We start from the raw sequence: 57,671 nt of genomic DNA, 5'->3' as shown, positions 1-57,671 counted from the left end.
TTTTGCCATGAAATAAGCTAATGATGTAAGAAAGAAAAAGGTTCATTCATTTTATTCTGTAGTCCACTACCAAAATATAGGCTGTGCTCACTTAGGTGCATCACGCCTTCCTCTTGTTGATAGCGATACTGCCGTTCTATCCTGTCTTTATCTATTTCCGGTGGCATGCCTTTTTTTAGTTTGGCTGTATCCAGTAATGGTTTGGATACTATATGTTTCAATGCCATCGTATCCAGATCAAAAACCATGGTACAACCCCCAAACAGGAAGAATTGGCTGCTTTTTAATTCTTCTGTTCCTGCAGGATCGAAATGCCGCTTAAAAGCGCCATTTTCCATTTCAACCGCACTCCGTTGTACAAGAGAGAACACGATCTGATTTACCAGATTGCCATCTGGCCCTACCCGGGAAACTACGCGCAGATTCTGTATTTGAAAGGATGGCCCTATTGCTCCATCTTTATATGTTTTCGCTGAAGTGCGTATGCCTAATTCTTCCCAATTACTATTGAATACAAGGCCGGTCAGCTGCTGAAACTCTTTGTTATCTTCAAACTTAATGTTGATGCGCTCATGCAGGCCCTGGATATTTTCATCTTTTCTTCCTGTGATATACTTCTTTGATTCCTCATATATTTTTTGTCTGTCAGATTCATACATGATATTGTTGCGGTATTCTTTCAGAAAATCAGCGAGGATTTCCATCAGTTTGCTTGTGTCCGGAGACAGGGGTGTGTGATGATTTAATGCCAGGCTTTCCACACTGAAGGTTTTCAATCCCTGTGGATAGATGCCCCGCCTTCTGAATGCATCAATGAATGCCAGCCGGTAATCACGAACATCGTTTTTCATAAGGGCTGAATCAGCTGTGATAATAGCCCGGAGATAATCTCCAAAAGTGATATCTACGGGCGGACAGTAATCCAATGCCCTGATACACATATTCAGTACATGTTTAGCAGCTTTGGCAGCCTCTGTAGATAAACGGTTCACCAGGTCCGGGTGCAATTCTCCCTGAGGTAATACACCTGTTCCTCCGGTAGCCATGCGGAGAAGGTCTTTGATGCGGTTTTTATAAATGGTGATAAAGGCTTCAAATACAGCGGATACCAGGATGCTTCCTCTTTGATGCGGTTCCATGATATTGCCGTATTCTTCCCCGGAGGGCTCAGTGGCCTTCCATTGTTTTGTTACAGGATCTATCTTGCCAATGGCATCCCTTAATGATCCATAGCCGCCTATAGCACTTCCAAATTCCTGTGCCAGTTCTCCCAACAAATTTTGTGCGCCCAGATCGCCTCTTGTTTTTGCTATCTGGTGTTTCAATACCTCTGGAAAGGTAAAATGCTGAAACAAAGCCACGATATCCGCAAATGCTTCGTGGAAAGCCAGTACATCAGCATTTGATGCTTCAGAATAGGAAGGATGCAGACCATCTAATATGGCATGCGTTACCTCATGTGCAATAATATCATGACTTAAACAGGTGAATACAAAGGAATTTGGCATGTGTAAGGTGCTATTGGCCGGCCTGGCCTCAAAGTAACCAAACAAAAGCCCTTTTTTTTGCGGACTATAATAAGCATTGGCTTCACGTAATGCATGAGGATAAATGCGTAGCCGGGGAACATAATCTGCATACTTACCCCGATCTTCCAGCCGTCGGGGAGCCCATAATACCTTTCTCCCCAATGCCGTTTCAAAATTACTGATAGTGGTCATTACCACTGCATAGGTCATTTGCTGATGAAACTGCGGATTGGATTCAGAAGGTTCCAGTCCATCCTGTGCCAGCAGGTTCACATCATTCAGGTTTAACGGTACATAATGCCTGCCAGTAGTGGGATCAAAATCAATGATCTCTACATATTCACCAATGGGTCCGGGTTTCAGATTGCTTTCCCATGGTACATTGTATACAATGTTATTAATAAAAGCGGTATCGCCCCGTAATGACAGGGAGGGGTCAAAAGCGTAACCCCGAAGCCTTCTGAAGGGAGGGATTTTGTTTGGGATGCTCATATAGTTATATTAAATCGGGACAGTATAATCTTACCTGTAGTTCTGTGAGGTTTTCCGCATGCCTGATCAGAAAGTTGATCCGATCTTCGGAAAGGCCACGGAGATTCGTGCCTGTTTTGCTGGCAATCTTTAATTGATCTTCATTAAGCCCTCTTTTAATGATCTCTTCATATTTCACGCTTTGTATCAGGTGCGCAGTGATCTTTTCCTGATGTAGCCTTGGATCTTTCAGCCATTCTGCATCAAATCCATGTTTGCTGATTACTTCATCCGGCACCAATCTATCTGTCATATTTTTAACAAATCCTGAGAGGCAGTATTGCAGTTTCCAGTCCAGTGAGAAATAGGCAATTGGGCTGCCTTTTACATTTTTATAAACATGCTGCGTCATCTGCGCAGTTTTGATCCTGTACATAAAAAGATTAACGGAACGCAACAGCAGGGCTAATGTATTAGGGTATCGCTTATCCGCTATAAAACCGCCACCTGCATCAGAAGTAATGATCACACGACATAAATAACTGCTTTTTTCCTGTGTGATCTTTTGGATGCCCTGATTATCGTAAACACCTCCATCTACTAAGACCGGACGGATGCGTTTGAAATCATTCTCCTCATCAAAAAAGTCACCTGCAATCATAACAGGAGAAAAAATAAAGGGAACGCAGGAGGATGCCATTACGGCCCGGGCAATAGGGAATTTTTCGGGTTTGAAAACGATCGGTGGGCTATAATTGTAGGCATAAGTGGAGTCAGACATTTTTAATCTGGAAAAAGAAAAAGGGCGGCCGGTATGTAGGTTTGAAGAGCCTATAACTAATAGAGGGCGTTCATTTAATTCATGCAAAGTTTTTCCCTTGTAAAAGAATTTATTATATGTTCGTTCTATCACCTTACTAACATTGAATATCTTAAATTGGTATTTCAAAAGCAGGAAGATCAGTAAAGCAAATACCAGGTAAGACAATTGGGACCAACTTGTGAAAGTTAGCCAGATGGCCAGTGTTAAAAGGCTCAGTATGAGTAAGAACGTACGGATAAAGATCCATGAAAATATGATTGCTTTGATAACACTTTTCTCCTTCAGCGCTGTTTTCATTTCCTCGTGAAAGCGTTTATAATCTCCTTTATGCAGACACCAGGCAGCTCCGGTAATGGATCCACCGGAAATGGTAGAAAGTACGTCTACTTTGGAAAGAATACCTAATTCTTCCAGTTTATTTAAAGTGCCGAGATGGAAAGCAGCTGCGCGATATCCACCGCCAGACAGGGAAAGGCCTAATTCATTGGGGAACTCAGGCATAGGGAACAAGTATTTTAGGGTGCTTAAGGGAAGTTAAGGAAATATTCTCTATTCTGCAAATGAGAAAAGAAGCTAAATACACGATGGGTTGTAAATATGATATTATTTATATAGCTTTAATTTACTCCAGTTAACCAGGCCTATACTTATTCTTCATCCCCAAACAAGGTTATATGTATAAAGTTAATCTTAATCAGGAATTTTATCTCCATCCCGTTGGACAAGGTTTATTCTATAGTGGAAATGTTGATATAGAACCAATTTCTTATCAGAAATTCTTCTTCGTTTTTGATTGTGGAAGTCTCAATAAAGCGAATATAAAGGAGGAGATCGAACAATACAAGAGAGTTAATTTTCCTGATGGAGGCACAATTGATCTGTTGATCATATCACATTTTGATGCAGATCATGTTAATCACCTGTCTGTTCTTTTAGAGGGAATGAAGGTGAAGAAAATAGTAGCTCCTTTTATAAATTTCGAAGAACGGTTATTCCTGGTATTGAGATTGATTGGGCAAAAGCAGATAAACACAAATAACGCGGATGATCTAACCGTTATAGATAACATTATAGACCCGGTGGGCAATCTTGGGGAATACCTGGATGATGGTGGTGAGTTCATACTGATCAATAGTGATCCGGAGAACCCGCCTTTCCCTCCGCCTAGCAATACTGATAATAATCCGGATAGATTAAGAAATGAAGGTGATGGGATCAACTTTGGATTTGAGCGAGGTACGGCGCTTATGACCCAAGAGAGGTTGACAGAACTAAAAACCAAGCCAGGGATGCATCCAAAGGAAGTGAAAGATTCACAGAAAGGCCTGGTTTCAGTTAGAGATGTTGCCGTGATGGAATTTTTATTTTACAGGAAGGATATTGGAAAGGATAACGCAGCATTTTTCAAGAAAGTGTATGAATTATTAATTAAGAAATATGCACTCGAATTCAAAGACCCCGCTTCCCCTGGTATGGATGAATTGGTGAAAGTAATAAAGAGTATGGCGTCTGCGACGATCGTAAAAGAATTATTTAAGGATGCATTGAAAGAGGTGAAGGGAATATCTATAGCTGCAGGTGAATTGATGAATATGAATACAACCGCTCTTTCATTGATGCACTATAATCTTTATGAGAACTTTCGTATGCTTACCGGCAACGGGGAGTGTACTGATAGACGTTTTTATGCGTTGGAAGTAAAAAAAATGGATGGCACACTATCGACACAAGTATTTACTAAATTATTAGAGGTCTACTATTACAGATATGATAGGTATTTAGAGCAGCGAATCATTCCAAATACATTATTTACCTCAGATTCGTTCCTTTTAGCAGCAGCAGATGTTAACGCTTTTTATGAAAAATATAAACATTACTGGGATGCATTCTGGTTGTTTCAGATCCCACATCATGGATCCAATCATAATTCGAACTTACATCTCCTGACAAGACTCCATTTTTACACTCGCTCTTTTATCAATTATGGTGTAAACAAAAGCTGGGGTGGAAAATGGCGTCATCCCTCGCCTCCGTTGATAGCTGACTTAACAGCGGCAGGCCTTTCTGCTGGTTTAATGCCTGTCAATGAATATAATGGCTACAAATTTGCTTATGCTGAAAGGTGGGACAGGATTCCCTGACAATTATTCTGAAAGGAACTTGACATACCACCCAAAAAATAATTTCACCATGGAATTTTATTTTTTCTATATTGATCCACTCTTTTGATAAGCATTAGTAGTCTACATTAAATTAACAGCACAAACAAATGATTAAGTTTTCTCTGGGTCTGATCTGTTCCCTTACGGTATGTATTAGCGTAAACGCTCAAAAAGCCCCTTCCTATCCACCTGAATTAACTGTTACAAGATTTTCAGGTCCTGATGTAACGCCCAGCCCGGCTTGCCTGGCGGTTGCTCCAACCGGCGAAGTATTTGTAGGAGTGGATATGATCGGTTCGCTGGGAAAAGACCCGGGGAAAGGCCGGATCCTCAAACTGATCGACAAGGATAACGACGGTACGATGGACGAGCACATTGAATTTGCGGTGGTGGATAACCCCCGTGGTATCATTGTGCAGGGTAGCCAGGTTTTTGTGTTGCACACCACATTTTCTAAAGAAACCGGTAAAGCTACAGGCATGGCCCTGGTAGTTTTTGAAGATAAAGACGGGGATGGGAAAGCAGACGGTGATCCCAAACCATTGATCGAAAACCTCAGTAATACGAAATACATCCAGGAGCGGGGAACTGATCATGCTACCAATGGTATCAGGATGGGTATTGATGGCTGGATCTATATTTCCGTGGGGGATTTTGGATTTCACAATGCCACAGATCGTTCCGGTCAGAAACTGACTATGCTGGGTGGAGGGGTTGTAAGAGTACGCCCTGACGGTACCGAAATGGAGATCTTTACCCATGGAACACGTAACGTATATGATGTGGCCATTGATCCTTATATGAATGTTTTTACAAGGGAAAATACCAATGATGGCGGAGGGTGGAATGTGCGGTTCTCTCACCATATCCAATCCGGAGAATATGGCTACCCGGTATTGTTCCAGCATTTTACAGATGAAATATTGCCTGCCCTTGTGGATGTTGGTGGTGGTTCTGGTACAGGCGCTTTATTTATGGCGGAACCAAACTGGCCCGAGAAATACAACAACGTTCCCATGATGGCCGATTGGGGCAGAAGCATGCTGTACATTCACAGAGTAATGCCTGATGGCCCAACCTTCACGCAAAAAGAAGAAGAGTTTATAAAACTTGCTCAAATCACCGATCTGGATGTTGATGGATCTGGCAGGCTTTTCCTTTCAGCATGGGATGGTGCAGGTTATTCCGGTAGTGCCAGTAAAGGTTATGTGATCCGGGCAGTACCTAATAACTGGACTTTCACTGCATTTCCTGATGTAGCCAAAGCTACAATTGAAGAACTGGCAGGAATGCTGAAATCCGCCAGTGCCGTGGCCCGTTTGAGTGCTTCTCAGGAACTGATCACCCGAAATGATAAACAGGCTGCATTGCAAATCGCTTCAGATGCGCAATTGCCTTTGTATGCCCGTATTGCCGGTATCTATACTTACGCACAGGCTGCCGGAGCAGAAGGTATTCCTGTTTTAACTGCATTGACAAAAGATGCTGTAATAAGAGAATACGCATTGCGTACTTTGGCAGACCGTAAAGGCATCCTTAAAGATGTTTCGGAAGAACCTTTCATGGCAGCCCTTAAAGATTCGTCATTACGTGTCCGCGCCGCTGCAATAATCGGGCTGGGACGTTTAGGCCGTATTGATGCTGCCACTGCTTTGCTACAAACTAAAGTGCCTGCATCATTTGTTGAACCTGCTAAGGATGTGGAAGGCCCTCACGCTACACCTAATCCTGATATTGTGTTACCGCACCTCGCTGTACAGGCCCTTGTAAGTCTTCATGCAGTAGATGCTGCCGTAGCAGCGATCAAGAGCGGAAATTCATCCCTCGCATTGTGGACATTGCGTTATATGCATGATCCGAAAGCGGTTAATGGTTTAATGAATGCTTACCAGTTGTCGAAAGATGAAAAGCTGAAGAAGCAGATCCTTATTACGTTAGCGCGCCTTTATAAAAAAGAGGCAGCATATGATGCTTCATGGTGGTGGGGCACAAGGCCAGATTCACATGGCCCTTATTACAAAGGGGTACTTTGGGAAGAATCGCCAGCTATCGAAAAGTTCCTGAAGAAAGAAGCGTTGAAGGCGCCTGCTAAAAAACAGTTCTTCAGAGATTTGGATGCCCGCACCAGGATGGATATTGCTGCATTCGCACCAGAGAAAAAAGCAGAGGCAGTTGCATCTAAAGAACCTAAAGTAGATCTCGAGAAAATAAAAAGTAAAAAAGGCCAGGTAGGTAAATCGTCTATTGAAGATATTTTGCTGGCTGTTAATAATTTGAAAGGAGATCCGGCCAAAGGGAAATTACTGTTTACCAGTCAGGGTTGTGTTGCCTGCCATAGTATCAGTAAAGGAGAGAAAATGAAAGGCCCTTTTATGGGGCAGATCGGATCTATCATGAACAGAGAACAGATCACAGAATCCATCCTCAAACCTAATGCATCTATTTCACAGGGATTTGCTACAGTAACGATCACTGCGAAGGGTAATAAGACCTATATGGGTTTTGTTACAGAAGAAACTGCTACTAAAGTAGTGCTGAGAGATATCGGTGGTAACGTATTCACCGTTAAAGCAAGTGATATCCTGAGCCGTAAGGAAATGAAAACATCTATGATGCCGGCTGGCCTCACGAATGCATTATCATACGAAGAACTTGCTTCCCTTGTTACATTCCTGGCGCAGCAGAAGAAATAAATTTAAAAGGGCTTGTAAGATTTACAAGCCCTTTTTTTATTTGCTTCCAGGTACTCGCTGTGGAGCAGTGGTTGGTCCCTCTACAACAAGCTTCCCGTCTTTTAAGATCTTCATCCGGTCAATAAAAACTACGCGTTTATCACCTGTCGCTGATGTCCTGGCATGATATACGCAAAACATCTCTTTCCCGTCTGGCGAGTAAGTGATGCTATTATGTCCTGTTCCTGTTACTACACCTCCTTGCTCAATGTTCTTCTGCAATACGGGATTGTTGGCTGCTTTTGTAAACGGCCCCAGCGGGGATTTTGAAGTGGCATACCCCACTGCGTAGTTCTTGCCGCCGAAATAATTAGCAGAGTACATCATATAGTAAGTATCTCCTTTTTTGAAGGCAACAGACCCCTCTGTCCACCGGCGATTCACTTCTTTCGACGTAACTGAGCGGCTTTCCCAACCTGCCTGCTTATCATTCATTTTTACAGGAGGGCGTAATAACAATACGGGCTCGCCAATTACGCCACTGAAATCAGGTTTCAATTCAACGCCGTACACCCAGCTTTCCTCTATTTTTTCAAACCATCCTTTTTGTTTGGCCCATGTGGCCACTTCGCTTTCCACAGCATGTTTGTAACAGCAACGGGAGTAGTAAAGATAGATTTTACCATTTTTGTCAAACAGTACGTTGGCATCTATAATAGGATAGCCGGGGTCAAAAACAGGCTTGTTACTTATATCTACAAATGGCCCTGCAGGATGGTCTGCTACAGCCACTCCAACACGAAAGTTTTCGAGATCCTTATTGGGATTCTCTTTCCACTGAGCGCTATAAAATATGTAGAACTTGCCCTTGTATTCATACACTTCAGGCGCCCAGTAGGCTCCGTTCCATGCAGCTGTAGAATCACTCCAGCCGTTCTTGTTGTTTGCATAATATACCTGGCCTTCGTCTTTCCAGTTCACCAGGTCTGTAGAGGAATAAGCCGCAAATCCATTTTTGGCATGGCCGCCGGTTCCGTACATATAATATTTGTCGCCTTTTATTTGCAGGACATAAGGATCTCCAAATTCTACCGGCAGTGGATTCTTATAGGTTTGTGCAAAGGTATCCTGGAAAAATAGTAGCAGGAGGAACCCGATCAGGATCTTTGTAGTTCGTTTCATTTTTTAATATTTCTTAAGAAAAAACAGCTATTTACCAAAATAGTAAAAAAATCCTATGCAAGTATTTTGTATTTTTAATTAACCATTCCTGCTGACTGAAAATGAAAACCATAGCTATAAAGAGAACAACAAGTGACTTGCCAATGATGTTACTTGTTGCCATCACATTCCTCTTTCCCGGGTTCTATATCATGTCTCAATACAGGATTACAAGTATTGCGTTTATACTGGCAGCGCTGTTCACTGTTTTTATAGTTGTTGTGGCGGCATTTGCCTTTGTTGTGATTTTTAAACGCCATGTGTTTTTTATATTGACTAAAGATGGTTTGGAGTCTTCCGGTAAATTTTGCAGATGGGATGATATCGGATCTTACCGGATGGAGACGGAAACGGAGCAGTATTATTCAAATGAGATGAATAGTAACCAGGAGAGGAAAACGCATTCCATCGTTTTAGATCTTAAAGATGGTAGTTCAATGCGTATTTCGGCAGATAAACTCTCTAAAAGGCCTGCGGAGATTATAGCCCTGTTTGATCGTTATTCAATCTTGCCCAGCGTTTGAGCAATGATAGAGATGTGTTCTTTTATTTTTACTTTTTGAAGGTTTTCTACTTTTTCTGCTCCCCCTGATCCCAGTAATGGTACATAACCGTAGCATTCATCAAAGGCAATCTTATCTTTTGCTTTAAAGTAGTTTCCTCCTTCCAATTCCTCATCGATAAATTCCTTGTCGTATATATCTTCCAGGAAGTAATTAAATCCGGATTCAATTACTTTAGAAATCCCATGTCTGCAATTAAGAAGAACAGTATAATTGTTTTCCCAGATTATCAGATCAGACATCCCGGTAGCAAACATTACAATTGGGTTCTTAAAAATGGGGCTGTAAATTTCTTTCAGGGTTTCTTCGAAATCTGCCGGGTTAACGATTTTAAGGTATCCGCCTGCAATGGAGCCGAAGCCGTGCTCTTGCCATAGTTGTATGAGTTTTGGGGGGAGTAGGGGTTCGTATTTTGTGATTAGTATGTTTTCGGGTTTGTGGTTTAATTGGAAGTCTTTCATGGTTGCTTGTACTTTTGCTTTTGCTGTATAGTAAATGTAGTTATAAAGCACCTTCATCGCGCAACCCCAACCAACCTGAACACATTTGCAACCTTCTTCGCAATGATCTCATTTCCTCTATCTGAGGGATGTAATCCATCATAAGTAATATTTACAGCTGTGGGTGGATATGGATATTCATCGTTTTTTGGATCAAATGGTATTTTGGTGAATTTAGGGTAACGATAATTTATATATTTACCGGTATGAGGATTTCTTAAACGTTTGAAGTTCACCATGTGCTTCAGGTCAAGCAAGGGATCATGGAATAGATCGATAACCGGTATATTTTCAAGCTTTCCAATAGCGGTCACCGCGTTGGCAAATGCTTCCAGTGATAGCCCGTTTTTAGTTTTGTATGAACCATGCGCATTATTAGCGGCATCAAATAAATAAACAAAATCATTACGCTGCATAGGAGTGATGAGCACTATTTTTGCCTCTTTATTCAACTGGCGCAGCTTATCGATGATGATCCTGAATGAGCCGGATACAGAATTAGTGCCTGTATTATTTTTGTAATCATCGATGTTTCCTACAGGCCGGCCGCCCCACCAGTCGTTTGTGCCTAAGAATACGGTGTAGACATCAGCTTTCACCAGTCCCAGATCTTCGATCTTGTTGGCGATATCGCTGGACTTCCAGCCGTTATGTCCCTGATTGATGTAACGTAGGTTAGGAAATTCATCAGTCACGCGGCTTAAATATCCTTTGGTAACACGGTTACCTGTCTCATCCGGGTGATCGTTCAGGTAGGTGATAGAGTCTCCAACTGCTACCCAAACTGTTTCTTTTTTTTCAGTAAAGGAAAAAAGGAACAATGCTCCGGTTAATAATAAAAATGTTCTTCTCAGCATAAGGAGACTAAGATAAAAAGAAAGCCTCGTAAAAATTAATTTACGAGGCTTTGAAGTGCCCAGTAGCGGTAAGTTTTCGAACCAATTGATGTTGATTTTAAGCAAGTTGAATTGGGTACTACATGCTTTATGCCGTCAATTGTCTGAATAGATGTTCGCTTTTTAACATTCTGTTAACTTGAAAGTTGGGAATGTAGGCCGTATATGTTCAACTTGATAATATGTCAATTTACCCGGTGACCTTTAAAGATTCTATGAGTTCGTTCCTAAATTCCAAATGGAACTTTAATACTAGTGGACTTCCTGGGAAAGTGCCAGACACTTTTGATGTCAGCACTCCGTTTGATCCGAACTGCTCATAATTTAGAGGCTCCATTGAAGATTGATAAGTCTCATTTGCATGTTCGATCCATTGGCGAATTTCTTCCTTGCCGTTATGGATTCTACCTTCGTCATGAACAACGGCCGTTACAGTGAAGCAGTCCGTATAAGCCTTGCTATCATAATTGTTTTGTGTCTCTATAAAACGACCTACTACTTTTGGTAATTCCATGATAACGTGATTTAAGTTTTTAGATTGTTGGTATTGTTCCTCCGTCAATGACGAAATTTGTTCCTGTTAAGTATTTAGCTCTTGGTGAAACTAAAAAGCCAACCAATTCTGCGACTTCTTCCGGTTCGGCGGGTCTGCCGTAAGGTATTCCACCCAATGCATTCATGACACTTTGCTGAGCTTCTTCTACAGTACTATTTGCATTTCTTGCAATCTCGCCCAACCACGCTATCGATGCTGCTGTATTTATCCATCCCGGCGAAACAGTTAGCACGCGCACACCTTTAGGCGTAACTTCATTTGATAAACTTTTACTGTAATTGATTAATCCTGCTTTTGAAGCTGCGTACGGCAAGGTAGAATCATATAGCGGCAATTTGCCCTGGATGGAAGCGATGTGAATAATTACACCACTTCTCCGATCGATCATTTGCGGTAAAAATCCCCTGTCAAGCCTGACAGGAGCAAGTAAATTTGCTTGTAAGGTTGATATCCAGTCCTCATCATTCAATGCTGAAAAACCACCGGCGGGTGTTGATGAACCACCAAGGTTGTTTACCAGGATATCCAGCCTGCCATAGGTTGACAGCACTTCGCTGATTACTTTTTGCACCTCTTCTGCCTTGCTTAGGTCAGCTGGAACAAAATAAAGGTCTGCATCTGACTGTTCGGGTTTGTTCCTCGCGGTAATGACTACTGTTGCACCAGCGGCCTTTAAGCGTTCTGCGATTGCTCTACCAGCCCCCTTGGTTCCACCTGTTACTAAGGCTATCTTACCGGATAATTCGTTGCTGTAGTTGAATTGCTGTTCCATGTGTTTTTGTTTGTAGTGCAAATCTCGATAGTATGCAGGAAGCAAACAATTACGGACTTACGAATCAGATACGGACAAATTTATCCGTATTGACCGTTCATCGGGTGTTTGGTATATTTGTAGTTATGTACATTAAAAAGACTACTCCGACGCTCAATTGTGGACTTGACCTGGTTGGTGAAGTATTGTATGGAAAATGGAAGATCCGTATTCTTTGGTTCATCCATATAGGCAACTTACGGCCAAGTGAACTTCAGCGGAAAATTCCGGATGTAACCCGACGGGTGTTGAATGTGCAATTGAAGGAACTTGAAGATCATGAATTGGTCACTAAAAAGATCTTTCCGGTTTTACCCCCAAAGGTAGAATACAGTCTTACGGAATTTGGCAAAACACTCATTCCATTGATTCAATCCATTGGTCTTTGGGGCGACGAACATGAGGATCGGCTACGTAGGGTCATTTTGCAGCATAATGCAGGGGCGTCGGAAGAGGTGGGAAATGTAGTTTAAGGAAATGCTTTAATCCGGGCGGTGTAAATTCCCTCGAAGTTTTAAAGTATTATTTGTGATTGTCCATAGACTTCAGATACTTGTTGAGAGAGCGTTAATTTAACCTTTGAATACCCTCTATTTTTACAAGACAGTGAAGCATTACTTGGGAATGCAGACTTTCAATACTGAGGACAACAATCATTTGACACTAAACTTATGCTTCCGTAGAGTTCAACTTTATCAAGGAAAACGAGGTGCCGAAATCGAACCTCCTATGAACTGATTAGTAAATACAATAGGGAATAGCACAAAAAACGCTAAACCCGCTCTTAGAGCGGGTTTAGCGTTTTTTGTGCCCAGAACTGGATTCGAACCAGCACATCCTTGCGAACGCTGCGACCTGAACACAGTGCGTCTACCAATTTCGCCATCTGGGCATCCATTAAAGGACTGCAAAAGTAAAAGATTATTTCTAAATACCAAATAAAAAAAAGCAGCCGCCTCATCCGATGAGGGGCCGCTTTTTGTGTTCTCGGCTATATCTGAATCTTTGCTCAAATTGTAAAACGGAAATAACACCAGCAGCTCCAGTTGCAATACCTGTCGCCGATCTTAGCCCTTACTCTCCATCTGCCAGGTTGTGCACCTACGAAGTTGTGGTTGAAAGAAGTGCCGGTAATATTATGATATACCGCAAAGCTCCGGAAGGATTGTGCTGCCCACTGGCCTGAGTTTACAGCGCCATAAGCATCTACTTCAAGACTGTAAGTAACGCCCGGAATGTTTACTGGTGCCCAACGGAACGTCATGCTGCGTGGGTAGTGATTGAATACAGATCCTTCTGCTGGTTCAGTGGGGCGGGGCACTGCTCCTTTCCACCAGGTAAGGGTTGGATCACCGAGCACGCTCATACCATAGAACCATTGTCTTTCTCCAAGGTCATGATCTGTACCGCGGGCTTTCCACCAGTCAACCATTGCATCTCCTATACATTTTCCTTTACCGATGGGATCGTAGAAGTCTGCAAAGAAGAGCATGGAGCCTGTTTTGGTACTGCCCACTACGGTAAGGCCCATATTTGTTTCTCCGCCAGTTTTGTCGAAAATGTACCAGCCACCGAGGTAATCATTTTCTGTGAAACGGGCAGTGCTGCAACAGAACAGATTGTAGAAGTTGGCATTAGGACAACGTTCATCGCGGAAATAAGCGCGGTCTATCCATTCTGTTGCACCATCTGCACGGAAGGAATGCACATGCGGGGAAGAATGTGAACAAAGCTGCACGAATGAGCGCGTTTTGTTCACTTCTACCTTGTAAAGATCCGCATCTGTGATGTCAGGGTTAGTGTATTTGGTTATATAGGCAGCAGGTGTCATCAGGTCCATTTCGCAATCGTCGAAGCTGGTCCAGTCGTCTTCTACATAAGCGAGTGCGGAACGGGAGTGGCCAAGGGATCCGAGACGGAAAAGATGATTACGGTCGAAGTAATTGTTGATGAGGGCGGCGTCATTGCCATTCAGGGTAGGTGTCCATATGCGGCCCAGCCATATTTCGGGGGTAACGTCTCCGGTTACGGAATTGTATTTGCCATCTGCATCAGAATCTACCCAGGTACCATTGGTGTCCATGTAGAAGAGATCGCAGGGGAACTCAGAACTGTTGCCGTTGAAGTCATCGCTCATTTCAAACCAGGCAACAGGAATAGCACCAACCATTACACAACCAACAGGCGCTTTGTCGCGAATATAATTACGGATGGTAGCTGGTTTGCCACCTCTTACTACGTGAACGGTTGCCCAATAGCCATCACGGCCAAGGTCCAGTACATAACGGTCTACGTTAGCTTTTACTTGTGTGTAGATGTCTATATGCACTAACACTACTACTTTACCACGTGGATGGCGTAACCAGCTGTAGGTATTTAAATAGCTTTCGTTAGTTGGATAAACGGGACGGGGTTTTTCTTCTATCAGGGGCACCAGGTCCAGGAATCTTTTATTGATGGTGAGGTACTCGGCGTACGTTTTCAGTTTAATGTTGTTAGGGTCCATCATCTTTAAATTACGTACGCTGGTATAAGCCTGCGCCAGTTTGTAGTTGCGGCCTACAGCCTGCATGTTAAAGATGGTGCGGTCTTGCAATACTTGTGTGCGGATAGTCTGCACATTGCTCACCGCCTGTTTTTCACCGGCTACAATGGTAAAGCCGTTAAGTGGTTTTTTCTCGGTAGACATCTTTGCTTTTTTTGAGGTTAAGTATAAATGATAAAGCAAAGCTACATTCCTGATAATGCACTGAACAGGTAGCATTTACCTGAAAATAAGCGTAGATATACGCAGGATAAGCGGGGGTATTTCTCTCGGGTATTTACAATTTCCACCAGGGATCGGCGGGATAACTAACATTCAATATAACCGGCTCCCCTATACGTGGTGTAGTCACTTTGATCTTTCCTGAAGCCCCGGCCACGGTGCGTATCACCGGTTCATCCCAGGGATGCAGCGCCAACGAGAATTTGCCCCAGTGAACGGGCAGCAGCACTTTGGCTTTCAATTCCTGCGCAGCCTGTACTGCCTCTTCCGGACTCATATGGATCATCGGCCAGTCGGTGTTGTATTGCCCGGTTTCCAGGATCACAATATCAAAAGGACCAAATTTTTCACCGATCGTTTTAAAGTGCGTATCATAGCCGGAATCCCCGCCAAGATAAAGCTTGAAGCCACCAGGTAATTCAAGTATAAAGGAAGCCCAGAGGGAACCACCCCGTTTAATACCCCGTCCGGAAAAGTGACGTGCAGGGGCCGCTGTTAGTTTAACTTCAGGGGAATAAGATGCCGTATCCCACCAGTCCATTTCAGTAACAAGAGAAGCCGGGAAGGGAAGATCACGCGCAACTCCCAAAGCTGTATACACCGCTTTAGGTTTCAGCTGGCAAAGTGTTTTCTTATCCAGGTGATCATAATGATTATGCGTAACGATCAGGATATCGATGGGAGGAAGGTCTGATACCTTAAAAGCATCTGCCCCAGGAAAAGCTTTTACCAAAAAGGGAACAGGAGAAGCATGGCCACTGAAAACGGGGTCTACCAGTATGTTGAGGCCATTATGATGAATGAGATAAGAAGAGTGCCCGAACCAAACGATCATCGGGTTTTCCGATGGAGCTAAATGCAGCAGGTCTGTTTTAACAGAAGGTAAAACCTTAGGAGGATTAACCGATTTCGGCTTACGAAGAAAACGCAAAAGGATCTTCAATGTAGAAGCATCTTTCGACATTACTTCTGTAGGAGATTGATTATGAAAGGTGCCGTTCTTAAAATTCGGTGATTTCCACTGGCTCATCGGTATGGTTTTGAAATGAATGTACGATCAATGTCGCATTCTTACAATTTCTTCTTTGCCAGTTTTTGTAATTTCGGGGTATGGTAGACTTGGAAACATTTGAAGAATTATGCCTGGCCTTACCCGGCGTGGAAAAAGTAGCACACTGGAACCATCCCGCTTTCAGAACAAAACGGCGCATCTTTACAACCCTCTGGCCGGAAACCACTTCTGCAAATTTTGCTTTCACCCCGGATGAGCAGGCTGCCTTTTGCAAAGAAGATCCTAAAAGCTTTTATCCCGTAGAAGGAGGCTGGGGCCGTCAGGGCTGGACGGCTGTGAATTTAAAGAAAGTAAAGAAGGGAATGCTGGTGAACGCTATTAACAGTGCATGGTATAATGCAGCACCACCCAAACTACAGGAACAATATCGGTTGGAAAAAGGATTATAAAAGATAAAAAACACGCTCCATAAAAATCCTCTCTATAAAAACATACAACATAAAAAATCCCCCTCCACAAAAATTCCCTCTATAAAAACATACAACATAAAAAAACACCCTCCACAAAAAATCCCCCCTCTGCTGCGCGGCAAACCCTCAGCAAAAAAACTATAATATCACCAGATTCTTCGTCTTATAAGGCTGCAACTCCGCACTCTCCGCCGGCAACTCCGTAATGAGATAATCAATCTCCTGCAGATCCGCGATCTTCATCTTCATAGAAGAATTCAACTTCTCAGAAATAGCCATGATAGCCACTTTATCTGCCGCTTTGATCATCGCCTTTTTCACCTGTATCGTCTCCCAATCAGAATCCGTCAACCCATTAGCCGGGTCTATCGCATTCGTCCCAATGATACACAGGTCAGCTTTAATATTAGAAAGATACTCAAACACTTCCCCACTTACAGACATCTGCGAGTAAGCAGATATCTGCCCCCCGATCACAATCGTTTTGATCATCGGCTTATCCAGCAATTCCACCGCAGACAATACATTCACCGTAATAAAAGTAGCCCTCAGCGTTACCGGTATCTTTTTAATAAACTCCCGGATGGTAGTTCCCCCGCCGATCAGAACAATCATATCATCCCGCAGTAATTGCAGCGTTTTTTCCGCAATAACAGCCTTATTATTCTGTGCGTAAGTTTCTGATTCATGCCCGTAATGATAGGCAATAGACATGGCGCCACCTTTGATCTTCACCACTTCTCCATCCTCAGCCAGCTCATTAACATCCCGGCGGATCGTATCCTCCGATACATTGATCAGGGTCACAAGATCACTATAGGTGATCCGTGTGTGAATGTTCACTTGTTTAATGATCAGTTTCTTCCTGGCCTTTTTGGTCAGCGAAACCGGTAACTGGTCCTGCGTGTTAATATCCATATCCATTTTCAACTACGGTTGATGTTAATGTCAATCTAACAAAAATAGAATATAGATGACAATTTCGCACTTTTTGTGCATTAAATAATTTTTCTGCGGTAAAAATAAGCCTTCGTGTAAACACTACATAATATCAATCAATTTAAAATCAATCATTTATAAAATAATACCACTCAATCGTTCAAAAGCACCTCGCATAAACTGCAATTATTTATTGCAAATAATTTGCAGAAACGATTCTAATCACTACTTTTAGACAAGGATTTTGCATTATTTGAAATTTATCAACCAAACCACAGCGATGAAAACACGTAAACCGGCTGCTTTCCCAAAACTGCTCTTGTTGCTATGCAGCGTGCTGTTTTGCCAAAAAAGTATCGCCCAATCTTCTCCCGTACAACTCTCTGGTACGGTATCCAGTGCTGCAGATGGACAAAAAATCATTGGCGCCACGATCTCTGTGGCCAACGTTAAAGGTTTAGGTACAGTTACCAATGAGGAGGGTAAGTTCTCTTTAAAAGTACCTGCCTCCCAAAGCCCCGTTCAACTCGTTGTTACTTTTATCGGGTATGAAACAAAACAGATAACCGTACCATCCGGGCAAACGGAAATCAACATTCAGCTCGTGGAAAATTCCAAAGACTTGAATGAATTCGTAGTAACCGCCCTCGGTATTAAGAAACAAAGAAAAGTACTAACCTTCGCCGTAACAGAAGTAAAAGGTAGTGAGTTTACACAGGCCCGTGAGATCAATGTGGCAGATGCCCTCACCGGAAAAATTCCCGGTGTGAACGCTTCCAGTCTTGCTGGCGGCCCCGGTAGCTCCAGTCGTGTTGTGATCCGCGGTAACGGTTCTTTCAGTGATAACCAGCCATTGTATGTGATCAATGGTATGCCCATCGATAACTCCACCGGCAATTCTCCACAAAGTGGTAACGCTTCTATTGGTTTGAATGCAGACAGGGGAGATGGTATTGCCGGTATCAATCCGGATGATATTGAATCTATTACTGTATTGAAAGGCGGCCCTGCCTCTGCATTGTATGGTTCCCGCGCAGCAAACGGTGTGATCCTCATCACCACAAAGAAAGGTGCCAAACAAAAAGGGATCGGCCTGGATTATAATTCCACCTTCACTTTTGAAACACCTTCTATTATACCCGACTGGCAATATGAATACGGTCAGGGCCAGGGTGGTGTTAAACCTGTAACACAGGCAGATGCCATTGCTTCGGGCAGACTTTCTTTCGGCCCCAAACTGGACGGCACGAATGTGATCCAGTTTGATGGCGTGAGCCGCCCTTACGTTGCGCAGAAGGATAATATTAAGAACTTCTACAGAACTGGTTCAACTTTTACCAATACAGTAGCAGCTTCCGGTGGTAGTGATGCATTCAACTACCGCTTCTCTTTATCTGATATGAACAACCAGGGTCTGGTACCGCATCAGCAATTAAATAAAAAGATCGGTACACTTGCTTTAGTGGGCACTTTATCCAAACGCCTCACCGTAGAAGGATTTGCACAATACAATGTAGAAAAAGCAATAGGCCGCGCGAACGTTTCTGATGCACCAGGTAATCCTAACTGGGGTACTTATATGCTCGCAAATTCTGTTGATGTAAGGGATCTTGCACCCGGATACGATAAACTGACAGGTGCAGAAACACTGTGGAACCCATCCGGTTTTGCCAGCAATCCTTATTTCGTAGTCAATAATTTTGTCAATAACGATAACCGTAACCGTTTTATAGGAAGCGGATCGGCAAAATATAACATCTTGGATAACCTGTTCGTGAAAGGACGTTTTACCCATGATTATACTTCTGTTGTTTGGAATGGTATAGTGCCAACAGGTACGGCATATGCTCCCAAAGGATTCTATCAGCAATCTACTACCGGCATCACAGAAACCAATGCTGAACTCACCTTAAACTATCAGGGCAAATTCGGAAAGGATTTTACCGCCGATGTTATGGCCGGTGGAAACCAGATGAAACGCAAAATACAATCTACCACATTGCTGGGTACTGATTTTGCAGAACCTGGTTTTTATGACCCGTCCAACGTGGTAAGTCTTACTACTAACAATGCTTTGGGCCGCAATGCAATTAATTCATTATTTGCCAGTGTTGACTTCGGTTACAAGAACATGATCTATATCTCCGCTACCGGTAGAAATGATTGGTTCTCTACCTTATCTCCCAAAAGCAATAATATCTTTTACCCATCTGCCGGTATCAGTTTCATCTTATCAGAAGCAGTGAAATTACCTTCCTGGGTTTCTTTCGCAAAACTGAGAACTTCCTGGGCAGAAACTGGTGGCGGTACCCCCACTGCTTATTCTTTGAATCAAACATATAGCCTCGTACCCGGTGGTGGTCATCTTGGCCAGCCTTTACAAGCGCCCACACAAACAGTAGGTACTACTTCCGGTTTGTTGAATGCGCCAAATCCAGACCTGAAACCTTTTGTTACAAGAACAATGGAAGCCGGTTTTGAAGCGAGTTTCCTGAATGGCCGCATCTCTGCAGACTTTGCAGTGTACAACAGGAAAACAACAGACGATATTGTACAGGTAAGTATCTCTACCGGTTCCGGTTACAATTCCACACTCCTGAATGTGGGTGAAATGAGTAACAAAGGGGTGGAACTTCGCCTGAGTGGTTTGCCCATAAAAGGAAAGAACTTCATATGGGAAGTAGATTTCAACTTCGCCTATAATAAGAATGAAGTAGTAAAACTGGCGCCCGGACTGGATCGTATCCAAATGGATGCTGCCGTTAATAACTATGCCTTCATCTTCGCAGAAGTAGGTAAACCCTTCAGTATCATTAAAGGATACAAGGTAAAAAGGAATGCACAGGGACTGCCCGTTTTCAATTCCAAAACAAATGGATTTGAAGCTACCACCGGTCTGGAAGACCTTGGTACCGGGGTATCTCCATTAACAGGTGGTATCAACAATGCCTTCAGTTACAAACGTTTTAATTTCAGCTTCCTGATAGATGGTAAGTTTGGTGGCCATGTATATTCCGGCACCAACTTATACGCTACCCGCTTTGGTTTGCATAAGATCACTTTACCCGGCAGAGATGGTGGTTTAACGGTAACGGGTGTGGATGAAGATGATAAACCTTATTCCAGAACCTTTACCGGAGCAGGGTTACAGGCTTACTATGATAACTACAAGAACCAGTCAGAGCGGTTTGTATATTCTTCTGACTTCATCAAACTGCGCCAGGTGGTATTGGGTTATAGTATTCCTGCAAAAGTATTCTCATTTGCGAAACTGCAATCCGTATCGCTTTCGTTTGTTGCGCGGAACCTGCTCATCCTGTACAAGGATGCACCAAACATCGATCCTGAGTCTACTTTCAATAACTCTAATGCACAAGGATTTGAAATGTTCGGGGTGCCCCGCACAAGAAGTTATGGCCTCAACCTGATGGTTAAATTTTAAACGAATTCACTATGTTACGATTTGCTAAATATACATTCGTCCTCTTATTCGGACTGGCCTCCTGTGACAAGGGTTTTGAAGAAATGAATACGAACCCGAATGCGTCAACAAAACCCAACGTGGATTATCTCTTTTCACAGAGCATCCTCAAAGGGAATTACGTATACGACCGCGCGTATTTTTACACTTCCTATATTACCTGCGGTAACTTTGTACAACACTTTGCCACCGCCAAAGAACTCGCAGGAGCGGGCTCTGGTGATAAATATGGTGTGCATGATCAATACCAGTCGTTTTACTTCCGGTATACTTATACAAATGTACTCACTACATTAAAGGAGCTGGACAAAGCGGCAACTGCTCCCGAATTTGTAAATAAAAGAGCCGCAGCCACCATCTGGAAAGTAATGCTGATCCAGCGTATCACTGACCTGTATGGTGATGTGCCTTACAGCCAGGCAAATAGCGGCGGAACGGAAGCTATCTTCCTTCCGAAGTATGATGCCCAAAGTGATATCTATGCCGGCATGCTGAAAGAACTGGATGATGCCATAAAAGCATTTAACCCGGCACAACCTAAATTCGGCAAAGCGGATTTCTTATACGAAGGAGATATCGACAAATGGAAAAAGTTCGCTTACTCCCTCATGTTACGCATCGCCATGCGTTTGCAGAAAAGAGATGAACCGAAAGCAAAAGAATGGGCATTGAAAGCCATCCAGGGAGGTGTGATCCTCACTGCAGCAGATCAGGCCGTCGTGAAATATTCCAATGGTCCGCAGGTATATAATAACAACCCGGTTGCTTTCGAACTCGTGTCTCAGGATTATGTACAGGGAGCAAATGGTGTGAATAATACCGAATTCGGCAAGTTCAGCAAAACGTTTATCGACGCGCTGCAATCCCGCAACGATCCCCGGTTATCTGTGGTATCTGTAGTTTGGAATGGCGCTGTGCCGGATACTACATCCACAGCACAGAAAGGTTTACCGAATGGAACGAATGGCAAACCCGCGAACTTCAATACATTCTCTGAACCAAATCCTGCTACCATTCTGCAATACGCAGCCCCACTGATCGTGCTCAGTGCAGCAGAAACTAATTTCCTGCTCACAGAAGCTATCGTGCGTACCTGGACAGCCGGTAATGCTGCAGATACTTATAAAACAGGTGTAGAGACAGCTTTGAAGAACTGGGCTTTATTTGGTGCAGCCGGTGTAATTGCTCCGGCAAGGATCACTGCTTATTCAACTGCCAACGCATTAAATACAGCAGGTACTTTAGATGCCCAGCTCAACCAGATCCATACACAATTCTGGATCGCTTCATTGCTCGATGAACAGGAAGCTTATGCTAACTGGCGTCGCACAGGATATCCTGTATTGGTTCCTGTGAATTTCACTGGTAACGCTACTGGCGGTACTATCCCAAGAAGGATCCCTTATCCGGTTCCTGAACAGGGTATCAACAAAAAGAATTATGACGATGCTGTGATCCGCCAGGGAGCAGATAATCTGATCACAAGGATCTGGTGGGATAAATTATAAGGATGAGAGTTATTTGCCTTGCTATAATATGTCTGATAACCTATGCAACAGTACAGGCCCAAAGGATCAGCGCACCTGCGCTGATCCCCGCGCCTGTAAAAATGCAGCTGTTACCAGGTGCTTTTTTACTGGACAAAAAAACCTTCATCTCTGCACCGGAAACACTCAGCACAGCAGTTGCCCTGTTAAAGGAATACATCGGAATTGAAATACAATCATCCCCCACAGCAAAAGGCATCCATTTAATCATAGATTCAACCACCGTTAAAGAAGCAGAAGGTTACCGCTTATCAATCAACCCAGGTAAGATCGAGATCACCGCGCATGACGAAGCCGGTATTTTACATGCTATTCAAACAGTAAGACAGCTGAACAACAAGGGGCAACTACAAAGTTGCCTCATCACAGACTACCCCCGCTTTGCCTACAGAGGCATGCATCTGGATGTAAGCCGGCATTTCTTCCCGGTATCATTTGTGAAACATTTTATAGACATCCTCGCACAATACAAATACAATAATTTCCACTGGCATCTCACAGATGACCAGGGATGGCGTATCGAGATAAAGAAATACCCGAAGCTTCAATCCGTTGCGGCATGGAGAGATGAAACATTGATAGGGCATAAGAAAGAACTGCCGCATCGGTTTGACGGGAAGAAGTATGGCGGATATTATACGCAGGAAGAGATCAAAGACGTGATCGCTTACGCAACTGCCCGTGGTATTAATATCATTCCTGAAATTGAAATGCCCGGTCATGCCCTGGCTGCATTAGCTGCCTATCCCTCACTGGGTTGTACCGGGGGCCCTTATAAGACCGCTACCTTCTGGGGTATTTTTGATGATGTGTTCTGTGCCGGAAAGGATAGCACTTTCTCTTTTTTAGAAGATGTACTGGATGAAGTGATCGCTTTATTTCCTTCTCCCTACATCCATATTGGCGGTGATGAATGCCCTAAAACGAGATGGAATGCCTGTCCGCTTTGCAGCCTCCGCATGCAGCAGGAAAAACTGCCGGATGCAGATGCATTGCAAAACTATTTCATCAAACGCATCAATCAATACGTGCGCAGTAAAGGCCGTAAGATCATTGGCTGGGACGAAATACTGGAAGGTGGCCTCGCAGAAGATGCTACCGTGATGAGTTGGAGAGGAACAGAAAGCGGCGCTGCCAAACAGGTGATCATGACCCCGGAAGATGAATTGTACTTTGATCATTACCAGTCTTTATATACAACAGAACCTTTAGCGGCCGGAGGTTATACACCTTTGCAGGAAGTATATACCTACGAGCCGCTAAAAGAAGTGAAAGGGGTGCAGGGGCAACTGTGGAGTGAATACCTTCCTACAACAACACAGGCAGAATACATGTTACTGCCCCGAGCTATTGCATTATCAGAAGTGGCGTGGAGTCCACAGCATGCAAAAGATTACCCGGGCTTCGTACGTCGGTTGAAAAAACAGTCTATACAATTCAAAGAGGATATCAGTTACAAAAATGTTGTTTACAAAGAAAAATTACTGATCACTCTCCAGGGGAAAGCTGCCATTTACTACACAACGGATGGCAGTCCCCCTGGTCTTTACACCCGCCCGATTGTTATCAAAAAGTCCAGTGTAATTAAAACCTCCGATGGATTCAGCCAGGCATTCAATATCCATAAAGCAGTAGGCGCAAAGGTTACACTGGCCCAACCTCAAAATACCCGTTACGCCGGAAGTCTGGTGAATGGCATCTTTGGCAGTGATAAATACAATGATCAGCAATGGCTCGGCTTCAGTGGCCGTGATCTTGATGCCATAATAGATTTCGGAGAAACAAATACCATACAACTGATAGGCGCGAATATTTTAAATTACCACTGGCAAAGAATGTGGGAGCCGAAAGCGTTACAATTCTACGCTTCAGAAGATGGGGTTAATTATAAACTGATAGCCGAAGAAAATAAATTCCCTGTGAATGGTATCAACAACATCCGCCTGAAAGTACCCGCTGTGAGAGCAAGGTATCTGAAAGTAAAAGGCGTGAATAAAGGGATCATCCCACCCGGAGAATACGGCGCCGGTGGAAATGGATTATTAATGATAGACGAGATCATCGTGGAATAAAATCGATCAATAAAAAATAAAAAAAATCATCGTGGAATAAAAGCGATCAATAAAAAAAACATCCCACCCGGAGAATATGGCGCTGGTGGATTATTAATGAAAAAGAGAAGAATGGCCTTTGTAATTGTTATTTGCTGTATTGCTTTACTGATCCTGCTCCTCACATGGGGCAAATTCAACGCTTTCCTCGCTTTCCTCATCGTGGCTATTATTGCAGGCATATGGCTGAAAGTACCCATAGAAAAGATCCCTGCCGCTTTGCAAAAAGGCATCGGAGAAACGGTCGGCAGCCTGCTGATGATCTTAATGTTGGGTGCGATGTTAGGAAAACTGGTGGCAGAAAGCGGCGCAGCAAAACAGATCGCCAATTCACTCATGTCAACTTTCGGTCCTAAATATGTGCAATGGGCATTATTGATAGCCGGGTTTATAATTGGCATCCCATTATATTACGGCGTAGGATTTGTACTCATGGTACCGTTGATCTTCTCAGTGATCTATCAATACAAACTACCCGCTGTTTATATTGGATTACCCACACTGGCTGCATTATCGGTAACACATGGTTTTCTTCCCCCACATCCTTCACCGGTTATTTTAGTAGGGGAATTCAAAGCCAACATGGGTTTAACGTTGATGTATGGCCTGGCAGTAGCCATTCCCGCAGTGATCATAGCAGGACCAGTATTTGCAAGATGGCTGAAAAAGATCCCTGCAGGACCGCTACAACTTTTTCAAGCAAAAGAAGAAGGGCCTTTACCCGGCAAACTGAACAGTTTCCTCACCGCCCTGTTACCTGTATTCCTGCTGATGATCACAAAAGTACTTCCAAAAAATAATTTCACAGGAGATGCACCAATAGTAATGTTGTTTTGCCTGCTGATAGCTACTTTTACACTAGGTATACTACAACAAACCCCCGTGAAGGCAGTGATGAGCACTTACACAGCAGCTGTTAAAGATGTGGCGATGATCTTGCTGATCATTGCAGGCGCGGGGGCTTTGAAAGAAGTATTGGCACAAAGCGGCGTGAGCGAAAAGATTGCCGGAGAAATGAGCACCTGGCCCATTCATCCCCTTGTATTGGGTTGGATGATGGCTGCCATCATCAGAGCATGTGTTGGTTCTGCCACCATAGCAGGGATTACGGCAGCTGGAATGGTAGCGCCTTTGGTATTGCAGGGGCATGCAGATCCTAACCTGATGGTATTATCTGTTGGCGCAGGAAGCCTGATGTTCTCTCATGTGAACGATGCCGGTTTCTGGATGTTTAAAGAATACTTTAACCTGAGTTTAAAAAACACCTTGCTGTCATGGTCCGTGATGGAAACGATCGTTGGCGTAGTTGGACTGGCAGGCGTAATGATACTGGATACAATTATATAAATATGAAAAACAAAACTGCCGAAGAGCAACTGGAAAAGACCGGATTAACATTACCACCCGCACCCACACCACTGGGTGTTTACAAACCATTCCTCATAGATGGGAAGTATCTGTACCTCTCAGGTCACGGCCCGGTGAAGAATGACAAGTCACTGATCATTGGCCGCATAGGAGAAGAGCTGGATATGGAGGAAGGTAAACTGGCAGCGCAGCAGGTAGGGCTCGCCATGTTGTCCACCATCAAAACCCATGTGGGACTGGATAAAGTAAAGCGGGTGATCAAAGTATTGGGGATGGTAAATTGCACACCTGATTTTGAACGTCATCCTTATGTGATCAATGGTTGCAGCGAATTGTTTGCAAAGGTCTGGGGAGAAGAAAATGGTATCGGTGTAAGAAGTGCTGTTGGTTTTGGTTCCCTCCCGGATAACATTCCGGTGGAAATTGAGGCCTTGTTCGAGTTATACTAAGTGCCATATCGCGGGAAATATTTACTTTAGGGGTCATGAATGATAACCTAACAGCCTTTGGAGAGTTTTTGCTGAGATTACACAGCAATAATGGTAAGCGGTTCCAGCAAACGGATGGTTACACCGCTTACTATGCTGGTGCAGAGGCGAACGTCTGTGTGCTATTGGCCCGTTTAGGGATAAAGGTAGAATACATCAGCAGGGTACCGGATAATGACATAGCCGCAGCAGGCCTCCAGCAATTGAGAGGTCATGGCGTAGGAACAGGGCATATCGCACACGGCGGCTCAAAACTAGGCCTCTATTTTACAGAAGCTGGTAACCAGATCAGACCCACAAGAGTGATCTATGACCGCGCAGGCAGTTCTTTCGCAGAACTCCAAACCGGAGATATCAACTGGAACGATGTTTTAGAAGAACAACAATATTTTCACTGGTCCGGCGTAGCCGCTGCTTTATCTCAAAGCGCTGCTGATGTTTGCCAGGAAGCCATAGAGGTAGCGCGGAAGAAAGGCATCACTATTTCAGCGGATTTCAACTACCGCGCTACTTTATGGAAATACGGAAAGGAACCGAAAGAAGTAATGCCCGCTTTGCTGCAACACAGCCAGATAGCCGTAGCAGACCTGGATGCAGTGAAAATATATTACGACATTGAATCAGACCCCCAATTATCACTGGAAGAACGTTTCCAGCAAACACACAAAGCCCTCAAACCCCACATGCCACATTTAAAAACGTTGGGCATGAGTTTCCGCAAACCCGGCGGTATCTATTGTGCTGCCCTGGCACATGAGGATAAATATTATTATGCAGAAGGTTTCTCCCTGCAAACCATCACAGATCAGATAGGTACCGGGGATGCCTTCACAGCAGGTATCTTATTTGGATTAATGCGTAACTACTCCCCGCAGGATATCATCAATTTCGCCACCGCATGTGGAGCATTGAAACAAAGTATCCCCGGAGATTGGGCCGTAATAACAAAAAAAGAAATTGAAGAGATGGTGATCAGCGGAGTTTCAGGAAGAGTAACGAGATGAAGACTAATATAGTAGTAATAAGTAAAAATGTCCCTGCAACTGTTCCCGCAGTTTTTTGTAGGCTGTTTTTTTTAAAGAGTGTACGGTTCCTTCGGCAATCCCCATTTCAGCTGCAATCTGCGGTTTTTTTAAACCTTCCATGGAATAGCTGATCACGGTCCGCATTTGGGGAGGCAGTGCTTCAATAGCCTTGCGTACCATTAAAAAGGTTTCCTGCTCTATAATGTTCTCTTCAAAGAAAAATTCCAATTCATTTTTCGCCTCCTGTAAATAGTTTGCACCAACCTGCATCCGTTTTATAATGTTAAGACAGCGGTTGCGGGCTACCATGTATACAAAACTTTTTACCTTATAAATGGAATCGAATTCGGCCCGCTTTTCCCAATACGTTAATAAAGCCTCCTGAGCAATGTCTTTACACTGTTCCTCATCCTTAATGTACTTAAATGAAAATGCACACAGTATCGGAAAATAGTCTTCAAAAAACTCCTTGAAAGCATGTTTATCACCATTCCCGATTGCCAATACAATATTTTGCATAATGCATCTTTGAACCCCCAAAACAAACTTATAGAAAAAAAAGTAACAATTTTTTATTTTCTGACTACCCCGGTTTACGAATGAGATTGTTATAGTATTATAAAAACGGCAAAGGGCTCAATACAATCATAATAAATTGAATACCATCAACTAATAAGTTATGGAAGTTAATAGGGAATATTTTAGAATATCAGAGTTGATGGCTGCCTTTTCTACCGGTTCTCAAACGGAGGACGATGAAAAAGAACTACAGTTATGGTTGCAGGAGGATGAAAGGAACCTGCACTTATGGGAACGGCTGATGAAGAAGGAAGCTTATGAAGAAAACAACCGGTTACGTGAGAAGTTCCCGGCAAATGAAGCCTGGGCAAAGGTAGAAGCATCTTTGGATAAAGATAATAAGGTGCGAAAAATGAAACCATGGCGGAACATGTTGAAGTATGCAGCGATCCTGTTAGCAGTTGTATCTGTTGGAACGCTTTACTGGTGGAACCGGTCATCAATAGAATCTCCCATCGTGGAACCGCACATACTTGCCGGTTCGGCGGGAGCGAAGCTCACTTTGGGTAACGGACGTGTGATCGATATTTCAAAGAACAATTCGCTTGAAATGACAGAGGCCGACGGAACGAAGATTGCAACAGATTCGGGGAGTATAGATTATGCAATGGCTGATGCGGCATCCGGCACGGCTGTATTCAATGAAATACAAACAATGACCGGTATGGAGTATTCGGTAACCTTATCAGATGGTACCCGGATATTTTTAAATGCGGAAACAAAGCTGAAATTCCCCGTGGCTTTTAAAGGAACGGATCGGACGGTGGAGTTAACAGGAGAGGCTTATTTTGATGTGGCTAAAGATGCACACCATCCTTTTATTATAAAAAATGGAAATGTGGCAGTAAAGGTGCTGGGCACATCATTTAATTTCAGAGCCTATGCCGATGAGCAGAATATAGTAACAACACTTGCAGAGGGAAAAGTGGCCGTCAGTGCTGATGGAGAATGGCGCCAGATTGTTCCGGGTGAGCAGGCTGTTGTAGCGGTGGCATCTGGTAAAATGGAGGTGCGCAAAGTAGATGTAATGTTTTACACCGCATGGCGCACAGGCAGATTTGTATTCAGGAATGAGGAATTGGGAGAGGTGTTAAAGCAATTGTCCAGGTGGTACAGGTTTGAATATCGCTTTGAAGATGAGGAGGCAAGATCAATTGAGATAGGAGCCAGCTTTGAGCGTTATAACAGCATGGCCCCTATTATTGATATGCTAAAATCTACCGGGCTGGTGAAGGTAAAGTTTGTTGATAAAGTATTATATATATCGTCTGTAAAATAAAAATGCGCCAGGTGGTCGTAACACCTGGCGCCTGATAAAACCAATCTCTCACATTTAAGCAACCAAATCTATGGGAAAAGAACGAGAATGTCTTCCCTGCCATCGAAGGAGATGGCCCAGGCTCCTGTTTATTGTAAAATTGAAAGCTTTGCTCATCCTGGCCTTCTGCTTTCAACTTTCCGCAAAAGTACATTCGCAGGATAAAGTGACGCTGAAGATGGAACATGCGTCTTTAGAACAGGTAATTTGGGAAATACAGAAACATACCAGGTTTGTGTTCATGTATGGAACAAAGGAAATTGAAAAGGTCAATAACCTGACGTTGAATGTAACAGGCGGATCTGTTGATCAGATCCTGGAGAAGTGCCTCCAGAATACTGACCTGGTCTATAAAATTTCGGGAAATGCCATTGTGATCAAGCGAAAGGATAGTAAGAAGGAAGGGCCCATAAAAGGTGTTGTAAAAGATAAAAAAGGGCAGCCTTTGGTGGGAGTAACCATCCTGTTAAAGGGTACCCAGGTGAAGGCTGTAACCGATAAGGACGGCGTGTTTGACTTAGCTGTACCTGATGGTGTTAAAGCAGAACTTGTTTTCTCTTTTATCGGCATGCAGCGGCGCAGTGTTACTTTTCCAAAATATGATGAGAACGAACCTGTGGTGGTTGTACTCGAAGACGAGATCAAGGTGGTGGATGAGGTGGTTGTAACCGGCTTTCAAACCATCCGGAAGATGGAAATGGTGGGTTCAGCTAATACCATTAAACGGGAGGACCTGTTCTTTAATGGAACGAATACCATAGAACAGATGCTGCAGGGGAAGCTGCCGGGATTGCTGGTGCTGAACAACAGTGGTTTAGTAGGGCCGCGGCAAAAAGTGCGCATACGGGGTACATCCACCCTCCTGGGTAACCAGGAACCAGTATGGGTAGTGGATGGTATTATCCAGGAAGATCCGATTCCTTTTAAGGCGCAGGAACTGGATAGTTATGGCGCAATTACCCAGGATAATTTTGATATGATCCGCACTTTTATCGGGAATAGCATTTCCTGGTTAAATCCCAACGACATTGAAGATATCACGATACTAAAAGATGCTTCCGCCACCGTTTTATATGGTGTTAAAGCAGCCAACGGCGTTATCATCATCACCACTAAAAAAGGTCAAAAGGGCAGGGTTTCTATCAATTACTCCGGCAATACATCGGTAACGAACAAGCTCAGCTACAACAAGATGAATTTAATGAATTCAAAAGAGCGTATTGACGTTTCCAGGGAGATCTACGACAAAAGATTGTATGGCACCCGGTACACGGAGAAAGTTGGATATGAAAATGCCATCAGGCGTTACCTGAACAAAGAGATCACTTATGCGGAGTTTGATAGTGAGGTAAAACGTTTGGAAACGGTAAATACAGATTGGTTTGACCTGTTATTTCAACAACCGGTCAGTTACAATCATTCCCTTAATGTTTCAGGCGGATCTGATATTGTTCGTTATTATGCTTCCCTTTCAACCAACAGAACAAAGGGTGCGGCCAAAGGCAATGAATCAGAAGCAAATACCGCTTCCATTAACATGGATGCACAATTGAACAGGAAGATCATGCTGTCTATGCGGCTAAACGGAAACGTTACTAAAACGAACGGGTTTTACCGGGTAGATCCTTATACCTATGCTTCCACCTCCAGCCGTGCCATCCCGGCTTTTGACGAAACCGGAGGTTTGTTCTTTTACGAACAGGGTTCTTCCCTGTACAAGTATAATGTGTTGAATGAACTGGCCAATACCGGAAATGAAAACGATACCAGGAACTTTAATACTTATCTGAACTTAAAGTATGATGTATTTAAAGGACTTCGTTTTGAAAGCATTGTAGGTTTTGCCTCCAGCAACGCAGTAGGGGAATCTTTTGCTTCGGAAAGGAGCAACTACATTGCGGCCAATTTCCGGAACTATGATTATGGTAAATATGCCCCGGGTGAAGTAGAATACAAAGCTTCCCGGTTGCCGCATGGAGGTGAATTGAATACCACTGAGGCCCGTACCTCTACTATTAACTGGCGGAACAGCCTTTCTTATAACCAACTCCTGGGCAGGCACAGGATCAGCTTTTTGCTTGGAGAGGAAAGCCGGAGCACTAAAGTAGACGGAGCGTCCAGTACCGTATTTGGTTATTTTCCGGACAGGGGGAAAAATGTAACATTCCCTCCGCCTACCATTACACAAGGTGGCACTATTTATCCCAATGGCCTTTATAATGGATACATTACCTCACGTATGACTGACCGGAAGTCCAACTTCTTCTCTTTATACGGCAGTGGTACTTATTCCTACCTTGAACGGTATGTGGCTACCGGAAGCATCCGGTGGGATGCTTCCAATCGTTTCGGACAAAACACCCAGAACCGGTTTTTGCCGGTATGGTCTGCCGGTGTGCGCTGGAATGTACATAATGAGGATTGGATGAAGGATCAGCATCTGATCAGCGAACTGAACTTCCGCGCCACTTATGGCTGGCAGGGAAATGTAGCAGAAAATTTTGGTCCTGAGTTAATAGCACAAATCCCTTATACGCCGATAGAGTACTATTCAGGAGAGTTTTCTTTACAGATCAAATCACTCCCTTATGCGGACCTGCGCTGGGAAAAAACCAAAACCGTTAATATGGGGTTGGACCTGGGGATCATTAAGAACCGCTTCATGCTTTCTTTTGAATATTACCGGAAGAAATCTGAAGATGTGATCATCTATAAAGAAGTGCCTTCAGAGTATGGCATTGCTACTATGCCCGTGAATGGGGGTAATATGCTCAACCAGGGGCTTGAACTGCAACTCTCAGGTACTGCTGTACGCACCAAAAACTGGTTGTGGACATTGACGGTAAATACTTCCAGGAATATCAACACCGTGGAAACGCCTTTCCCTACCGCCACCTGGTGGATGGGGGCTGTAGCCGGAACATTGAATAAGGTAGGATATCCGGTCTCTGCATTTTGGGCATTCCAGTATAAAGGGCCTAACGCGCAAACGGGTGTGCCTGAATTTGTAATGCCTACTGCAGCTGAGAATCCGAAAGCTATGACGGACGTAACAGAGTACATGAAGTACATGGGTAAATTGGAGCCTGATTTTTATGGCGGCATTTCTACTTTAGTGCGTTATAAAACTTTTTCCCTGTCAACGGCATTTAACCTGAATATAGGTGGAAAGAAATTCCTTTATAACATGTTCCCGGGCAATTTTCTACCGAGTGCTTATGAAAATCTGCCGAAGGAGTTTGTGAACCGCTGGAGACAACCCGGAGATGAGAAATTTACATCTATCCCCACTATTCCTTCCATGAAGGCGGACGGGACACAGAATGTATTGTATTTTCCATCAGGATATGCGGGCTATCCCTGGGATATGTACAATAATTCGGATGCCCGCGTAGTAAATGCTTCTTTTCTGCGCTGTAACAACATTTCTCTATCCTATAATCTGCAGGAAAAGTTGTTGGCCCATTTATTCATGAAAAATCTGGCGCTGTCTCTATCGGTAAGTAATCCATTTATCATTGTCAGCAAAGATTTCAAAGGAATGGACCCTGAAGTGGCTACCGGAAATCAGCCAATAACAAAGACGTGGTCGTTGGGATTGAATGCAAGTTTCTAACCAGTAAAAATGTGAATGATGAAGAACAAATTAATCAGCAATATACTGGCTTTTCTCCTGCTCCTGTCTGCATCAGGATGTAAGAAATTCCTGGAAGAATACAGCCAGGATGAGATCAGGCCAAGCTCTGCCACTGATCTGCAACAATTAATGATCGGCGAAGTATATCCTATCAAAACGCATTTCATTAAGTACATCGATCTGATGACGGATGATGTGACCAGCAATTTTGTAAATGACCAGAACACCTTGTACCGCTTGTATAATGGAGAACCTGCCTTTACCTGGCGTGCGGATATGTTTGAAATGATGGCGGAGAAAGGTTTGGCGGCAGTAGATAGCTATGATCATTATTACCGCTGTATAAAAGGCTGCAATGTGGTGATGGACATGATTGAAAAAGTGAGCGGTTCCGAAGGAGATAAAGCGAATGTGAAGGGGCAGGCCCTGGCTATGCGCGCTTATTACCATTTTATGCTGGTAAACGTATTTGCCCAGCCTTATAATGCAGTGGGCCTTGATCTGGAGAAAGCACCCGGTGTACCGCTGATGCTCAGTTCTGTTGTATCGGATGAACTGCCTTCCAGAGCTTCCATAGCGCAGGTCTACCGGCAGGTGGAAGCAGATCTTTTGGCAGCGGCACCATTGCTGGAACAGTATGGTCAGAAAAACTCAAAGTTAAAAGCATCTGATCTGTTTGTTTATACACTTTTATCAAGGATGTACCTCTACATGGAAAAATGGGATAAGGCGGTGGAGTATGCCGGTAAGGTGATTGCGCGTAAACCGCAGCTGCTTAAATTATCCAATTATGCCATCCCGGTAAATACCGCCAACTCAACAGTGAATGTTTTTGATCTGAATAGCCCGGAAGCCATATGGATGTTTTCAAGCCATGAGGAACTTAACCAGTTTTTTGCTTTACCAGCAGCTTATGGTCAACCTGCGTTTTATGAGGTATCCCCTGGCCTGTCGGCGTCTTACGACTACAATTGGACAACCGGAGCGGCCAACAAAAAAGACTTGAGACCTGCTTTCTTTTATACAAGGTATTACATCTCGGCAACCACCTATGATGTGAAACTCTTATACGGGTCAAAAACAGGCAGCAGTTATTATACCAAAGGGATGAGGGTGTCCGAATCGTACCTGAACAGAGCAGAGGGCCTGATACAGCAATACCTGGAAAATGGCGATGAAGCCCTTCGCCTGGCAGCACTGGCGGACTTAAATTATTTAAGGGAATACCGGTATGATACGAGGACTGTTAGCTATGTGCCGGTAAACATCGCAAACGGCCAGGCCCTTCTTGATTTCTGCAGGGAAGAAAGAAGACGCGAGCTGTGCTTTGAAGAACATCGCTGGTTTGATCTGAAACGTTATGGTATGCCACAGCTCAAACATACATTCAGGGGCTTTGACAACCAATCTCCAAGAGAGTATATATTGGAAAAGGGAGATAAACGGTATGTTTTGCCCTTACCTGAAACCGTATTGAGAAGAAATCCGAATCTTATACCAAACCCATAAACAGATATCTATATGATAAGATTTAATGTGGGAGTAATCCTGTTTCTGCTGTGTGTGATCACAGCAGGATGCGATAAAAAAGAAGACGCTTTGGTGGCAACTGAAGCGCCGGAAGCTGTATACGGCGACCATACGTTACCGCAGGGTGATCATGATTATGATGATAACATTGTAGATTTTTATAAAAAATACAATACACTTATACTCTATAAATTTGAGGATAAGGATATCTTCTGGGACGTGTCAAGGGCAATAAATCAATGTAAGTATGACCCCGTCACCAATAAAACAACCAGCGGGTATATGTATACGCGGGCAGATGAGGCTTACATCTCCCAACAGCTGGATCTGTTGCACGAAAAATTCTTCAAGTACTTTTCAGATGATTTTCTGAAGCAATATCTCCCAAGGAAAATATTCCTGATGGATAAATACCTCCTGGTAAGTGCAGGAACAGGTACACCTGATAAACAAACGAGTACAAAATACGCAGCGACGGCAGGAATCGATTACCTGGGTGTAACAGGAGGCGGAAAAGAGATCCTCACCATGACGGCGGCTGAAAAATATACTTTTAAAGGAGCGATCGTGAACTTTTTCCTGCAGCGGCTCATCAGCAAAGGTGTAATGGTTCCTCCTGCTGCTTTTACAGATCTAACCAATTATTCATTGTCTATGCCTACCTGGGAACTCACTTATGGGAATGGTATCATTGACTGGGACCGCAGGCAACCTTTAACGGACTGGGCAGCATATGTTGAGCTGCTGGTGAAGAATACAGACGCAAAACTAAATGCCACGGGAGGTTTTTTAAACCCGGCTATCGACAATAAAGGTACCATACGGAAAAAGTGTAACGTAGTGATCAATCACTTTAAAACACAGTTTAATATCGATCTGCAGGCTATTGGAAACGAACTGTAGGATCACAACAACTAAATACTGCATATGCACACCTTACTGTTACATCTTTGTTTATTGTTAAACCAGGGTCCATACAAATTTTCCATTGACGGAAAAATAGATGGCATAACCACCGGGAAATTTGCCGTTTTATCCACGGAGGGAAAGGAGTTGCTTTCCACACCCATCAAAGAAGGGAAGTTTTCTTTGAAAGGGGAATTAAAAGAAACAGGACAATACATGATCCAGGTGAATCAAGCCAAAAGGTATTGTTTCCTGGACGGTAAGGAGATGACGCTTTTCTGTTCATATAAAAATTTAGATGCAACCAGTTTGAAAGGCTCCCCGGCAAATGAACTATACGGGCAGTACTATAAAATGATCGCGGAAAAATTAGGCAATAAAATTAGCGGTATACTCAGTGAATATAGGGCTGCCTTACATGATGGAGACACTGTTTTAGCGGATCAGAAGATAGACGGGATCTTACAACTTGAAGCACAGCGGTATCCCATAACCAAAGAGTTTGTACAGGCCAACCGGGACAATGTTTTTGCTGCATACATCGCAGATGTGGTGAAGGATGAAAGTTATGAAAAAGGGAAGGAGCTCTACGACATCCTGTCTGAGCAGGTTCAGCAGAACTATTTCGGACAGCTGTTGAAACAACATGTAGATGAACTAAAGATCTCAGCTATAGGCGCCACTTCTCCGGATTTTAAGGTCCGGTCAGCAACAGGAGAACTTGTTTCATTGTCTTCCCTGAAAGGTAAGGTGGTGATATTGGACTTTTGGGCTTCCTGGTGCGGGCCATGCATCCAGGAAATGAAGTACCTGAAAAAGATCTATCCCGGGCTTGAAAAAGAGAAAATAGCGTTTGTCAGCATTTCCCTGGACGACTCATCAGAGAAATGGAAAGAAGCATATGAAAAGGAACAGATCCCCTGGATAAACCTGCATGAAGAAAAAGGATGGAAGGATTCAGAGATCCGGAAACTGTATGGCATACATACCATTCCCTTTGTGGTGTTGCTGGATGAGCAAGGGAAAATAATTGCCAAAAACCTCCGCAGAGGAGGTTTGCAGGCTAAGCTGCAGGAGTTGCTGAATAAATAAAATGTAAAAGCTTAAAAAGAAATATGGAAGAGCTGATTGTAAAGGTCGAAAAATTATCCCATCGCTATAGTGCCCAGTGGGCGGTACGTGATCTCGATTTTGAGATCTACAGGAACGGTATCTATGGACTATTAGGCTCTAACGGCGCCGGGAAATCGACCACGATGAATATCATGTGTGGCGTATTAAAGCAGACGGAAGGAAATATTTACATCAAAGGGATCAATATCAGGGAAAACCCGGTGGAGGCCAAACGCCACATCGGCTTTTTACCGCAGAAGCCGCCATTACATATGGAGCTCACTGTTAGGGAGTACCTGCGTTTCTGTGCCAAATTAAGAGATATCCCTGCAAAAGAGGTGACCAGATCAGTGAATGAAGTGATGGAGCGTTGTTCCTTAACGCATTTTGGTAACCGGTTAACCCGTAACCTTTCCGGTGGTTACCAGCAACGTGTAGGAATTGCACAGGCTATTATACACAAGCCGGACCTGGTGGTGCTGGATGAACCTACCAATGGTTTAGATCCCAACCAGATCTTTGAGATCCGTCATCTGATCAAAGAGATCGCGCAGGATCGTACTGTCGTATTGTCAACACATATTCTTTCTGAAGTGCAGGCCACCTGTAAATACATCAGGATGATTGAACAGGGGCGGGTTGTTTTCTCCGGCACCATAGATGAATTTGATAATTACATTGTTCCGAACAGCCTGATGGTATCGCTGAGAGGAATGCCACCTGCAAATGATCTGCTGACAATCCCTGGCGTAATAGAAGTAGAAGAGCTGGGCGGTCCAAAATATCGCCTGCGGTTCAATGATGGACATGATGTGTCTAAGCATGTGGTAGAGATCAGCGTTGCCCGTAATTGGGAACTGACGGAAATATACACAGAGAAAGGCTCAATGGATGCTGTTTTTGCAGAGTTGTCGAAAAAATAAATAAAAGCAGAGAATACATATCAATGAAAAAGATACTTAACATAGCGATCACTGAATTACAGACTTTATTTTATTCGCCTGTTGCCTGGTTGATCCTGGTGGTTTTTACATTCCAGATGAGCATGGGTTTTTCCGGTTTATTGGAAAGCTGGGTAAACTACCTTGCCGCTGGCCGCAAGGGTACTGAAATATCATTTGATATTTTTACCAGAGGCGGCGGGTACGGTATGTTTTCGAGGGTGCAACAATATTTATACCTGTATATCCCTTTACTGACCATGAGTTTGATGAGCCGGGAGTTTAGCAGTGGTTCCATCAAACTGCTGTACTCATCGCCCGTTACCAACGTACAGATCATCCTGGGTAAATACCTGTCTATGGTCATATATGGCCTGATATTGATCGGTATCATTATGATCTTTGTTTTTTATGGTGCATTTACGATTAAGGACTACGAGTTTGCAACGATACTTTCCGGTATTTTGGGTTTATTTTTACTGATCTGCGCATATGCTGCTATCGGTTTGTTTATGTCCAGCCTCACGCCCTATCAGGTGATAGCAGCAATAGGTACTTTAGTAATATTAGGCCTGTTAAATTATGTGAGCAGTATGTGGCAGGACATTGCTTTTGTACGGGACATCACTTACTGGCTCTCCATTTCCGGACGTTCATCCTCGTTTATTGGTGGGCTGATCGGTAGTGAGGACTTCCTGTACTTTATCATTGTGATCTGCCTGTTCCTGATACTGACCATTGTCCGTCTGCAATCCAACAGGCAAAAGAGCCGCTGGACGGTTTCCTTCAGTAAGTATGCCCTGGTCATCGGTGTAGCCATGCTGCTCGGATACACTACATCCAGGCCGGTATTCAGGATTTTCTTTGACACTACGCATAACAAGGTAAATACATTAACAAAGAATAGCCAGGATGTGATCAGCCGCTTAAAAGGAGGCCTTACCATCACTACCTATGTAAATGCATTAGACGAGTCCAATGCCGGAATGGCGCTTCCGCGTGCAGTGAATGGAGACATGTCCCGCTTTGGACAATATACCCGGTTTAAACCGGAAATAAAGATGAAGTATGTTTATTACTACGATACAATTAATAGTGCCAGCCTGGAATATAGGTTTCCGAATACAACCCTCAGGCAAAAGCTGGATACCTTATCGAAGATCAGAGATATGGATCCCGGAATGTTTATGTCTCCGGAAGAGATGAAAAAACAAATAGACCTGTCTCCGGAGGGAAATCAGTTCGTACGTGTACTTGAGCGGGAGAGTGGTGAGAAGGCTTTTCTGAGGATCTATAACGATTCGAGGAAACTGCCAACTGAAGCGGAAATAACCGCAGCGTTAAAAAGACTGACCCTGAAGCTGCCGAAAGCAGGTTTCCTTGTTGGGCATGGCGAGCGTAGCAGCCAAAACGAAGGAGGACGTGATTATAGTACTTTTGCGCAGACCAGGAATTTCCGCTATGCATTGATCAACCAGGGTTTTGATGTGGCGGATGTTAGCCTGGATAAAGAGATCGCTAAGGACATCACCATTCTGGTGATTGCAGATATCAAAACTCCTTTAACAGCAGATGAACAACAAAACCTGGATAAATATATAGCAGCCGGGGGGAACCTTTTGATTGCAGGAGATGCAAAAAAACAGGACATCATGAATCCCCTTGTACAACCTTTTGGTGTTCAGTTTACGCCCGGCGTACTGGTTAAACCTTCTGAAGATCAGTTGGCCAACCTGATCGTAGCCAGCGGTACAAAAAAAGCTGAAGATCTCTTCTATCAGTTCAAACGTATCTATACAGATGAATATACCGTGACCATGCCGGGCGCAGTAGGGTTGGATTATAGCACAGACAAAGGTTTTGAGGTAACACCCGTTGTTGTTTCAGACTCCGCTTCCTGGAATGAGATGGAGACGACTAATTTCCTGGACGACAGCGTAAAATTGAATCCTGCTGCCGGAGAAGTGCAGAAATCTTATGCCACAGGTTTAGCCCTTTCCAGGAAAACAGGCAATAAGGAACAACGGATCATCATTTTAGGTGATGCAGATTGTTTGAGCAACAATGAGCTGGCCGCCAGCAGAAGGAAAATATGGGCATCCAACTTTACATTGGTTACAGGGTTCTTTTACTGGCTGTCCGACTATGAAATGCCCATCGATATACGCAGACCCAACGGTACGGACAATGAAATTTCTGTAGGTAAAAAAGGTGCGTACAAAACCAGGATTGCATTGGTGTGGGTATTGCCTGGCCTGATGCTTTTAAGTGCCATCGGTATCTGGATCCGCAGAAAGGGAAGATAAAATAAAAGAATATGAGCTTTGCCATAGACAAACAGACCTTAGACGATCTGAATATTTTTAATAAGTACAGTGGTAATGCCATCTATAACCTGTTTAACAAAACGCAGACCAGGGGAGGGGCAGAAGTGCTGGAAAATATGTTTTTATATCCTCTTTCTGATAGAGATAAGATCACCAGGAGAAGTGAAGTGATTAAATATTTTCAGGAAAAAGATGTTTCGTTCCCCTTCAGGACAGATGCATTTGATGCCATTGAATATTACCTGAACAATAAGGACGACCGGACAAAAATCGCTGCAGAGGAGGACACACTGCAGCGAAAATTCCGTAATTATATAGGAACAGATACCCAGTATGAACTGCTGTATAAAGGTATCGTAGCGGTGATCGGATTGTTTAACGGGATGTATACTTTTTTACAGGAAATAGATGCTTGTACGGCTTATCGCGAAGAGATAAAAGATATAAGATCCGTGTTGGAGAACGAGCAACTAAGCTGGATCTATAAGGAAAATGGAACCAGGAAGATCGCCTATGCTAAAACAGCCGAATATGATCAGATCCTAAGGTTCACCTCGCGGGACTTAATAACAAAATTGCTATACCATATCTATAACCTGGATGTATACATCGCTGTCGCAAAAGTAGGCCGCAGTAAGGGGTTTACTTTTGCACAGGCGCTGGAAGTGGCAGACAATACGCTGTATATAGAAGGAATGTACCATGCGCAGTTAACCAATCCCGTGGCTAATACTTTTGAGGTAAACCGGAACAGTAATGTGATATTTCTTACCGGTGCAAATATGGCTGGCAAGTCTACCTTTATGAAAACCCTGGGCGTTACATTGTTTTTAGCGCATATGGGTTTTCCTGTACCTGCAAAAAGCATGAAATTCTCCGTACAAAAAGGCATGTTTACGACGATAAATCTCGCGGATAACCTGAGTATGGGTTACAGCCATTTTTATGCGGAAGTCCTACGTCTGAAAAAGGTAGCAGAATACGTTTCCCGTAATGAACAAGTGATCATCATCTTTGATGAACTGTTCAGGGGAACAAATGTAAAAGATGCTTATGATGCTACGATAGCTGTTACAGAAGCTTTTGCTACGAAACGAAACTGTACTTTTATCATTTCCACACACATTATTGAGGCGGGGGAAGTATTAAAGAAAGATTGCGATAACATCAATTTTGTTTATTTCCCTACTGTGATGAACGGAAATGTTCCATCCTATACATATAAGTTAACCCCAGGCATTACAAACGACCGGCACGGCATGATGATCATCAATAACGAGCGTATCATTGAGCGCATCAGAAGCCGGAAAAATCCAGTGAAATGAGTTTTACAGTAGATAAACAAACCCTGATTGACCTGAATATACCGGGTAAATATAAAGGCAACTCTATATTTAATTTATTCGATCGTACACATACCCGGGGAGGGGCACAGGTGTTGGAAGCGCTGTTTCAAAAACCACTCTCTGATGCGGAAGCTATCAATTCCCGTAGCAGTATATTCCAGTATTTTCAGGCAAATGAAGTGGAGTTTCCTGTGGGCAAAGACCTGCTTAACCAGGTTGAACATTATTTAAGCGGTAGTTCCGGCAACAATATTGCAGGAACTGCATACATGATCCTGCAGAAAAAAGTGCTGGATCTCCTCACAGCAAAAGAGGAATATAAAGCAATACAGGCAGGGATTCTATCAATGATCGAATTCCTCAGCCGTTTGAACGATTTCTTTTGCAAGCTGGATGGAGGGCCATATCAGGAAACGGTACAGGTTATGAAAAGTCTTTTTAACAGTTCCGCGCTTAAAAGCCTGTTGCCAGAACGCGGGGCATCTGCATTGTCACTCACAAAGGTGATCAGGTACGACCACATTTTAAGGCATCTCTGCCAGGAAGAGCTTAAACAGGTAATGCAGGTTTTGTATGAAACCGATGTTTATATCAGCGTTGCAAAAGTAGCCAAAGCCCGTAAGTTTATTTACGCCAGGGCTGTTCCTTTTGCAGAAGGGAAGAACCATATTTACATCAATAACGTTTTTCATCCCCAGGTACCAGGGGCTATTGCGAATAGTGCTCATGTAGATCATGGCCATAACTTAATTTTCCTGACTGGGGCAAATATGGCAGGCAAATCAACCTTCATGAAATCTTTTGGTATTGCCGTGTACCTTGCGCATATGGGATTCCCTGTTGCTGCGGAAGAGATGGCCTTTTCAGTGCAGGATGGCATGTATACTTCTATTAATGTGCCCGATAACCTGGATATGGGCTACAGCCATTTCTATGCAGAGGTGCTTCGGGTAAAACATGTTGCCGATGAAGTGAATGCTGGCAAGAACATGGTGATCATTTTTGATGAATTGTTTAAAGGTACCAATGTAAAGGATGCCTATGATGCTACTGTAGCGGTTACTGAAGCCTTTTCCGAAAACAGGAACTGCAGCTTTATTGTTTCTACACACATTGTAGAAGCCGGAGAAACACTGCAGCAACGTTGCTCAAATATGAAGTTTGTTTACTTCCCCACTGTTTTGAACAAGGATGTTCCGGCTTATACCTATAAACTGGAACAAGGCATCTCAAATGACCGGCATGGTATGATGATCATTAAAAAGGAACGCATTGTGGAGATTATTAAAGGAGTTGCTTTGCTTACTTAAATGCAGCCTACCAGTTGAAGATCAGATAACTTTGTCCTCCGGTACCTTACCGGTCCACTTTTGCATACGCAGTAGCAAAGGCCTAATTCCCTAAAACCCATTTTGAGCCATCTTCAAATGCTACTTCATAGGGATATGCAATAAGTATCTTCTTTCCATCTTTGCTTAAAACGTTCCAAACGCCATAATCAACTGCCCCAGGGCGCAGGGCATCATCGGTAAAGCCACTTCCCCAACCATCTATTACCCCCATATCAGCAGGCTCATTAAATGCATTTTCACCATACCATTTGAATCTAATTGCTGCTACTTTTTTCTTGCAGACATTTTTGAACCTCAATTCAACATCCTTGTAATTGGAATATTCTTTTTCAATAAATCGGGCATTCAGTATTTTTATGGGCGCCATATATAATCCTACGGTATCATATTTTGATTTATGAATGGCATTTTCCCTTTCTTCTATAGGGTTAGATAAAGAATTGACTAGATCTGAAGTGTTTTTTTCTAAGCTATCTTTCTTTTCAAAATGTATTAAATATGTTATGTCCTCGCGTTTTTCATTGAGTAGCTTAAATTTAATTGGTCTTTCTGAATGAAGCCTTCCATAAGTTTCATTCATATCGTTATAAACCTTTTTTGCAATTTCAAACTTTTTATGTGCTTCTAAATAAGCTGCGGAATCAGTTGCGGCTTCAATTATTTCTTCTTCTTTATCGTCTTGTGTATAATAATATTTCTTTGAAATTTTACAACTGTGCAATAATATGGATAGGACAACAAGGGAGATTAATTTCATGTTTATAGGATTTATGCTTAAATATTGGTCGAATTTCTGTTAACTACTGTTGAATCCGCTAATATTATCCATTCTGTTCCATCATCTGTTTTATAAAATGAATAACCAGGACGACATTTCTTTATTCTGGCCCTCAGGGCCCTAATGCCAGCAATAGTCCCTTTTTCAGATGCAATTTTATAAATATGCGAAGAACATGTCTCTTTAAAAATACATGCTCTTCGCCATCTCTTGGGAACTAACCAGTAGAGGTGAATTAACATTGTCAGCAAAGTAGCATCAATTATTTTCTAAAGACTAAAACATTATAAGACGTATTGTAGCCAGGTTGGGCACCTAGTCCAAAGCAACCACTTGTGCCAGCAACGGAAGTTTGTACAGAATCCATGCGAAGATATTCCCACCCTTCGGAAACGTTACTGTCAATGGTTCTTTGCATTTGTGCTGCCACAGATTGTGATGAGTCATCACGAGTGATCATAGCAGTGAAGGGTATTACTTTGTATTCCATATGGATATGTTGTTGGTTGAGGTTAGAATGTTTTACCCAGGGATTTATTTCTAAATGTATGGAAAGAAAATGGTTGTTGCCAAATCATTAACGAACTTGCTTTGAAATTCAAGTAGTCACAAATTAGTTTGTGTATATTGTGTTTAATATGACAAGAGAAATAAAACCTGATCGGTATCTACCCGTAGTAAGAAGCCACCTGGTTGATCTATTGAGGTAAATAATTCGTTGAGAAAAATGGTGTCATAACACATTGGTAATTAATTCGATAGAAATGTTGTAATTTCCCGGTTAAATTTGTGATATGCCGGTAATTTCAATGTTTTATGGATTAATTATTGCCATGTATTATTTAGATACAAAACAACATAAGCTCGCCCATATTCATATTAGGTATGGAGAAATGGAAGGTGTGTACGAAATACCCAGTGGTAAATTATTGGAAGGTTCATTGCCTTCTAAATAAAGAGAAATTAGTTCAAGCCTGGATTGAAATTCATCAGGAAGATTTAATGGCAAACTGGCAATTGGCCGTAACTGGTAATGAGGTTTTTAAAATTGATCCGTTAAAGTAATGAAAATGAACCCAAGAGTTTCAACTGTACAATTTAAGAGCCCTTATAAGTTGATCCTCACATTTACTAACAATGAGGTGAAAGAATTTGATTTTAGCAGCTACTTAGATTATCCAGTCTATAAGGCACTAAAGGATGAGACATTTAGCAGTAAAGCAAGAGTATTTAATGGAACGGTTATTTGGGATGAAAATGTTGATTTCGATCCGGATACGCTTTATTTGGAGAGTGAGCCATTATTTCCTGCATAAAATCCACCAACTCACTTAAACCGCAACCCCAACTCCTTCCTTCGCTGTTTGGATACCTCCATCTTCAAAGGCTTCCGCGTTAATAACTGCCACGATTTATTAGCATTAAATACGTTGAGGGAATCCAGGTTATTCTTAAACACACTGTAATACTGATCCCGCACATAATACAGGATAAGTCCGTCTGGGGACATCCCATACCTGTCATTAGCCGTTAAACTCAACCCCGTTTTTATCCGCAGGTTTTTATCCAGCACCAGCAATTTATTCTTTTTGGTAAGCACCAGTAGTTCATCCGCCGCTTTATTATACTCTATGGTCTCAATGCCATCACGATGAGAGAATGGCCCGGCAATCAATTTCCCGTTAAGGTCCCTGCGCCGTATGGTATCTTTGTAAACGTAACGATCATTGTTCCAGTCTTTCCCCCACCAGGGAAGATGATCACCAAAGAATTCTGTACCGTCCCAATTGCTGGTTTTCATTGTAATAAAAGCGTTCTTATCAAAATTGGTAGCTATCAGCTCTTCGGCAAAAAATTGCCTTCCATTGGTTTCCATATCTATCAGTTCTGTTCCATCGGTCGTTTTCGCTATCAGCTTTTTCCTCGCGGAACTTCCATAAACATAGGTGTAATAACCAGTAGTGGCGGCATTGAATGTCCGCTCCTGCCCCTCTTGAAATATGGACACGGACCCGTCTAATCCCCAGAGCATATCCCCATCTTCCGTGAAATCTGCAAAAAGGACATCTTCTGTTCTTTTGATCAGCTGCCCATTTTCATCATAGAGATCAAGGCAATTTGACTTATCACTATACAGGGTGATGAATTTTGTATAATCATGGGACGTAGTGATCGTATATTGAGAAGGCAGGTAAGCGATCTCCTGCCTTTCCGGGTTAAGGATTTGCACTTTGTCCGTAAACTCTCCGTTATCATTTAACTCAAGGAATGGGATGAGTAAATTCCCGTTGGCGGTATACCGTATCCTGTAGTTGTCATACACCGTAAATGTTCCACCCGCAGCAACATCCTCCGTCCCGTGAAGGAATCTTTTTGCTCCGCCCAGGTTGATCCGCTCGTTTTGCTTTGTCCTGCAGTTATACAGTAGGAAATTTACCGGAAACTGTGTTTCAGGAGCATAACGAGGAATCCTTTTTTGAGTGGATCTATACTGCTCATCAGTTGTATAGTCCCGCTCTGTAGTACATAACAGCAGTATATCTTTCCTGTTAAGAAAATAAGCATAAGCGATATTCCGGAATGTTGCCACTCTTTTCCCGCTGCTATCCTTTACGATATAATTATGTGTTTTATTACGGCTTTCCTGTCCGTCATCCACCAATACCGAATATTTCCCGTCTATGGACATATCAATGTGGCTCAGGTTCAGGATGGGATTCTGCAAGGTATCATTATACATACTGAACAAGCCCTGTATGCTCTGCATCTGCATGAACTCCAGGAGTTTGTCATTCACCTTTGTGGTATCATCTCCAAACACCTTTTCTTTGATAGGGTCAAAGAGGTTCATGGCTTCCACAGGGTCTAGTTTTTTCATCTCATACCCCATATACACCAAACTTTCATTCCGGTTGAATTCCTTTCGCAACATTTCAGAATAGAAATAGAGAGCCGTGGAAGAGATCAGCAGAAAACCTCCCGCTACCCATCCCCATCTCATTTTCTTCTGCCGTTGCTTCAGGTCATATAATTTCTTTTCTCTCGCTGCAGTTTCCTGTGCTTCAGACCGTTCTTTATCCAGGAGGTCCTGCTCTTCTTTTTCACGCGTAGCAAGACTGCTATTGTAAAAGTCCAGCACATCCTGACCAAGGTTCAGCTGTTCAATATAGGGCCGGTAAGATTCCAGTTCTTTCCGGGTGAGGTAATCGCTGGTTTTTTCTTTGAAACCATTATAACGGCTGCGGATCTGTTGATCTGTAAAGCCCGCTTTGCGCTGATCTTCCGTTCTTCTGCTGTCTATTAATCCTGCAAGTACATCATGTGCCAGTTCGAATGTTTGCCCGTCTGTACGGAGTATCTTGTTCTTCTCTAATTCATTGAGGCAGCGGATCATCAGTTGCCCCGATCTTTTTTGCAGGTAAGGTGCCACCTGGCCTGTAAACCAGATACCGTTATTGATACGCAGATAAGCCAGCGGCCGTTTAGTGCCTTCAGGTGTAACAAATCCATCCAGTACATTGCTCACAAAATCAGGCGGGATCTCCGGGAATTCATTTTGCAGCACATCCTGTATCACCGTGATGCGTTCTTTGATAAAGCGGTTCAGCACATCATTCATCCGCCCGAAGTTCTTAATGATCTCCGCATTGACGGTGATCTCCGGATATTCGTCACCAACCGCTATTACTTTAAAACCAGTGTTCATGTAGATGGTACGCCATAACTGGTCCAGGTAGATCTGTAAATAGGGGAGGGAAACCGTATTCTTTTCCGTGAGGATGTTGATGATCTGTTTGGCATTTTCATTGCCCTGTTCCAGTGTGATATTGAACTTCTGGCAGGAGCGCATGATCACATCTTCCACGTTCTTCGCGTTCATGGGTTCTATGCGTAAGCGCCTGTCGCAGAAGTCAGGGATCTCCTTTTCAAATTCACTGAGCCCCGCAAAGAATTCTTCCCGCATGATGAACAGCAGGTTGCAGAATTGCAGATCGGAAGAAGAAAGTATCCTGTCTATGATACTGATGAAAGTAGCTCTTTCTTTGTCGCTGCCCATGATCAGCAGTTCTTCAAACTGATCAAAGATGAGGTATACCGGTCTTAAATACCGGAGGTTGATATCTTTAAGTGTGGCATAGATCTTTTCACGAAAGCCGGAAGTAGCCGCCTGTGGTTTGATCATGTTCACATTCGTTCTGCCTTGTTGCAGGGCATTGGAAATATTTACTTCCGGTTCAACCGCAATGGCAAGGGCTTGTTCGATTGTTTTGGAGAGCGAGTCGTTGATGTTCTCTCCGCGACGGATAAAGAAAGGTGTCCAGTCCGTATCTTCCATCCGGTTCATCAAACCGCATTGTACAATACTGGTTTTGCCCGTACCGCTGGTGCCATACACCAGCACCAGTCTGTTTTTATGAATATGCTGGTATAACTGTTTGATCTCTTCCTCTCTGCCGAAGAAAATTTCCGCATCATTCCTGCCGTAGGGGTCCAGGAATTTAAAGGGACTGTTGATGAACTTTTCCATCATGGATGCACGATTATTTCATGTAATGCAAATTCCTTGAAGGCATTTAGCTGTTTGCAAATGGCTTCATATCTACCCTGTTCCTGTTGTTCTGTTCGCCCGAATTTCCGGTTGATATTGATCTCCACGCGGTTCAGCTCGTCATCCGGTTTGCTCACATTCCTGAAAACAAACACATCACCACTATACTGACCATAGAACACAAGATTGGAACGGTCAGAACGGCTTTCGAAAGAATTGATGTCTACCACCAGCGGAGAGAGATTGAGGAAGGCCAGTTCTTCTCCCCTGTATTGCCTTCTTTCAACATTGAAAACAGTGAGCGTTTGTTTGGTGAGTATTACGCCGCTATTATCCAGGTGTTTGGCCAGGAGATAGTAATTCACTTCATGACTGGCATTGGAGTTCATCAGTTTCACTACCTGGTGGTCGAATTCAGTACTCGTGTCATGCCGGAATTTATTGATACGGATGTTCTGGATGCTCGTTAAGGTATAACGATGCAGGAAGCCCAGTTTCTCAAAGAAAACAGAAAGCATTTCTTCTGCGGTAAGGCAGAGCTGTGGCACTTCTGATTCCTGGATCATGGGAGGATCGTTGGGATTGGAAATTGAAAAGTAAGTAGCGCTGCGGATATAGGAGAGGTATTCGCAGGCCTCGCCGAAAGGTTTGTTCGTAATATCTTCTTCGCGCAGCTTTTCCAGTTCCGTCACAAAGTAGTTCACGTTAGGTTGCGTATCAATATATTTGCGGATCGCTTTGATCTGGGTGCTGTAATTATATACAGCGCGTTCGTGGATGGTGAGATTGAAGTATTTTTCCATCAGGTCCGATATCTCATCCGGCAGGGCCGTTACCTGTTTGGTGATCTTCAGTTCCCAGAGTTGCGAGATCATAATGATGCCCATGAACTCCGTGGTGATATGAAATACCCGGCCTATCTGTTCCAGTCTTTTAATACCGGGTTTCTTCAATGCGTCCGCACCATATTCTGCCGCAAACAAAGTTTTAAGTTGTATGGCGATGGGATGCGGGAATACATCCATGATGGTTTTTTGAAAAACGTTGTCTTCAATGATCTCCTGTTTTTTCCTTTCATCCAGCTGTTGTGCAGGGATATTACCATCCTGCACCAAGGCTGTAAAAATGGTTTGGGTCAATTGAAGATTTGGCTCATACGCACTTTCCGTTTGTGTTGTTTCCACCGGAATGGGCGATACATCCACTGCATCTGCTTTTTTGAAGAAGAGGCCCCAGAAAGGTTCACGGGGTTTTTCAACCGGAATGTTCAATGCCCTGTTCTGCGGTTCATCCACTCCCAGGGGATCTTTTGTAGCAGTTTGCGCACTGGCCAATGCAGCTGTAAAAGCATGGCGGGTGGTCATTCTCTTCTGACAGAGGTTCCGGAATAACTCAATACCAAAGATCTTGGCAGTGGTATCATTAATGGAAGCGCTGGTAGCTATCACGGCAGGTACCCCCAGTTCCAGGAGTTTAGTCACCTGTGCACCGGTAGAACATCCGTTCAATACCACCAGTTTTAAAGCACCGCTGCCAATACTGGGTTGCAATTGATAAGCGATGCCCATCCCATTCGCCTCCTGATCATTGAACAGGAGGGAAGTTTGACTGGCATGGCCGGCATAATGAAAGATGCCAATGTTGCCGCCATGTACACTAAATGCACTGTTGATATTGGTAACGGTAGCATAAGATTCCCGGTGGATATTAAAGTTCCCACGGTTGTTTTCATTCAGAATAGTGTGAATAGCTTCATCTTCCTCCGTAATAGATTTCAGCGGTTGCTCCGAACTGTTGGCGAAGGAAATAATAATCGTTTTCATGACAAGAGAATCGGGGTAATTAAAACAATTGCCACTCCATTGGACTAGTGCCTGTCAGATTCAAAAACATATTGGGGTTCTTTGGAGTAAACAATTAATTGCTATATGTAAGTTACGATTTTTAAAAGAAATCGTAACTTTATTTGTAGAAGCTTCAATAAAGCTGTAAGTTTAAATTGTAGTCCCAAAAAACGTTTTTACTCAAAGAGTTAATTGCATGGATCTCCAGACCCCGGAAATTTCGCAATAAAAAATATAGTAATATGCAACAATGTACATTTTATGCCACATTCGTTGGTATAAATGCATACCCGGAAGGGCAGCTCAGTGGCTGTATTGCCGATGTGCTGGAATTAGACTTGTTATTGCGGGAACAATGTGCGCAGCAGAAAGATGTCACCTACAAACCCATATATTTCCTGGCGCCAAATGCGGCAGACGAAACGCGGTTAGAAGAGTATCCCACAAAGCTGGATTACAAATCCCCTACATTCGACAACATCACCAAAGAAGCCTTTGCACATTTTAAAGGTGCAAAAAAAGGCGATATCTGTCTCTTTTATTATAGTGGCCATGGCTCGCAAATTGAGGCACCTGCTGTGTTCCATCATAGCAAACCGGATCAGCAGAATGAAACAATTGTGTGTGTGGACAGTCGCGATCCCGCAGCGCCTAACGCCCGGGACATCATCGATAAAGAATTGGCCTACCTGATCTGGCAGGCCTTCCAGGGAAAGGAGTCGCATAACCTCGTGATCATGGATTGCTGCCATTCCGGGAATAATACCCGCTCCCTCATGAAGCTGGAAAACGAAGTGAAGTTCCGCTTTATACCATCCAGTCGGAATAAGGTGCCGTTTGAATCCTATATTGGTTTTGGCGATCGTGCCTTTTACAGCGAGAAGGATGGCGACGTTACATTTAAGATCCCCCGTTACGTACATTTAGCCTCCTGCCGGGACGATGAAAAAGCGCAGGAAACAATGACCGGCGGCCTGTTCACCGTAAAACTAATGGAAGCGCTGAGGGCCGGAGGCACTGCAAAAAGTTACCGCAATCTTGTACAAAGCCTCGCTATCACAGTCGGCAACAGGGCAGATAAACAAAGCCCGGTGGCCTTTTCCCAGGATGATAAAGACCTCGATCAACAGTTTTTATCAACCGCTATTATTCCCTACAAACCCACTTTTGAAGTAAGAGGAGGAAGGAACTGGAAGATGTCCGGCGGTTTCATGCACAGTTTAACGGTGGGCACCATGGTACGTGTAACAGATGGTGATCTTACAGCTGATGTGGCAATACAACAGGTATTTCCCACTAACTCTATATTAGATCCAACAGCTATGGGGGCTTTTGATCCGGATACAGAAACTGCCAAAGCCATCGTGCTGAAAGTACCGGAGCCATTTATGAAAGTAGCAGGTCCCAAATCGCTGAAAGACGCTTATCATCATCCTTATTTTTCACTACTCGAAGAAAATGCCCCCGGAGCCCAGTACATCATTCAATCGATAGATAACGCATACTTACTCTTCCCTATAAACGGCACCACACCTTTGTTTAAAAGGGAGAGTGACCCTGCTACTTTTTTAGAGAATGTAAACAAAGTAGGCAACTGGCTGAATGCCGTTGAACTTAAAAATATAGACACTGCTTTTACAAAAGATGATTTCATTTTTGATTGGGAGATCATAGAAGGGGAAGCAGATGTAGATGCTGCAAAAGGTGTGAAGAAACCACAGGCAGAAGAAATAACGCTCCATTATAAGAACAAAATTTCCCCTGCATTCAGGTTGAAAATTTCTATCAATCCCAATGCAAAGTTTAAAGACTGTTTCATCAAAGCATTATACCTCGATAGCACCTATGGCATCAATGCAGATCTGATCAGGGATGATAATAACCAGCTGGAAGCAGGGAACGGCATACCGCTATCTTACACATTAGGCCCTGATACCTTTGTTACGTTGCCGGTGATCCTCGATGAAAAATACCAGTTATATAATATCAACGAGGCCACCGATCTCTTAAAGATCGTAGTGTCTGATACCAAAATGAACCTGGATCAGTATAAACAGGACACCTTGGAACTGGATGATCCCAACCCTTCAAAAAGAACCCGTGGTCTTGATCTGTCCAGAGCAGGTAAAACAGTAGAACAGCCAAAGTGGTCTGTATTTACTTTTAAGATAAAATGTGTTGGTGAACAAAAGGAACAAACCTTAAAACCCGGTACAGTTGTTGATTTTGCAGGCTTCACCGTAGAAGCCCCTGCAGGATTATCAGCAAGAGCATATGCCGTTACCGCGGATGATCAGCAGGAAGCATTTGAAGAAGTGAAAACCCGCAGTGCAGATGTGGCGCCTGGTTTCAAACCTTCTGCTAATATCTGGGGAGAAACATTAACAGATACACCTTTTGCGCATATCCAGGCATTAGAATTATTCCCTGAACAGGCAGGTGATACATTAGAAATTCCGGCAGGTAAACCATTAGTGATCCGCCCCAATGCTCCCCGCACTGCTACCCGTTCACTGGATGATCCCGATATGGAAGAGATCGTTGTTCCTTATGGTTACGATAGTGCGCTGCAAATGTATATTCCCCTCGGTTATGCAGATGATAAAGGAAATATTTATATCGAACAGCTGCCACCGGCATCCGCGGGCCAGATAAAACCAGATCTGGTAAATACACGCAGTCTCGGTTCCTCCGTAAAACTGTTCTTCAAAAAGATCTTCCGCCCGAAGCAAGTGAATAAACTCGCCTTGTATGCATTAAAGAACAAACAGTGGGTAGAACAAAATGATATGAGTGCGTTGTCTGCCGGCGGCAAAGCAGTATTGCTCGTACATGGTATCATTGGCGACACACGTTACATGGTAGAAGTATTCAAAGAACATGCTGCCGGTCTTGATTTCATCCTCACTTATGATTATGAAAACCTGGCCACCCCCATATCCACAACAGCAGAAACACTGCACAAAGATCTGGAGGCCGCCGGTTTTGGCGGAGCCGGGAAACCGCTGGAACTAAGCATCGTAGCCCATTCCATGGGAGGCCTCGTTTCCCGCTGGCTGATAGAAAAAGTGCCCGGCGTAAATTATGTAAAGAAACTGATCCTGGTTGGTTCTCCCTGCGGAGGATCTGAAATGGCCAAACTGGGCGTATCTGCATTTGGCATGCTCACACAGGCATTGAATGTAACCGGTCCCATTAAATTGGCGATCACCGGATTGGCCAGGCTGCTGAAACATTTGAAATTAAATCCCGGCACCACCTTACAGGAACTAAGCCCCGGTTCTCAGTTGTTACAGGAATTATCTCTCTCCAATATGGCTAACAATGTGGAGTACAAACTCATTGGCGGCAATACAGATCTCTTAAAGGATTACAACGGCGATGATTTTTTCCTGAAAAGAATAGCTGCTGCCCTGAAGGACAAACTGCTGTATCCCGGTCTGACCACAGCACTCTACGAAAAAGAACCAAACGATATGGCCGTTACCCTGAAAAGCATGCAGGCCATCCATCAGCTGGATGCAAATGCACAGGTACAAATAGTAGCCAGTAATCACCTGGCCTATTTCCGCGAAGGCGAAAGCCTTACCAAACTCATGAAACTGATCTAAAAATTTAAAACTCCCCAACATGTCTAAAGGTTATTCATTGCACATTGGATTGAATAAAATTGACCCCGACAATTATCCAGGTGTGCCCGCGCTTAACGCTGCCGTGAACGATGCCGTTTTCTGGGAATCCTACGCAAAGAAAATGGGTTATGAAGCAAAGTCGCTGCACGACAAAGCCGCCACCGATAAAGCTGTACTGGATGCACTGCACGGTTATGCCGACAAATTAAAACCAGGCGATATCCTGCTGCTCACCTATGCAGGTCATGGTAGTCAGATAGCCAATGAAAAAGGAAATGATTTTGCAGATGAAAAGAACGACCAGACCTGGTGTTTATACAACCGCGAATTATTGGATGATGAATTGTTCGAAGCCTTCGGCAAATTCAAAGAAGGCACGAGAATACTCATCGTAAGTGATAGCTGCCACTCCGGCACTATGGCAAGAGCTCTGCCGGATGGTACAGACCTGAGCACGTTATTAGCAGACGGTTTAGACAGGGCAGGAGCCTCCCGCGGATTACGTTCCCGCAAATTACCTTTAGACGTAGAACAACAGGTAGCCCAACGTTTTGGCAAAACAGTATATCAACCGTTACAGAAAAAATACAAGAACAAAGCACAGGTAGAAGGTGTGAAAGCATCCGTGAAATTACTCGCTGCCTGTCAGGATGATCAGACAACTTTCGACGGAGAAGCGAATGGTGTATTCACAGAATCCTTCATCGATATATTTAAGCAGCCTAAGTTCAAGAATGCCACTGCAGAAACAATGATCGATGAGATCAGGGAACGGTATTATTTCCCCCGTCCTAACTTTTTTCAATACGGCGGCATCATTCCTTCCTTCGATAAGTCTTTCCCGTTCCTCATCAATATCCCCGATGCCGATAAAGTAAAAGGCAAACGTGATCCGGACCTCACTCCTTCAAAAGTATCCCGTTCCCTCACACCGGAAGAGCAATGGGATGATGTGAAAGTGAAAAAGAATGCACAACTGGTCATTGAAACAGAAACACCTTTAGACGCAAAATTGGTAGGAGGAAAGGATATAGAAATACTGGAGAAAAAAGACCGCTCTCTCGTAATTGAATTATTAAACACTCCACACGAACATGCCTGGAGTGCAGCCCATGCATTACAGCAAGCCTTAAAAGCACAAGGAGTAGAAGCGACAGTAGAACCCACGCTCAGCGTAAATCCTGCACAGGATAAACGCACAACAAGAGAAGGAGATGCCAACAATCCTGACTTCATCGCAGACTGGCCACCCACCCATGCAGATGCCACCGGCAAGATCGGCTGGCATTTAGATGATGATCATTCCCAGTTAGGCAAAGCACAAAGGGAAGTACTCACAAAACCCGGCGCCCATGTACGCATCGGCCATTTTGATACAGGATATATTGAAGGGCATATTGCATTACCCGAAAAACTGGACTTCGTAAATCAACGCAGTTTCATCAATAAAGAAGATGCGTCCAAAGCCATTGATAAAGCAGACTCCGGCCAGGATGGTCACGGTTTAGGCACCATGACATTATTAGCCGGCGGAAAAGTTAAGAAGACCGATACCTTCGATGAATACGAAGGATATATTGGTGGTATGCCTTTTGCGGAAGTAATTCCCATGCGCATCTCAGAATCCGTAGTGATCCTGAACGACAAGAATTTCAGCGAAGCCATCGACTACGCCATTGAAAAGGGATGTGAAGTGATCACGATGTCCATGGCCGGTAAACCCAGCAACAGGATGGCCCGCGCAGTAAATAAAGCATACGAAGCAGGCATCGTGGTAGTATCAGCCGCCAGCAACTGCTGGTACAAAGGAACAGGTGCATTATTACCGAAGTGTGTGATGTACCCCGCAGCATTCGAAAGAGTGATCGCGGCCACTGGCGCCATGTACGATCATAATCCATACGATGTAAAATTCCTGCGGGCAGCACAACGCGCCATCGGCACACAATACATGCAAGGCTCCTGGGGCCCCGCTTCCAGGATGACGAGAGCCCTCGCAGCATACACACCAAACACACCATGGGCCTCTACCAAACATGCATTTGTACGCAGCGGTGGAGGAACATCCTCAGCAACCCCACAGGTAGCAGCTGCAGCAGCCATATACATTGCTTATCACAGAGAGGAAATGGAACAAAAAGGTTACTACCAGGAAGGCCGCAAATGGATGAAAGTAGAAGCCGTACGCACAGCACTCTACGAAACCGCCAACAAAGATTTCCCCGAATGGGAGAAATACTACGGCAACGGGATCCTAAGAGCATTTGATGCATTGCAGGTAGGTGTACCGGATGAATCCATCTTAGTAAAAGCTCCTTCCGCAGAAAGCAGTTTATTCGGTGTAGTAGAAACCATCGGCTCCTTCTTCAAACGCCGCAAGCTATTCAGAAGTGCAGAACCGAAACCACCGGAAGAAGCAGTAGCCATGGAACTGGTACATCTTTTGCAAACAGATCCCCAGTTCTTTGAGCTCTATTCCACGCTGGACCTAAGCAGTCCTGCAGAAGTAGAAAAAGTAATTGAAACAAAGGAATTCCAGGAGAAGGTACTGAAGTCGCCATACGCCTCTAATTATTTAAAGGAGGCAGTACTGCTGACATAAGGTTGTCACAACCCGGGGATACCTTCATGATATGAAAACAGAACACATCCCCGCATTTAACATTATCGGCCTCTCCCTTCGTACCACCAACGAAAACGGCCAGGCCTTCCAGGACATCCCCGCCCTCTGGCAAAGATTCATGTCCGAAGCAATAGCCGGATTGATCCCCAACAAGATCGATCCGGCTATTTATTGCCGCTACACAGACTACGAACTGGACCACACCAGGCCCTACACCGTAGTCATCGGCTGCAAAACCTCTTCTTTGGATGAGATCCCCGAAGGCCTCACCGGCAAATCTTTCCCACATGGCAATTACGTCCGCCGCACTGCTTTCGGAGACTTGCAAAAAGGCGCGGTAGTAGAAGAATGGCAAAAGATCTGGACTGCTGGTCTGCCCCGGAAATTCACTGTAGACTTTGAGATCTACGGAGAAAAAGCCCAGGACCCTGCAAATGCGGAAGTTGATATCTTTATAGCCGTATGAAACCCATAGAGGAATATTATCATTATAAAGAGGAGCCGGTAAAAAGCTGTCTCCTTGCCCTGCGGGAATACATCCTGCAACTCGATCCTAATATAACAGAAGCATGGAAATACAGAATGCCGTTCTTCTGTTATAAAGGGAAGATGTTCTGTTACCTCTGGGTGCACAAGAAGACTTTGCAGCCTTACATCGGCATCGTAGAAGGCCGCCAGCTGGAACACCCCCTCCTGATCCAGGAGGAAAGAGCCAGGATGAAGATCATGCTCTTTAACGCAGAAGAAGACCTCCCCATCAAAACCATCGGCAAGATCCTCAAACAGGCTATTGCGTTATATAATTAAGGAGATACATCCCCAAAAAATCCTCTCAAAAAAGGGAAACTCCGTTGCATCAAAAAAATCTTCCTCAAAAAGAAAGAAAAACTCCGCCCTTTGCTGCGCGGCAGACTCACAATACAAAGAGGGCGTCCCATAAGGGCGCCCTCTTTGTATTATATAAAGCCATTCCCATATCCCAGATACGTTTGACATAGGCTAAAGATTCGATAAGAAATGCAAGATAAAAGTCTTACCTTAGTACAATGGCACTAACAAACGATAACGTCATCCTCCGGAAGGCCACAGGTACCTTCGCAAAGCAGATCGTCTTCCGTCAGCGGTTTGGTAAAACCGTGATGTGCAACCGCCCCTGCAAATACCCACCCAAAACCCCCACTCAGATAGCGAACCAGGAACGCTTCAAAAGAGCCAACGACTTCGCCAAAGCGGCTGTCAAAGACCCGGAGAAGAAGGCTTACTATCAATCCATAAAGAAACCCGGTCAAACCGCTTTCAACGCAGCTTTTCAGGATGCTTACCACAAACCGGAAGTAGAAGTAATTGTAGAAGAGAAAGTGGTCATCAAAACCACAGGCAAACACCGGATAGTAAAAGTGCAAGTAGGCACAGGACATGCCGTACTGAATAACAAACAATGGGAATTCCCCCTTATAGAAAAACCCTTCACCGTAAAAGTCTATGATATAGCCGGCAATATCTGCACCATAGAAATACAGGTGTAGGTTTTTTTTGAAGGGACTAAATTTCAAGAAAAAATAAACAAAAAACCTCCGCCCTTTGCAGCGCGGCAAACGCCAGGCATACAGATATAAAAGTTTTTTTTGGACCAGCTTTTATTTATTTACTCAGCCGTCGTTGTGTATTCTAAGATAGTTCCAAATTTATATCAGGCAGCTGTCTGTAAATTTTCAGAGTAGGGTGTTTGTCGTTTAATGACGGCAAACATCCTGTCTACGAGTTTATTCCTGATAATATTGAGT

Annotated in this window: 43 protein-coding genes and 1 tRNA gene (1 of these 44 running past the window's edge); 27 read left to right on the top strand and 17 right to left on the bottom strand. The window is 43.6% G+C overall.

Annotated features, from left to right (window positions below; all coding sequences use genetic code 11):
* The 3 genes in view from GFS24_RS25070 to GFS24_RS25060 are tightly spaced (at most 8 nt apart) and all read right to left on the bottom strand, a layout consistent with a single transcriptional unit that may run on beyond the window.
* Positions 1-9: the 5' portion of a hypothetical protein gene (locus GFS24_RS25070; RefSeq protein WP_153664493.1), read on the bottom strand. The gene continues 1,485 nt to the left of window position 1, outside the view; only the first 9 of its 1,494 coding nucleotides appear in the window; its start codon is at positions 7-9; its stop codon lies beyond the left edge, outside the window.
* An 8-nt stretch (positions 10-17) separates the two neighbouring features.
* On the bottom strand, positions 18-2,021 hold the full coding sequence (locus GFS24_RS25065; RefSeq protein ID WP_153664491.1) for a hypothetical protein: 2,004 nt from the start codon (positions 2,019-2,021) through the stop codon (positions 18-20).
* Between the two features lie 4 nt (positions 2,022-2,025).
* A complete protein-coding gene (locus GFS24_RS25060; protein WP_153664489.1) occupies positions 2,026-3,324 on the bottom strand; it encodes a patatin-like phospholipase family protein in 1,299 nt (432 codons plus the stop codon).
* Between the two features lie 173 nt (positions 3,325-3,497).
* Here GFS24_RS25060 and GFS24_RS25055 point away from each other — a divergent pair, with 173 nt between their 5' ends.
* Positions 3,498-4,964, top strand: a complete 1,467-nt coding sequence (locus tag GFS24_RS25055) for a hypothetical protein (RefSeq protein WP_153664487.1) — start codon at positions 3,498-3,500, stop codon at positions 4,962-4,964.
* 128 nt (positions 4,965-5,092) lie between these two features.
* Entirely contained in the window at positions 5,093-7,678 is a 2,586-nt protein-coding gene (locus GFS24_RS25050) for a c-type cytochrome (RefSeq protein WP_153664485.1), read from the top strand.
* 36 nt (positions 7,679-7,714) lie between these two features.
* On the opposite strand, the gene GFS24_RS25045 is transcribed toward GFS24_RS25050, so the two are convergent.
* Complete coding sequence (locus tag GFS24_RS25045) at positions 7,715-8,839, bottom strand: glycoside hydrolase family 43 protein (protein WP_153664483.1); 1,125 nt, start codon at positions 8,837-8,839, stop codon at positions 7,715-7,717.
* Positions 8,840-8,940: 101 nt separating this feature from the next.
* Here GFS24_RS25045 and GFS24_RS25040 point away from each other — a divergent pair, with 101 nt between their 5' ends.
* Positions 8,941-9,402: a hypothetical protein gene (locus tag GFS24_RS25040; RefSeq protein WP_153664481.1), complete on the top strand. Its 462-nt coding sequence runs from the start codon at positions 8,941-8,943 to the stop codon at positions 9,400-9,402.
* On the opposite strand, the gene GFS24_RS25035 is transcribed toward GFS24_RS25040, so the two are convergent.
* The 4 genes from GFS24_RS25035 to GFS24_RS25020 form a co-directional block, all read right to left on the bottom strand.
* The gene (locus tag GFS24_RS25035; protein ID WP_153664479.1) at positions 9,378-9,902 is read right to left on the bottom strand and encodes a T6SS immunity protein Tdi1 domain-containing protein; all 525 of its coding nucleotides are present in this window, start codon (positions 9,900-9,902) and stop codon (positions 9,378-9,380) included. The two genes, GFS24_RS25040 and GFS24_RS25035, sit on opposite strands and share 25 nt — an antisense overlap.
* A 53-nt stretch (positions 9,903-9,955) precedes the next feature.
* Entirely contained in the window at positions 9,956-10,798 is an 843-nt protein-coding gene (locus GFS24_RS25030; RefSeq protein ID WP_153664477.1) for an SGNH/GDSL hydrolase family protein, read from the bottom strand.
* 229 nt (positions 10,799-11,027) lie between these two features.
* A complete protein-coding gene (locus GFS24_RS25025; protein WP_153664475.1) occupies positions 11,028-11,351 on the bottom strand; it encodes a nuclear transport factor 2 family protein in 324 nt (107 codons plus the stop codon).
* 19 nt (positions 11,352-11,370) lie between these two features.
* A complete protein-coding gene (locus tag GFS24_RS25020) occupies positions 11,371-12,165 on the bottom strand; it encodes an SDR family oxidoreductase (RefSeq protein WP_153664473.1) in 795 nt (264 codons plus the stop codon).
* Between the two features lie 32 nt (positions 12,166-12,197).
* On the opposite strand from GFS24_RS25020, the gene GFS24_RS25015 reads away from it, so the two are divergent.
* Positions 12,198-12,677: a helix-turn-helix domain-containing protein gene (locus GFS24_RS25015; protein WP_253906592.1), complete on the top strand. Its 480-nt coding sequence runs from the start codon at positions 12,198-12,200 to the stop codon at positions 12,675-12,677.
* A 335-nt stretch (positions 12,678-13,012) separates the two neighbouring features.
* Here the strand turns inward: GFS24_RS25015 and GFS24_RS25010 are convergent.
* The 3 genes from GFS24_RS25010 to GFS24_RS25000 all read right to left on the bottom strand — a co-directional run bounded on the left by GFS24_RS25010 (position 13,013) and on the right by GFS24_RS25000 (position 16,001).
* Positions 13,013-13,096 (bottom strand) — tRNA-Leu (locus GFS24_RS25010).
* Positions 13,097-13,213: 117 nt separating this feature from the next.
* Positions 13,214-14,893: a C25 family cysteine peptidase gene (locus GFS24_RS25005; RefSeq protein WP_173003190.1), complete on the bottom strand. Its 1,680-nt coding sequence runs from the start codon at positions 14,891-14,893 to the stop codon at positions 13,214-13,216.
* Between the two features lie 133 nt (positions 14,894-15,026).
* Positions 15,027-16,001, bottom strand: a complete 975-nt coding sequence (locus tag GFS24_RS25000; protein ID WP_153664469.1) for an MBL fold metallo-hydrolase — start codon at positions 15,999-16,001, stop codon at positions 15,027-15,029.
* 80 nt (positions 16,002-16,081) lie between these two features.
* On the opposite strand from GFS24_RS25000, the gene GFS24_RS24995 reads away from it, so the two are divergent.
* Entirely contained in the window at positions 16,082-16,432 is a 351-nt protein-coding gene (locus GFS24_RS24995; RefSeq protein WP_153664467.1) for an MmcQ/YjbR family DNA-binding protein, read from the top strand.
* A gap of 159 nt (positions 16,433-16,591) precedes the next feature.
* On the opposite strand, the gene GFS24_RS24990 is transcribed toward GFS24_RS24995, so the two are convergent.
* Entirely contained in the window at positions 16,592-17,377 is a 786-nt protein-coding gene (locus GFS24_RS24990) for a DeoR/GlpR family DNA-binding transcription regulator (protein WP_253906591.1), read from the bottom strand.
* A 295-nt stretch (positions 17,378-17,672) separates the two neighbouring features.
* On the opposite strand from GFS24_RS24990, the gene GFS24_RS24985 reads away from it, so the two are divergent.
* The 6 genes from GFS24_RS24985 (at position 17,673) to GFS24_RS24960 (ending at position 27,391) form a co-directional block, all read left to right on the top strand.
* The gene (locus GFS24_RS24985) at positions 17,673-20,834 is read left to right on the top strand and encodes a SusC/RagA family TonB-linked outer membrane protein (RefSeq protein WP_153664465.1); all 3,162 of its coding nucleotides are present in this window, start codon (positions 17,673-17,675) and stop codon (positions 20,832-20,834) included.
* An 11-nt stretch (positions 20,835-20,845) separates the two neighbouring features.
* On the top strand, positions 20,846-22,381 hold the full coding sequence (locus tag GFS24_RS24980; RefSeq protein WP_153664463.1) for a SusD/RagB family nutrient-binding outer membrane lipoprotein: 1,536 nt from the start codon (positions 20,846-20,848) through the stop codon (positions 22,379-22,381).
* Between the two features lie 2 nt (positions 22,382-22,383).
* Entirely contained in the window at positions 22,384-24,492 is a 2,109-nt protein-coding gene (locus tag GFS24_RS24975; RefSeq protein WP_153664461.1) for a family 20 glycosylhydrolase, read from the top strand.
* Positions 24,493-24,603: 111 nt separating this feature from the next.
* The gene (locus GFS24_RS24970) at positions 24,604-25,878 is read left to right on the top strand and encodes a gluconate:H+ symporter (RefSeq protein WP_153664952.1); all 1,275 of its coding nucleotides are present in this window, start codon (positions 24,604-24,606) and stop codon (positions 25,876-25,878) included.
* 2 nt (positions 25,879-25,880) lie between these two features.
* The gene (locus tag GFS24_RS24965; protein WP_153664459.1) at positions 25,881-26,348 is read left to right on the top strand and encodes a RidA family protein; all 468 of its coding nucleotides are present in this window, start codon (positions 25,881-25,883) and stop codon (positions 26,346-26,348) included.
* A 35-nt stretch (positions 26,349-26,383) separates the two neighbouring features.
* Positions 26,384-27,391, top strand: coding sequence for a sugar kinase (locus GFS24_RS24960; protein ID WP_153664457.1), 1,008 nt, complete (start codon positions 26,384-26,386; stop codon positions 27,389-27,391).
* Between the two features lie 3 nt (positions 27,392-27,394).
* On the opposite strand, the gene GFS24_RS24955 is transcribed toward GFS24_RS24960, so the two are convergent.
* On the bottom strand, positions 27,395-27,931 hold the full coding sequence (locus GFS24_RS24955) for an RNA polymerase sigma factor (RefSeq protein WP_153664456.1): 537 nt from the start codon (positions 27,929-27,931) through the stop codon (positions 27,395-27,397).
* 160 nt (positions 27,932-28,091) lie between these two features.
* Between GFS24_RS24955 and GFS24_RS24950 the strand changes: the two genes are divergently transcribed.
* From GFS24_RS24950 to GFS24_RS24910, 9 genes are all read left to right on the top strand, one after another.
* On the top strand, positions 28,092-29,270 hold the full coding sequence (locus GFS24_RS24950) for a FecR family protein (RefSeq protein WP_153664453.1): 1,179 nt from the start codon (positions 28,092-28,094) through the stop codon (positions 29,268-29,270).
* 70 nt (positions 29,271-29,340) lie between these two features.
* Complete coding sequence (locus tag GFS24_RS24945) at positions 29,341-32,925, top strand: SusC/RagA family TonB-linked outer membrane protein (protein ID WP_153664451.1); 3,585 nt, start codon at positions 29,341-29,343, stop codon at positions 32,923-32,925.
* Positions 32,926-32,943: 18 nt separating this feature from the next.
* A complete protein-coding gene (locus GFS24_RS24940; RefSeq protein ID WP_173003189.1) occupies positions 32,944-34,455 on the top strand; it encodes a RagB/SusD family nutrient uptake outer membrane protein in 1,512 nt (503 codons plus the stop codon).
* A 12-nt stretch (positions 34,456-34,467) separates the two neighbouring features.
* A complete protein-coding gene (locus GFS24_RS24935; protein WP_153664447.1) occupies positions 34,468-35,379 on the top strand; it encodes a hypothetical protein in 912 nt (303 codons plus the stop codon).
* Between the two features lie 24 nt (positions 35,380-35,403).
* A complete protein-coding gene (locus tag GFS24_RS24930) occupies positions 35,404-36,474 on the top strand; it encodes a TlpA disulfide reductase family protein (RefSeq protein WP_153664446.1) in 1,071 nt (356 codons plus the stop codon).
* A 23-nt stretch (positions 36,475-36,497) separates the two neighbouring features.
* Complete coding sequence (locus GFS24_RS24925; protein WP_153664444.1) at positions 36,498-37,418, top strand: ABC transporter ATP-binding protein; 921 nt, start codon at positions 36,498-36,500, stop codon at positions 37,416-37,418.
* A 23-nt stretch (positions 37,419-37,441) separates the two neighbouring features.
* Positions 37,442-39,742 carry a Gldg family protein gene (locus tag GFS24_RS24920; RefSeq protein ID WP_153664442.1) on the top strand — a complete coding sequence of 767 codons (2,301 nt, stop codon included), beginning with the start codon at positions 37,442-37,444 and terminating at the stop codon, positions 39,740-39,742.
* 11 nt (positions 39,743-39,753) lie between these two features.
* Positions 39,754-41,088 (top strand): DNA mismatch repair protein, encoded by a 1,335-nt coding sequence (locus GFS24_RS24915; protein ID WP_153664440.1) that lies wholly within the window; start codon positions 39,754-39,756, stop codon positions 41,086-41,088.
* On the top strand, positions 41,085-42,419 hold the full coding sequence (locus GFS24_RS24910; RefSeq protein ID WP_153664438.1) for a hypothetical protein: 1,335 nt from the start codon (positions 41,085-41,087) through the stop codon (positions 42,417-42,419). Before GFS24_RS24915 ends, GFS24_RS24910 begins: the two co-directional genes overlap by 4 nt.
* Positions 42,420-42,501: 82 nt before the next feature.
* Here the strand turns inward: GFS24_RS24910 and GFS24_RS24905 are convergent, their stop codons facing one another.
* Both GFS24_RS24905 and yidD read right to left on the bottom strand, forming a co-directional pair.
* Positions 42,502-43,218 carry a hypothetical protein gene (locus tag GFS24_RS24905; RefSeq protein ID WP_153664436.1) on the bottom strand — a complete coding sequence of 239 codons (717 nt, stop codon included), beginning with the start codon at positions 43,216-43,218 and terminating at the stop codon, positions 42,502-42,504.
* A gap of 17 nt (positions 43,219-43,235) precedes the next feature.
* Positions 43,236-43,481: a membrane protein insertion efficiency factor YidD gene (gene yidD / locus GFS24_RS29530; RefSeq protein WP_153664434.1), complete on the bottom strand. Its 246-nt coding sequence runs from the start codon at positions 43,479-43,481 to the stop codon at positions 43,236-43,238.
* Positions 43,482-44,033: 552 nt separating this feature from the next.
* Here yidD and GFS24_RS29525 point away from each other — a divergent pair.
* Both GFS24_RS29525 and GFS24_RS24890 read left to right on the top strand, forming a co-directional pair.
* On the top strand, positions 44,034-44,195 hold the full coding sequence (locus GFS24_RS29525) for a DUF4160 domain-containing protein (RefSeq protein ID WP_216647526.1): 162 nt from the start codon (positions 44,034-44,036) through the stop codon (positions 44,193-44,195).
* A gap of 114 nt (positions 44,196-44,309) precedes the next feature.
* A complete protein-coding gene (locus GFS24_RS24890; RefSeq protein WP_173003188.1) occupies positions 44,310-44,555 on the top strand; it encodes a DUF2442 domain-containing protein in 246 nt (81 codons plus the stop codon).
* A gap of 11 nt (positions 44,556-44,566) precedes the next feature.
* Here the strand turns inward: GFS24_RS24890 and GFS24_RS24885 are convergent, their stop codons facing one another.
* Together GFS24_RS24885 and GFS24_RS24880 are read right to left on the bottom strand one after the other, a co-directional pair.
* A complete protein-coding gene (locus tag GFS24_RS24885) occupies positions 44,567-47,770 on the bottom strand; it encodes an ATP-binding protein (protein WP_153664430.1) in 3,204 nt (1,067 codons plus the stop codon).
* Positions 47,767-49,611, bottom strand: coding sequence for a CHAT domain-containing protein (locus GFS24_RS24880; RefSeq protein WP_153664428.1), 1,845 nt, complete (start codon positions 49,609-49,611; stop codon positions 47,767-47,769). Before GFS24_RS24880 ends, GFS24_RS24885 begins: the two co-directional genes overlap by 4 nt.
* A 263-nt stretch (positions 49,612-49,874) precedes the next feature.
* Between GFS24_RS24880 and GFS24_RS24875 the strand changes: the two genes are divergently transcribed.
* From GFS24_RS24875 to GFS24_RS24855, 5 genes are all read left to right on the top strand, one after another.
* Positions 49,875-53,243, top strand: coding sequence for a caspase family protein (locus GFS24_RS24875; protein ID WP_153664426.1), 3,369 nt, complete (start codon positions 49,875-49,877; stop codon positions 53,241-53,243).
* A gap of 19 nt (positions 53,244-53,262) precedes the next feature.
* The gene (locus GFS24_RS24870) at positions 53,263-55,866 is read left to right on the top strand and encodes a S8 family serine peptidase (protein WP_153664424.1); all 2,604 of its coding nucleotides are present in this window, start codon (positions 53,263-53,265) and stop codon (positions 55,864-55,866) included.
* Positions 55,867-55,897: 31 nt separating this feature from the next.
* Positions 55,898-56,353, top strand: a complete 456-nt coding sequence (locus tag GFS24_RS24865; RefSeq protein ID WP_153664422.1) for a GyrI-like domain-containing protein — start codon at positions 55,898-55,900, stop codon at positions 56,351-56,353.
* The gene (locus GFS24_RS24860) at positions 56,350-56,694 is read left to right on the top strand and encodes a DUF1801 domain-containing protein (protein WP_153664420.1); all 345 of its coding nucleotides are present in this window, start codon (positions 56,350-56,352) and stop codon (positions 56,692-56,694) included. Before GFS24_RS24865 ends, GFS24_RS24860 begins: the two co-directional genes overlap by 4 nt.
* Positions 56,695-56,933: 239 nt before the next feature.
* Complete coding sequence (locus tag GFS24_RS24855) at positions 56,934-57,413, top strand: hypothetical protein (protein WP_153664418.1); 480 nt, start codon at positions 56,934-56,936, stop codon at positions 57,411-57,413.
* Positions 57,414-57,671: the final 258 nt, after the last annotated feature.

Origin of the sequence: Chitinophaga sp. SYP-B3965 (assembly GCF_009647655.1) — a bacterium.
Taxonomy (GTDB): Bacteria; Bacteroidota; Bacteroidia; order Chitinophagales; family Chitinophagaceae; genus Chitinophaga.
This window is presented reverse-complemented; position numbering and strand designations above follow the sequence as displayed.

Bases quoted from the DNA above. Each gene is read 5' to 3' on its own strand.
- GFS24_RS25020 (WP_153664473.1), bottom strand. From the start codon at position 12,165: ATGGAACAGCAATTCAACTACAGCAACGAATTATCCGGTAAGATAGCC.
- GFS24_RS25045 (WP_153664483.1), bottom strand. From the start codon at position 8,839: ATGAAACGAACTACAAAGATCCTGATCGGGTTCCTCCTGCTACTATTT.
- GFS24_RS25050 (WP_153664485.1), top strand. From the start codon at position 5,093: ATGATTAAGTTTTCTCTGGGTCTGATCTGTTCCCTTACGGTATGTATT.
- GFS24_RS24890 (WP_173003188.1), top strand. From the start codon at position 44,310: ATGAACCCAAGAGTTTCAACTGTACAATTTAAGAGCCCTTATAAGTTG.
- GFS24_RS24860 (WP_153664420.1), top strand. From the start codon at position 56,350: ATGAAACCCATAGAGGAATATTATCATTATAAAGAGGAGCCGGTAAAA.
- GFS24_RS24930 (WP_153664446.1), top strand. From the start codon at position 35,404: ATGCACACCTTACTGTTACATCTTTGTTTATTGTTAAACCAGGGTCCA.
- GFS24_RS24955 (WP_153664456.1), bottom strand. From the start codon at position 27,931: ATGCAAAATATTGTATTGGCAATCGGGAATGGTGATAAACATGCTTTC.
- GFS24_RS24980 (WP_153664463.1), top strand. From the start codon at position 20,846: ATGTTACGATTTGCTAAATATACATTCGTCCTCTTATTCGGACTGGCC.
- GFS24_RS24995 (WP_153664467.1), top strand. From the start codon at position 16,082: ATGGTAGACTTGGAAACATTTGAAGAATTATGCCTGGCCTTACCCGGC.
- GFS24_RS24910 (WP_153664438.1), top strand. From the start codon at position 41,085: ATGAGTTTTACAGTAGATAAACAAACCCTGATTGACCTGAATATACCG.
- GFS24_RS25040 (WP_153664481.1), top strand. From the start codon at position 8,941: ATGAAAACCATAGCTATAAAGAGAACAACAAGTGACTTGCCAATGATG.
- GFS24_RS25065 (WP_153664491.1), bottom strand. From the start codon at position 2,021: ATGAGCATCCCAAACAAAATCCCTCCCTTCAGAAGGCTTCGGGGTTAC.
- GFS24_RS24870 (WP_153664424.1), top strand. From the start codon at position 53,263: ATGTCTAAAGGTTATTCATTGCACATTGGATTGAATAAAATTGACCCC.
- GFS24_RS24920 (WP_153664442.1), top strand. From the start codon at position 37,442: ATGAAAAAGATACTTAACATAGCGATCACTGAATTACAGACTTTATTT.
- GFS24_RS24935 (WP_153664447.1), top strand. From the start codon at position 34,468: ATGATAAGATTTAATGTGGGAGTAATCCTGTTTCTGCTGTGTGTGATC.
- GFS24_RS25015 (WP_253906592.1), top strand. From the start codon at position 12,198: ATGCAGGAAGCAAACAATTACGGACTTACGAATCAGATACGGACAAAT.
- GFS24_RS24965 (WP_153664459.1), top strand. From the start codon at position 25,881: ATGAAAAACAAAACTGCCGAAGAGCAACTGGAAAAGACCGGATTAACA.
- GFS24_RS24885 (WP_153664430.1), bottom strand. From the start codon at position 47,770: ATGATGGAAAAGTTCATCAACAGTCCCTTTAAATTCCTGGACCCCTAC.
- GFS24_RS24950 (WP_153664453.1), top strand. From the start codon at position 28,092: ATGGAAGTTAATAGGGAATATTTTAGAATATCAGAGTTGATGGCTGCC.
- GFS24_RS24855 (WP_153664418.1), top strand. From the start codon at position 56,934: ATGGCACTAACAAACGATAACGTCATCCTCCGGAAGGCCACAGGTACC.
- GFS24_RS25035 (WP_153664479.1), bottom strand. From the start codon at position 9,902: ATGAAAGACTTCCAATTAAACCACAAACCCGAAAACATACTAATCACA.
- GFS24_RS24960 (WP_153664457.1), top strand. From the start codon at position 26,384: ATGAATGATAACCTAACAGCCTTTGGAGAGTTTTTGCTGAGATTACAC.
- GFS24_RS24915 (WP_153664440.1), top strand. From the start codon at position 39,754: ATGAGCTTTGCCATAGACAAACAGACCTTAGACGATCTGAATATTTTT.
- GFS24_RS24975 (WP_153664461.1), top strand. From the start codon at position 22,384: ATGAGAGTTATTTGCCTTGCTATAATATGTCTGATAACCTATGCAACA.
- GFS24_RS24925 (WP_153664444.1), top strand. From the start codon at position 36,498: ATGGAAGAGCTGATTGTAAAGGTCGAAAAATTATCCCATCGCTATAGT.
- GFS24_RS24945 (WP_153664451.1), top strand. From the start codon at position 29,341: ATGGGAAAAGAACGAGAATGTCTTCCCTGCCATCGAAGGAGATGGCCC.
- yidD (WP_153664434.1), bottom strand. From the start codon at position 43,481: ATGTTAATTCACCTCTACTGGTTAGTTCCCAAGAGATGGCGAAGAGCA.
- GFS24_RS25025 (WP_153664475.1), bottom strand. From the start codon at position 11,351: ATGGAATTACCAAAAGTAGTAGGTCGTTTTATAGAGACACAAAACAAT.
- GFS24_RS24970 (WP_153664952.1), top strand. From the start codon at position 24,604: ATGGCCTTTGTAATTGTTATTTGCTGTATTGCTTTACTGATCCTGCTC.
- GFS24_RS24990 (WP_253906591.1), bottom strand. From the start codon at position 17,377: ATGGATATGGATATTAACACGCAGGACCAGTTACCGGTTTCGCTGACC.
- GFS24_RS24985 (WP_153664465.1), top strand. From the start codon at position 17,673: ATGAAAACACGTAAACCGGCTGCTTTCCCAAAACTGCTCTTGTTGCTA.
- GFS24_RS24880 (WP_153664428.1), bottom strand. From the start codon at position 49,611: ATGAAAACGATTATTATTTCCTTCGCCAACAGTTCGGAGCAACCGCTG.
- GFS24_RS25030 (WP_153664477.1), bottom strand. From the start codon at position 10,798: ATGCTGAGAAGAACATTTTTATTATTAACCGGAGCATTGTTCCTTTTT.
- GFS24_RS25005 (WP_173003190.1), bottom strand. From the start codon at position 14,893: ATGTCTACCGAGAAAAAACCACTTAACGGCTTTACCATTGTAGCCGGT.
- GFS24_RS29525 (WP_216647526.1), top strand. From the start codon at position 44,034: ATGCCGGTAATTTCAATGTTTTATGGATTAATTATTGCCATGTATTAT.
- GFS24_RS25000 (WP_153664469.1), bottom strand. From the start codon at position 16,001: ATGAGCCAGTGGAAATCACCGAATTTTAAGAACGGCACCTTTCATAAT.
- GFS24_RS24875 (WP_153664426.1), top strand. From the start codon at position 49,875: ATGCAACAATGTACATTTTATGCCACATTCGTTGGTATAAATGCATAC.
- GFS24_RS25060 (WP_153664489.1), bottom strand. From the start codon at position 3,324: ATGCCTGAGTTCCCCAATGAATTAGGCCTTTCCCTGTCTGGCGGTGGA.
- GFS24_RS24940 (WP_173003189.1), top strand. From the start codon at position 32,944: ATGAAGAACAAATTAATCAGCAATATACTGGCTTTTCTCCTGCTCCTG.
- GFS24_RS24905 (WP_153664436.1), bottom strand. From the start codon at position 43,218: ATGAAATTAATCTCCCTTGTTGTCCTATCCATATTATTGCACAGTTGT.
- GFS24_RS24865 (WP_153664422.1), top strand. From the start codon at position 55,898: ATGAAAACAGAACACATCCCCGCATTTAACATTATCGGCCTCTCCCTT.
- GFS24_RS25055 (WP_153664487.1), top strand. From the start codon at position 3,498: ATGTATAAAGTTAATCTTAATCAGGAATTTTATCTCCATCCCGTTGGA.